Annotated in this window: 42 protein-coding genes, 1 tRNA gene and 1 pseudogene (1 of these 44 running past the window's edge); 29 read left to right on the forward strand and 15 right to left on the reverse strand. The window is 75.3% G+C overall.

Features of this window, described 5'->3' with window-relative positions; genetic code table 11:
• Both ACWEQL_RS09120 and ACWEQL_RS09125 read left to right on the forward strand, forming a co-directional pair.
• The coding region (locus ACWEQL_RS09120; RefSeq protein ID WP_452149549.1) for an AMP-binding enzyme at positions 1-268 on the forward strand (268 nt) is incomplete at its 5' end.
• A 149-nt stretch (positions 269-417) separates the two neighbouring features.
• Positions 418-3,390, forward strand: a complete 2,973-nt coding sequence (locus tag ACWEQL_RS09125; RefSeq protein WP_452149550.1) for an AAA family ATPase — start codon at positions 418-420, stop codon at positions 3,388-3,390.
• A gap of 75 nt (positions 3,391-3,465) precedes the next feature.
• Here the strand turns inward: ACWEQL_RS09125 and ACWEQL_RS09130 are convergent, their stop codons facing one another.
• Positions 3,466-6,231 (reverse strand): BTAD domain-containing putative transcriptional regulator, encoded by a 2,766-nt coding sequence (locus ACWEQL_RS09130; protein WP_452149551.1) that lies wholly within the window; start codon positions 6,229-6,231, stop codon positions 3,466-3,468.
• A 352-nt stretch (positions 6,232-6,583) separates the two neighbouring features.
• On the opposite strand from ACWEQL_RS09130, the pseudogene ACWEQL_RS09135 reads away from it, so the two are divergent.
• Positions 6,584-6,685 (forward strand): annotated as a pseudogene (locus tag ACWEQL_RS09135) (hypothetical protein); the annotation flags it as partial.
• A 50-nt stretch (positions 6,686-6,735) separates the two neighbouring features.
• Here ACWEQL_RS09135 and ACWEQL_RS09140 read toward each other — a convergent pair.
• Positions 6,736-7,443 (reverse strand): DUF461 domain-containing protein, encoded by a 708-nt coding sequence (locus tag ACWEQL_RS09140; RefSeq protein WP_452149552.1) that lies wholly within the window; start codon positions 7,441-7,443, stop codon positions 6,736-6,738.
• 497 nt (positions 7,444-7,940) lie between these two features.
• On the opposite strand from ACWEQL_RS09140, the gene ACWEQL_RS09145 reads away from it, so the two are divergent.
• The 6 genes from ACWEQL_RS09145 (at position 7,941) to ACWEQL_RS09170 (ending at position 14,597) form a co-directional block, all read left to right on the forward strand.
• Positions 7,941-8,423 (forward strand): CarD family transcriptional regulator, encoded by a 483-nt coding sequence (locus ACWEQL_RS09145; protein WP_030244332.1) that lies wholly within the window; start codon positions 7,941-7,943, stop codon positions 8,421-8,423.
• Positions 8,424-8,739: 316 nt separating this feature from the next.
• Positions 8,740-9,492 carry a 2-C-methyl-D-erythritol 4-phosphate cytidylyltransferase gene (gene ispD, locus ACWEQL_RS09150; RefSeq protein ID WP_452149588.1) on the forward strand — a complete coding sequence of 251 codons (753 nt, stop codon included), beginning with the start codon at positions 8,740-8,742 and terminating at the stop codon, positions 9,490-9,492.
• Complete coding sequence (ispF, locus tag ACWEQL_RS09155; protein ID WP_452149553.1) at positions 9,482-9,973, forward strand: 2-C-methyl-D-erythritol 2,4-cyclodiphosphate synthase; 492 nt, start codon at positions 9,482-9,484, stop codon at positions 9,971-9,973. Before ispD ends, ispF begins: the two co-directional genes overlap by 11 nt.
• Before the next feature lie 217 nt (positions 9,974-10,190).
• Entirely contained in the window at positions 10,191-11,585 is a 1,395-nt protein-coding gene (gene cysS, locus ACWEQL_RS09160) for a cysteine--tRNA ligase (protein WP_452149554.1), read from the forward strand.
• An 84-nt stretch (positions 11,586-11,669) separates the two neighbouring features.
• Positions 11,670-12,662, forward strand: coding sequence for a 23S rRNA (guanosine(2251)-2'-O)-methyltransferase RlmB (gene rlmB / locus ACWEQL_RS09165; protein ID WP_452149555.1), 993 nt, complete (start codon positions 11,670-11,672; stop codon positions 12,660-12,662).
• A gap of 210 nt (positions 12,663-12,872) precedes the next feature.
• Complete coding sequence (locus ACWEQL_RS09170) at positions 12,873-14,597, forward strand: DoxX family membrane protein (RefSeq protein ID WP_452149556.1); 1,725 nt, start codon at positions 12,873-12,875, stop codon at positions 14,595-14,597.
• 139 nt (positions 14,598-14,736) lie between these two features.
• Here the strand turns inward: ACWEQL_RS09170 and ACWEQL_RS09175 are convergent, their stop codons facing one another.
• The 3 genes from ACWEQL_RS09175 to ACWEQL_RS09185 all read right to left on the reverse strand — a co-directional run bounded on the left by ACWEQL_RS09175 (position 14,737) and on the right by ACWEQL_RS09185 (position 17,391).
• On the reverse strand, positions 14,737-15,510 hold the full coding sequence (locus ACWEQL_RS09175) for a nucleotidyltransferase family protein (RefSeq protein WP_452149557.1): 774 nt from the start codon (positions 15,508-15,510) through the stop codon (positions 14,737-14,739).
• 149 nt (positions 15,511-15,659) lie between these two features.
• A complete protein-coding gene (locus tag ACWEQL_RS09180; RefSeq protein ID WP_452149558.1) occupies positions 15,660-16,106 on the reverse strand; it encodes a hypothetical protein in 447 nt (148 codons plus the stop codon).
• A 193-nt stretch (positions 16,107-16,299) separates the two neighbouring features.
• Positions 16,300-17,391, reverse strand: coding sequence for an ABC transporter ATP-binding protein (locus ACWEQL_RS09185; protein ID WP_452149559.1), 1,092 nt, complete (start codon positions 17,389-17,391; stop codon positions 16,300-16,302).
• Positions 17,392-17,688: 297 nt separating this feature from the next.
• Between ACWEQL_RS09185 and ACWEQL_RS09190 the strand changes: the two genes are divergently transcribed.
• From ACWEQL_RS09190 to ACWEQL_RS09200, 3 genes are all read left to right on the forward strand, one after another.
• A tRNA-Thr gene (locus tag ACWEQL_RS09190) sits at positions 17,689-17,762 on the forward strand.
• Positions 17,763-18,101: 339 nt separating this feature from the next.
• Positions 18,102-18,335, forward strand: a complete 234-nt coding sequence (locus ACWEQL_RS09195; protein ID WP_452149560.1) for a hypothetical protein — start codon at positions 18,102-18,104, stop codon at positions 18,333-18,335.
• A gap of 161 nt (positions 18,336-18,496) precedes the next feature.
• On the forward strand, positions 18,497-19,024 hold the full coding sequence (locus tag ACWEQL_RS09200) for a methylated-DNA--[protein]-cysteine S-methyltransferase (RefSeq protein ID WP_452149561.1): 528 nt from the start codon (positions 18,497-18,499) through the stop codon (positions 19,022-19,024).
• Positions 19,025-19,067: 43 nt separating this feature from the next.
• Here ACWEQL_RS09200 and ACWEQL_RS09205 read toward each other — a convergent pair whose 3' ends face one another.
• Positions 19,068-20,255, reverse strand: coding sequence for an ATP-grasp domain-containing protein (locus tag ACWEQL_RS09205; RefSeq protein WP_452149562.1), 1,188 nt, complete (start codon positions 20,253-20,255; stop codon positions 19,068-19,070).
• Positions 20,256-20,603: 348 nt separating this feature from the next.
• Here ACWEQL_RS09205 and ACWEQL_RS09210 point away from each other — a divergent pair, with 348 nt between their 5' ends.
• The 4 genes from ACWEQL_RS09210 to ACWEQL_RS09225 all read left to right on the forward strand — a co-directional run bounded on the left by ACWEQL_RS09210 (position 20,604) and on the right by ACWEQL_RS09225 (position 26,200).
• Positions 20,604-22,022: a family 2B encapsulin nanocompartment shell protein gene (locus tag ACWEQL_RS09210; protein WP_452149563.1), complete on the forward strand. Its 1,419-nt coding sequence runs from the start codon at positions 20,604-20,606 to the stop codon at positions 22,020-22,022.
• 124 nt (positions 22,023-22,146) lie between these two features.
• Entirely contained in the window at positions 22,147-23,196 is a 1,050-nt protein-coding gene (locus ACWEQL_RS09215) for a family 2 encapsulin nanocompartment cargo protein polyprenyl transferase (protein ID WP_452149564.1), read from the forward strand.
• 146 nt (positions 23,197-23,342) lie between these two features.
• Positions 23,343-24,722: a DUF1254 domain-containing protein gene (locus ACWEQL_RS09220; RefSeq protein WP_452149565.1), complete on the forward strand. Its 1,380-nt coding sequence runs from the start codon at positions 23,343-23,345 to the stop codon at positions 24,720-24,722.
• Positions 24,723-24,865: 143 nt separating this feature from the next.
• A complete protein-coding gene (locus ACWEQL_RS09225) occupies positions 24,866-26,200 on the forward strand; it encodes a DUF1254 domain-containing protein (protein WP_452149566.1) in 1,335 nt (444 codons plus the stop codon).
• 68 nt (positions 26,201-26,268) lie between these two features.
• Here the strand turns inward: ACWEQL_RS09225 and ACWEQL_RS09230 are convergent, their stop codons facing one another.
• Positions 26,269-28,266, reverse strand: a complete 1,998-nt coding sequence (locus tag ACWEQL_RS09230; RefSeq protein ID WP_452149567.1) for a BACON domain-containing protein — start codon at positions 28,264-28,266, stop codon at positions 26,269-26,271.
• A 296-nt stretch (positions 28,267-28,562) separates the two neighbouring features.
• On the opposite strand from ACWEQL_RS09230, the gene radA reads away from it, so the two are divergent.
• Together radA and disA are read left to right on the forward strand one after the other, a co-directional pair.
• On the forward strand, positions 28,563-30,086 hold the full coding sequence (gene radA / locus ACWEQL_RS09235; RefSeq protein ID WP_452149568.1) for a DNA repair protein RadA: 1,524 nt from the start codon (positions 28,563-28,565) through the stop codon (positions 30,084-30,086).
• A gap of 201 nt (positions 30,087-30,287) precedes the next feature.
• A complete protein-coding gene (gene disA / locus ACWEQL_RS09240) occupies positions 30,288-31,346 on the forward strand; it encodes a DNA integrity scanning diadenylate cyclase DisA (protein ID WP_350574584.1) in 1,059 nt (352 codons plus the stop codon).
• Between the two features lie 142 nt (positions 31,347-31,488).
• Here disA and ACWEQL_RS09245 read toward each other — a convergent pair whose 3' ends face one another.
• On the reverse strand, positions 31,489-32,388 hold the full coding sequence (locus ACWEQL_RS09245) for a hypothetical protein (protein WP_452149569.1): 900 nt from the start codon (positions 32,386-32,388) through the stop codon (positions 31,489-31,491).
• Positions 32,389-32,579: 191 nt separating this feature from the next.
• Between ACWEQL_RS09245 and ACWEQL_RS09250 the strand changes: the two genes are divergently transcribed.
• Complete coding sequence (locus tag ACWEQL_RS09250) at positions 32,580-33,482, forward strand: A/G-specific adenine glycosylase (RefSeq protein WP_452149570.1); 903 nt, start codon at positions 32,580-32,582, stop codon at positions 33,480-33,482.
• Between the two features lie 158 nt (positions 33,483-33,640).
• On the opposite strand, the gene ACWEQL_RS09255 is transcribed toward ACWEQL_RS09250, so the two are convergent.
• From ACWEQL_RS09255 to ACWEQL_RS09270, 4 genes are all read right to left on the reverse strand, one after another.
• Positions 33,641-34,486: a thioesterase II family protein gene (locus ACWEQL_RS09255; protein WP_452149571.1), complete on the reverse strand. Its 846-nt coding sequence runs from the start codon at positions 34,484-34,486 to the stop codon at positions 33,641-33,643.
• Positions 34,483-35,424 carry an AfsR/SARP family transcriptional regulator gene (locus tag ACWEQL_RS09260; protein ID WP_452149572.1) on the reverse strand — a complete coding sequence of 314 codons (942 nt, stop codon included), beginning with the start codon at positions 35,422-35,424 and terminating at the stop codon, positions 34,483-34,485. The genes ACWEQL_RS09255 and ACWEQL_RS09260 overlap by 4 nt, the downstream gene beginning before the upstream one ends.
• 70 nt (positions 35,425-35,494) lie before the next feature.
• Complete coding sequence (locus tag ACWEQL_RS09265; protein ID WP_452149573.1) at positions 35,495-36,634, reverse strand: alpha/beta hydrolase; 1,140 nt, start codon at positions 36,632-36,634, stop codon at positions 35,495-35,497.
• Positions 36,631-37,506 (reverse strand): 2-oxo acid dehydrogenase subunit E2, encoded by an 876-nt coding sequence (locus ACWEQL_RS09270; RefSeq protein WP_452149574.1) that lies wholly within the window; start codon positions 37,504-37,506, stop codon positions 36,631-36,633. The genes ACWEQL_RS09265 and ACWEQL_RS09270 overlap by 4 nt, the downstream gene beginning before the upstream one ends.
• A 232-nt stretch (positions 37,507-37,738) precedes the next feature.
• Between ACWEQL_RS09270 and ACWEQL_RS09275 the strand changes: the two genes are divergently transcribed.
• The 7 genes from ACWEQL_RS09275 (at position 37,739) to ACWEQL_RS09305 (ending at position 46,825) form a co-directional block, all read left to right on the forward strand.
• Complete coding sequence (locus tag ACWEQL_RS09275) at positions 37,739-39,415, forward strand: AAA family ATPase (protein WP_452149575.1); 1,677 nt, start codon at positions 37,739-37,741, stop codon at positions 39,413-39,415.
• A 179-nt stretch (positions 39,416-39,594) separates the two neighbouring features.
• Complete coding sequence (locus ACWEQL_RS09280; RefSeq protein WP_452149576.1) at positions 39,595-40,731, forward strand: LLM class flavin-dependent oxidoreductase; 1,137 nt, start codon at positions 39,595-39,597, stop codon at positions 40,729-40,731.
• Positions 40,732-40,780: 49 nt separating this feature from the next.
• Entirely contained in the window at positions 40,781-42,049 is a 1,269-nt protein-coding gene (locus ACWEQL_RS09285; RefSeq protein WP_452149577.1) for an LLM class flavin-dependent oxidoreductase, read from the forward strand.
• The gene (locus ACWEQL_RS09290) at positions 42,046-43,398 is read left to right on the forward strand and encodes an MFS transporter (protein WP_452149578.1); all 1,353 of its coding nucleotides are present in this window, start codon (positions 42,046-42,048) and stop codon (positions 43,396-43,398) included. The genes ACWEQL_RS09285 and ACWEQL_RS09290 overlap by 4 nt, the downstream gene beginning before the upstream one ends.
• Positions 43,399-43,517: 119 nt before the next feature.
• Positions 43,518-44,261: an AfsR/SARP family transcriptional regulator gene (locus tag ACWEQL_RS09295; protein WP_452149579.1), complete on the forward strand. Its 744-nt coding sequence runs from the start codon at positions 43,518-43,520 to the stop codon at positions 44,259-44,261.
• A 133-nt stretch (positions 44,262-44,394) separates the two neighbouring features.
• On the forward strand, positions 44,395-45,387 hold the full coding sequence (locus ACWEQL_RS09300) for an aldo/keto reductase (protein ID WP_452149580.1): 993 nt from the start codon (positions 44,395-44,397) through the stop codon (positions 45,385-45,387).
• 259 nt (positions 45,388-45,646) lie between these two features.
• Positions 45,647-46,825, forward strand: a complete 1,179-nt coding sequence (locus ACWEQL_RS09305) for an acyltransferase family protein (RefSeq protein ID WP_452149581.1) — start codon at positions 45,647-45,649, stop codon at positions 46,823-46,825.
• A gap of 96 nt (positions 46,826-46,921) precedes the next feature.
• Here ACWEQL_RS09305 and ACWEQL_RS09310 read toward each other — a convergent pair whose 3' ends face one another.
• The 3 genes from ACWEQL_RS09310 to ACWEQL_RS09320 all read right to left on the reverse strand — a co-directional run bounded on the left by ACWEQL_RS09310 (position 46,922) and on the right by ACWEQL_RS09320 (position 50,099).
• A complete protein-coding gene (locus tag ACWEQL_RS09310) occupies positions 46,922-48,388 on the reverse strand; it encodes a DHA2 family efflux MFS transporter permease subunit (RefSeq protein ID WP_452149582.1) in 1,467 nt (488 codons plus the stop codon).
• A gap of 342 nt (positions 48,389-48,730) precedes the next feature.
• Entirely contained in the window at positions 48,731-48,925 is a 195-nt protein-coding gene (locus tag ACWEQL_RS09315) for a ferredoxin (RefSeq protein ID WP_452149583.1), read from the reverse strand.
• Positions 48,926-48,935: 10 nt separating this feature from the next.
• Positions 48,936-50,099 (reverse strand): cytochrome P450, encoded by a 1,164-nt coding sequence (locus ACWEQL_RS09320; protein WP_452149584.1) that lies wholly within the window; start codon positions 50,097-50,099, stop codon positions 48,936-48,938.
• Between the two features lie 285 nt (positions 50,100-50,384).
• Here ACWEQL_RS09320 and ACWEQL_RS09325 point away from each other — a divergent pair, with 285 nt between their 5' ends.
• The 3 genes from ACWEQL_RS09325 to ACWEQL_RS09335 form a co-directional block, all read left to right on the forward strand.
• Complete coding sequence (locus tag ACWEQL_RS09325; protein ID WP_452149585.1) at positions 50,385-50,924, forward strand: allene oxide cyclase barrel-like domain-containing protein; 540 nt, start codon at positions 50,385-50,387, stop codon at positions 50,922-50,924.
• A gap of 105 nt (positions 50,925-51,029) precedes the next feature.
• Entirely contained in the window at positions 51,030-52,061 is a 1,032-nt protein-coding gene (locus ACWEQL_RS09330; protein WP_452149586.1) for a 3-oxoacyl-ACP synthase III family protein, read from the forward strand.
• 91 nt (positions 52,062-52,152) lie between these two features.
• Positions 52,153-57,671, forward strand: the 5' portion of a protein-coding gene (locus ACWEQL_RS09335; RefSeq protein ID WP_452149589.1) for an SDR family NAD(P)-dependent oxidoreductase. It continues 5,035 nt past the right edge of the window; the window shows 5,519 of its 10,554 coding nt (coding positions 1-5,519); its start codon is at positions 52,153-52,155; the stop codon falls past the right edge of the window.

The following is a 57,671-nucleotide window of genomic DNA, read 5'->3' on the forward strand; positions in this document are numbered from 1 at the left end:
CGCCTTCGTCATCCTCCGTGGCACCGCCACCGAGAGCCCCGAACTGACCGAGGACCTGCGCGCCCACGTCGCCCGCACCCTCGGCCCGATCGCCAGGCCCAAGCAGATCAAGGTCGTCGCCGAACTCCCCAAGACCCGCTCCGGCAAGATCATGCGCCGCCTGCTGCGCGACATCGCCGAAGGCCGCGAGGTCGGCGACACCACCACCCTCGCCGACAGCACCGTCATGAACCTGATCATGTCGAAGCTGCCCGCCGACGAGAACTGAGGCGGGGACGGACGACTTATCGGGCGATTACACGCGCCCGACAGGATGCAGGTCCGGCCGGATCGGGCGGGTCGCCGTCGACCCGTACGACCCGGCCGGTCCGCCGGCCACCGGCCGGCCCGGACCACCGACCAGCACCCTGAGCACCGATGCCTGATCTCCCCGCCCCGAAGCCCGCCCCCACGACGACCCGTCCGTCCCCGCCGGCCCGCCCCCATCCCCACTCCCACCCCCGCCTCCGCGGCGCCGGGCCGGTCACCGCCGCGCCGCGCCGCCGCTCCGACGACCCCCTGCTGATCGGTCGGGACGGCGAACTCGACGCACTGGAGGGGCTGTTGCGACAGGACGCGGCGGACGGGACGTTCGTCCTGATCCAGGGCGGCTTCGGCACCGGCCGGACCGCGCTGCTCCGCGAGGCGCTCGGACGGGCCCGGCGCGAGGGCGCCACCGTCCTGTCCGCCTGGGCGGACCCCTCCGAGCGGGACCTGGAACTCGGCGTCGCCCGCCAGCTGTTCGAACCGGTGCTGCTCGGCGCCGGCGACGACCCCGACGCCCCGCCCGCCGCCGGACTCCGGTGGCCCGACGACCCCGCGACCCCGGCCACCCCCGTCGGCGACCCGGCCGCGGTGACACCGGCCGCGGCGACGCCGGATGTGGTGACACCGGCCCTGCTGCACCGGCTGACCGCCCGGCTCGCCGCCCGCGGCCGCCTGGTCATCGGCGTCGACGACCTCCAGTGGGCCGACCGGGCCTCCCTGCTCTGGCTCCAGCGGCTGCTCCGCCGGGCCGACGGGCTGCCGGTGACCGTCGTCGCCACCGTCGGCCCCGCACCGGCGACCGCCGACCCCGACCTCCTCGGACGGCTGGCACCGCTGTTCCGCCACCGGATCGCGCTGACCGCCCTCGACGAGGAGTCCGTCGCCGCCGTGACCGAGGAACTCCTCGGCGAGCCGGGGGACGACGGGTTCCGCGAGACCGTACGGGCCGCGACGGCGGGCAACCCGTACCTGCTGCACACCCTGCTGCGCGCGATCAAGGCCGCCGGGAACGGACCCGACGAGCGGACCGCGGCCCGGCTCACCCGCTTCGTCCCGGCCGACGCGGGCCGGGCCCTGCACCCGCTCGTCAGCACGGCGGGGCCGCACGCGGCGGCCGTCGCCCAGGCGGTCGCCGTGCTCGGCGGCACCCCGGCCCTCGACGTGGTCGCCGCCGCCACCGGCCTGCCGGACGCGGCGGCCCAGGACGCCGTGCACGCCCTGGAGCGGACCGGCCTGATGCGCCGCACCGGGCACGCCGCAGGCTTCGTCTGCCCGGTGATCGGGGTCGCCCTCGCCGCCGACGTCCTGCCCAGCGCCCGGCAGGACGTGCACGTCCGCGCCGCCGAACTGATGCTCGCCCAGGGTGTCCCGTGCGAACGGACCGCGGTCCACGCCCTCCACGCGCCGCTGGGCCTGCCCTGGGTGCCCGAGGTGCTGGAGCGCGCCGCCGCGCAGGCGATGCGGGCGGGCGCCGCCGACCGGGCGGCCGAGCTGCTGCGCCGCGCGCTGCGCGAGCCGCTGGAGGACGAGGTGCGGGCCACCCTGGTGATCCGGCTGGGCGAGGCGGGCCTCACCTACGACGTCCCGGAGGCCGTCCGCAACCTGTGGCTGGGCCTGGAGCTCTCCCACGACCCCGCCGAGCGGGCCGCCGCGGCCCGCCGCCTGGCCGGCGCGCTGTTCGCCCTGGACCGCTACCCGGACGGGCTGAGCGTGCTCGAACGCACCGCCGCCGCCCTGCGCGCCGACGACCCCGGCCTCGCCCTGCGGCTGGAGGTCGACCACATCTACGCCGGCCTCCACCAGGCCGAGTCGGCACCCGGCGTGCTGCCCCGGCTGACCGGGCTGCGGACCCAGGACGCGGCCGGCACCTCGGCCGAACGTCCGCTGGCGGCGCTGCTCGGCCTGCGCGCGATCCTGCGCGGCGGCTCACCGGCCGAGGCCGTCACCCTCGTCCGGCAGGCGCTCACCCACGGGATGAACCCGGCGGACGACGAGTCCTTCGTCTACTCCGGCGCCGTCCTCCTCCTCGGCGCCACCGGGGAGACCGAACTGGCCCTCGACCACGCCGACGCGGCGGTCGAGCAGGCCCGTACCCGCGGCTGCGCCTTCACGCTCGCGCACAGCCGCGTCATCCGGGCGAACGTCTACGGCCAGCTCGGCCGCCTGACGGACTGCCAGGACGAGGCGCGGGCCGCGCTGGCCGAGCTCGGCGAGATCGGCGTCGACCCCCGGCACATCCACAGCGCCCTGGCGGCGGCCACCCTGACCGACGCGCTGGTGCTGCAGGGCCGGCTCGACGAGGCGCAGGCGGTCCTGGAACGCGCCGGCCTGACCGCCGAACTCAACGGGCACTGGATCAACGACTACGCCCAGCTGATCCGCGGCCGGCTGCGGGCGGCCCAGGGACGGCCGCGGGAGGCGCTCGCCGACTTCCGCGAGTGCGGCCGGCGCACCGAGGCCCGGGGCATGCGCTGCCCGTGGATCTACCCCTGGCGCTCCGAGGCCGCCCTGGCCGAGGTGGCGCTCGGCGAGCACGGCCGGGCCCACGCGCTGGCCACGGAGGAACTCGAACTCGCCCGGCGCTGGGGCGCGCCCGAGGCCGTCGGCGCGGCCCTGCGCGCCCTCGCCCTCGCCACCACCGGCCCCGACGGGCTGGGCCTGCTGCGCGAGGCCGTACGGACCCTGGCCGGCACCCCGGCACGCGCCCGGCACGCCCAGGCCCTGGGCGACCTCGGCGCCCAGCTGCGCCGCGCCGGACGGGTGGCCGAGGCCCGGGAACGCCTGAAGGAGGCCGTCACCGCGGCCCACCGCTGCGGGGCCGCCCTGGTCGCCGACCGGGCCCTGGAGGAGCTCCGCGCGGCCGGCGACCGCCCCCGCACCCGGACGTTCCACGGGGTGGGGGCGCTCACCCCGACCGAGCACCGGGTGGCGGGCCTGGCGGCCGGCGGCATGACCAACCGCGAGATCGCCCAGCACCTCTTCGTGGGCCTGCGCACCGTGGAGGTGCACCTCACCCACGTCTACGGGAAGCTCGGCATCGACGGACGCCCCGGGCTGGCCGGGGCGCTCGCGCCGTCGGACTGACCGCGCCCGGAGCCCGGCCCGGCCGTGGATGACGCAGGGCCAGGGCGCGCAGTATCGGCCGCGGGTCACCCACGGTCAGGGCGCGGAGGCCCGGCTGCGGGCGAGCAGGTCGAGCGCCGCCGCCTCGATGTCCTGGCGGTACAGCTGCCGGCTGGCCGTCACGGACTGCCCGGCCCGCTCCGCCGCCTCGGCCGGGCGGCCGGCGTCCAGGTGGCAGCCGGCGACGTTCAGCAGTGCCCACGGCCCGAACACCGGGAAGCCGTGGACACCGGCCAGCGCCAGTCCCCGTTCGTGCAGCGCGATTGCCCGGTCGGGCTCGCCGAGGCCGCGGGCCACCCGCCCGCCCGAGTGCAGCGCGTAGACCTCGCCGAAGGGGTCGTCGAGCTCCCGGAACAGGGCGAGGCTCCGTTCGGCGGCGCGCTCGGCCGATCCGGGGTCGCCGAGCGCCAGGTGCCAGACGACGCTGGTGGCCAGGGCGTTCGCCTCGGTCCAGACGCTGCCGCACTCGCCGGCCAGCCCGACCGTCTCCGCGTGCAGGACCAGCGACTCCTCGGTGCGCCGCCGCAGATGGGCGATCATCGCGCGGACGTTGAGCGCCTCGGCCAGCACGGGCAGGTCACGGCAGGCCCGGGCCCGTTCGACGGCCCGTGCGGCGACCGGCTCGGCCTCGTCCAGCAGGCCCAGCTGCATCAGGCCGCCGCCGAGCATGTAGCCGGCCCGGCCCTCGGCGCGGGCGTCGCCCCGGTCGGCGGCCTGCCGTACGGTGCGGCGGCAGACGCCGATGAGCGCGCGCCACCGGAACCCGTTCTCCAGGTGCGGGTCGACGGCGAGCAGCAGGTCGGCGACGGCCCGGTGGGCCCCGTCGACGCCGAGGGCCTGCTCGGCCAGGGCCAGGAGGTTGCCGTCCTCCTCGTCCAGCCAGCGGCGGCCGCCCGCGCGGTCGGGCAGCGCCGTCGCGAGCCCCGCCACGGTCCCGATCACCTCGGGGACGGCGTGGCCGGGCCGTACGGCGCGGTACGCCTCGGCGGCGGTGGCCACGGCCTGGTCGACCATCCGCAGGAGCAGCGCGTCCCGCTCCCGAGGGGCGTCCAGGGCCTCGGCCCGGGCCTGGGCGAACAGCCGCAGCAGGTCGTGATAGCGGTACCGGTCGGGCGCGGGGGACTCCAGCAGCCCGGCGTGGACCAGGTCCTCCAGGACGTCGAGCGCGTCCTGCTGGTCGAGGTCCAGGGCCGCGGCGGCGGCCGGCAGGGACAGGTCGGCGGTCTGCGGGACGGCCAGCAGCCGGAAGGCGCGCGCCGCACCGGGCGGCAACTGGTCGTAACTGAGCCGGAAGCAGGCCTCCACGGCGAGGTCGTGCAGGCTCAGCTCCGCCAGCCGCTGCCGCCGGTCGGCCAGCCGGGCGCCGATGGCCTCCAGCGACCAGTCCCGGCGCAGGGCGCTGCGGGCGGCGACGATCCGGATGGCCAGCGGGAGGTGGCAGCAGGCGGCGAGCAGCTCACGGGCGGCCTCGGGTTCGGCCCGGACCCGGTGGCGGCCGGCGATCCGGGAGAACAGTTCCAGCGACTCCTCCGGCTCCAGGACGTCCAGGTCGACCTGCCGGGTGGGGGCCAGGCCGAGCAGCCCCGAACGGCTGGTGACGAGGACGGCGCCGTGCTCGGAGCCGGGCAGCAGCGGGCGCAGCTGGGCGAGGTCACGGGCGTCGTCCAGGACGACCAGGACGCGGCGCTCGGCCAGCAGCGAGCGGTACAGCGCCGAGCGCTCCTCGGTCCGTTCGGGGACGGCGCCCTCGGGCACGCCCAGGGACCGCAGGAAGTGGGCCAGCACCGCGCCGGGCTCCATCGGGTCGGGGCGGCCGCCGCGCAGGTTGACGTAGAGCCGCCCGTCGGGGAAGCGGTGGCGCACCCTGCGGGCGACGTGGACGGCCAGCGCGGTCTTGCCGACGCCTCCCATGCCGGCCACCGCGACGATGGTGGGGGCGAACGCCGAGGGCGTCTCCACCAGTCGCACCAGGGCCCCTGCCAGCTCCTCCCGGCCGGTGAACTCCGTCGCCTCGGCCGGGAGTTGATCGGGGGCCCGGGTGTCGGCCGGTACGGGGCCGTCCTGCCGGATCCGCTCGTACAGCTCGCGCAGCGCGCGGGTCGGCTCGACCCCCGGCCCGCCGTCCAGGGCGCGGCGGACCCCGGCGAACGCCGCCAGCGCCTCGGAGCGCCGGCCGCTGCGGTGCAGCGCCGTCATCAGCAGCGCGGCGAACCCCTCGTGCAGCGGGAACTCGGCGACCAGGGCGGTGAGTTCGTCCAGGTGCTCGGTGTGGTGGCCGAGCTCCAGATCGAGTTCGAGGCGCTCGTGCAGGACGGTGAGGCGGTGCTGGGCCAGCCGCTCCCGCTGCCGCTCGGCATGGCCGCCGGGGACGCCCGCCAGCGGCGTGCCCGTCCCCAGCTCCAGCGCCCGGCGCAGCAGGGCCGCGGCCCCGGCGGGATCGCCCTCGGCGCGGAGCCGCGCGGCCTCGCGCGTCAGCCGCTGGAGGACCGCGAGGTCGGTCGCGTCGGGCGCGAGCCGCAGGGCGTAGCCGCCGCCCGCCGAGACCAGCGTCCGCGGCGCGCCGCGGTCCTCCTCCAGCGTGGCGCGCAGCCGGGAGACGTGGTTGCGGATCGCCGCGACGGCGTGGTTGGGCGGCTCCTCGCCCCAGAGGCCGTCGATCAGCTCCCCGGTGGTGACCGTGCGGCCGTCGGCCTCCGCGAGCATGGCCAGTACCGCCTGCCGCTGGGCAGGGCCGAGCGGCAACTCGGCGTCGCCGCGCCACGCCCGTACCGGGCCGAGCAGGGTTATCCGAAGGTTGGTCACGCGTCTTCCGTCCGTCCGTCCGTCCGTCGCCGTCGTCCCGGCCGCCGCGGTCGGGCGGCGGTGAACGAGTCGGGTCAAACTACCCGTTCCGCGCGTCGCCGGGCGCCCGGTGCCGGATGACGGGACCGGGCGGACCGGGCGGACATGGGACAATTCCGCCGAAGCCGTCGCACCGGCGGGTGCCCGGCGAGGGCAGGTGTCCGGCGACGGGGGAGGGGGCGGGGGCGTGGAGGGACTGCGGGTCTCCGTACTGGGGCCCGTGCGGGTCCGGTAGGGCGGCCGGGACGTGCCCGCCGGTTCCGGGCAGCGGCAGGCCGTGCTGGCGGTCCTCGCGCTGCGCGCCGGGCAGGTCGTGACGGCCGGCGAACTGGCCCGCCTGGTCTGGGGGGAGAGCCCGCCGGCCTCCGTCGGCGCCGTGGTGCGCAACCACGTCTCCAAACTGCGGGCCGCGATCGGCGCCGTCGGCGGCGACGCCACCGCGATCCTGGTGTCCCGGGGCGGCGGCTACGCCCTGGAGCTCGCCGAGGGCGCCCTGGACGCCGCGGAGTTCGACCGGCTGGCGGCCGCGGGGCGGCGCCACCGGGCGGACGGGGAGCCGGCGGGCTTGGTCGGCACGGCCGCCGGGGACTGGCCGGCCGCCGGGGTCTGGACCGCGGCCGGGCTCGGCGTGGTGGCCGGGACGGCGGGGGCGACCGGGGCGACCGTCGGGCCGTAGCCCTTGTAGAGGCCCTTGTCGGTGGTGACCGCGGCCTCGGCCTCGACCTTGCCGGTCTTGAAGGTGAAGACGGTCGGGACGTAGCCGCCCACGTGCACGCTGGCCGAGGCGAGCTGCGCGGTGGGGTTGCCCTTGCCGCCGATCGCGACCGAGCCGCCGGCCGGGACGAGGATCGCGGGCACCGCGGCACCCTTCTCGTCGGTGAAGGTCGCGGCGGAGCCGGTGCCCACGGTGACGGACTGCAGCTCGACCGGCACCGGGCCGCTGTTCGCGATGTTGACGACCACGGTGGCGGGGCCGGCGTGCTCGCCCGCGGCCTGCTCCGGGGTGACGACGACGATGTTGTTGAGGAGGACGTTGGGGCTCAGCGTCGCCGAGACGTTGTCCGGCTTGATCTGGAGCGTCTCCGGGGTGTTGCCGGCCGCGCAGGACGACAGCGGGGCGATGGCCAGGGCGGCGAGGGCGGCGATGCTGCCGCGTCGAAGGCTGCGGCTCACGGCGGCGGCTTCTCCTAGTTCACGTGTCGGATGGTCAGGTCTCAGATTATCGACCACCCTTATGCGCTCCTCACGGGGGAGGTCCCGTGTCGCGCCGAGCTTCGCCCGGCGCGCCGCGGTGGCGCCGTCCCGGGACACCCGGTCGGCGGATCGGGCGGTGCCGCCGGCGCCCCGGACGGGGGAAGGGCGCGTCCGAACCGTTCGGGGACGCCCCGGGTCCGGCGCGCCCGGACCCGACCAAGATCGGATAACGATCCGGAAACGGCCCGATAAACGGTGAAAGCCCAAGATCCAATCGCGGTTTCGGGAGTGTTGCCGTGGGTTTCGGCAGGCGCCGGAACGGCCTCCGACCTGCGGGAAGCCGCCCTCGAACATCGGTCGCAGCACGTCATGGGGGTCCTTGTCAAGCCCCGAGACCTGCCCTGACCTGCGAAAACGCTCTTCGGGTGGGCCGAAAGGCGTGTTATTCTGGAAAGCCACGGAAGGGGTCCTGTCACATGACGTTCAAGGTTGGCGACACGGTGGTCTACCCCCATCACGGGGCCGCGCTGATCGAGGCCATCGAAATTCGCCAGATCAAAGGTGTGGACAAGACCTACCTGGTGCTCAAGGTGCAGCAGGGAGACCTGACGCTCCGCGTGCCCGCCGAGAACGCGGAGTTCGTCGGCGTGCGCGATGTGGTCGGCCAGGAGGGTCTGGATCGGGTCTTCGAGGTGCTGCGCGCACCGTACACCGAAGAGCCGACCAACTGGTCCCGTCGCTACAAGGCGAACCTCGAGAAGCTCGCCTCGGGTGACGTTATCAAGGTCGCCGAGGTTGTGCGCGACCTTTGGCGTCGCGAGCGCGAGCGCGGTCTGTCGGCCGGTGAGAAGCGGATGCTCGCCAAGGCTCGTCAGATCCTGGTCAGTGAGCTCGCGCTGGCCGAGAACACCAACGAGGACAAGGCGGAGACGCTGCTCGACGAGGTGCTCGCCTCGTAGTGCGGGGCTCTCGCCCACCATGCTCGCAGCGCCCGGATGCCGGCGCGCCGCTCACCGGTCCACGTGGCCGGGAGTGGTGCAGTGGCACCTCGGGCGCTGAGGCGTGTCCGGACGGCCGTACCGGCCTACACCCCGCGCCCGGTCGTACGGCGGCCGCCCAGGTGGCCGCGGTGTCCGCGGCACGGGTCGCGCCGCCGGGATCGGACGGGTCGGAGGAGCGTTTCTGCGGGCGCCGGTGGACCGGTGGTCTTCGGAAGGGGTCCGTGCGCCCGTCGTGCACGCCATGGCCATACCCACTTCGCCGAAGGAGTGAAACCTGAACACCGCAGCAGCAGTCGCAGCAGCAGTGGTGCCCGCCGCCGGACGCGGTGAGCGACTGGGGCCCGGCGCCCCGAAGGCCCTGCGGGAACTGGGCGGGGTGCCGCTCCTGGTGCACGCCGTCCGGGCGCTGGCCCGCAGCCGGGCGGTCGGCCTGGTGGTGGTCGCCGCCCCGCCGCAGGGCGTGGCCGAGGTGGTCGCCCTGCTGGACGGCCACGGGCTGGACGACAAGGACGTCCGGGTGGTCGCCGGCGGCTCGACCCGGCAGGAGTCGGTCCGGCTGGGCCTGGCCGCGATCCCCGCCGAGGTGGAGGTCGTGCTGGTGCACGACGCCGCCCGCCCGCTGGTCCCGGTCGAGGTGGTGGACGCGGTCGCGGCCGCCGTCCGCGCCGGGGCCGAGGCCGTGGTGCCCGCCGTACCGCTGGCCGACACCGTCAAGCGGGTCGAGCCGTGCCCCGGCGGTCCCGAGCCGGTGCTGGACACGCCCGACCGGGCGACCCTGCGCGCCGTGCAGACCCCGCAGGGGTTCCGCCGCGCCGTGCTGGCCGAGGTGCACGCCAAGGCGCTCGCCGAGGAGACCGCCGGCACCGACCTGCCCCCGGTCACCGACGACGCCGGCCTGGTCGAGCGGTTCGGCGGCCGGGTGGTCGTGGTGCCCGGCCACGAGGAGGCGTTCAAGGTGACCCGTCCGCTGGACCTCGTGCTCGCCGAGGCCGTACTCGCCCGCCGGAGGGCCTCCGATGGCTTCTGACCCCGTGATCCCCCGCGTGGGCGTCGGCACCGACGTGCACGCCTTCGAGGCCGGCCGGCCGCTGCACGTGGCCGGGCTGGAGTGGCCGGGCGCCGAGTACGGCCTGGCCGGGCACTCGGACGCCGACGTGGCCGCCCACGCGGCCTGCGACGCGCTGTTCTCGGCCGCCGGGATCGGCGACCTCGGCGCGCACTTCGGCACCGACCGGCCCGAGTGGTCCGGCGCCTCCGGGGCGAAGCTGCTCGGCGAGGCGGCCCGGCTGGTCCGGGAGGCCGGCTTCGAGATCGGCAACATCGCGGTCCAGGTGATCGGCGTCCGCCCGAAGATCGGCAAGCGCCGGGACGAGGCGCAGGCGGCCCTGTCGGCCGCGGCCGGCGCCCCGGTGTCGGTCTCCGGCACCACCACCGACGGCCTGGGCCTGACCGGCCGGGCCGAGGGGCTGGCGGCGATCGCCACCGCCCTGGTGTACGAGCGGCGCTGAGCCGTACGCCGGCCCGGACGCGCCCCGTGCGCGACCGGGCCGGGAGCGCCGCCCGGTGACGGTCGTTCAGCGGCCGCCGCGGGCGGGCGGCCACGGCACCGGCGGGGTGGCCGGGACGGGCGGCTCCGGCGGGACGCGCCCCGATATCGGCCCGGTGATCCCCTTGACATTCCGGAATGTCGCGGGGCACCCCTTGCCGCCCACTACGCTTGACGCTGTGAGCATTCGCCTGTACGACACCAGCACCCGCCAGGTACGCGACTTCGTCCCGCTTGTACCGGGTTGTGTCTCGATCTACCTGTGCGGCGCGACCGTCCAGGCGCCCCCCCACATCGGGCACATCCGCTCGGGCCTGAACTTCGACATCATGCAGCGGTGGTTCGCCCACCGCGGCTACCGGGTGACCTTCGCCCGGAACGTGACCGACATCGACGACAAGGTCATCGCCAAGGGCCGGCAGGCCGGCATCCCGTGGTGGCAGATCGCCTACGCCAACGAGCGGGCGTTCAACGACGGCTACACGGCGCTCGGCTGCCTGCCGCCCACCGTGGAGCCGCGGGCCACCGGGCACGTCCCCGAGATGATCGAGATGATGCGCGGGCTCATCGAGCGGGGCCACGCCTACGCCGCCGACGGCAACGTCTACTTCGACGTGCGGTCGTACCCCGGCTACCTGGCGCTCTCCAACCAGAAGCTGGAGAACCTGCTCCAGCCCGAGGGCGAGGGCGAGACCGGCAAGCGGGACAAGCGCGACTTCGCGATGTGGAAGGCCGCGCGGCCCGACGAGCCGAGCTGGGAGACCCCGTGGGGCCGCGGCCGTCCCGGCTGGCACCTGGAGTGCTCCGCGATGGCGCACAAGTACCTGGGCGGGGCCTTCGACATCCACGGCGGCGGGCTCGACCTGATCTTCCCGCACCACGAGAACGAGATCGCCCAGTCCAAGGCGTTCGGCGACGACTTCGCCAACTTCTGGGTGCACAACGCCTGGGTGACCATGAGCGGCGAGAAGATGAGCAAGTCGCTCGGCAACTCGGTGCTGGTCTCCGAGATGGTGCAGCGCTGGCGGCCGATCGTGCTCCGCTACTACCTGGCCGCCCCGCACTACCGCTCGATGATCGAGTACAGCGAGGAGTCGCTGCGCGAGGCCGAGGCCGGTTTCGGCCGGATCGAGGGCTTCATCCAGCGGACCGTCGAGCGCTGCGGGCCGGTCGAGCCCGCGTCCGACGTGCCGCCGGCCTTCGCCGAGGCGATGGACGACGACCTGGGCGTGCCCCAGGCGCTCGCCGTCCTGCACACCGCCGTCCGCCAGGGCAACAGCGCCCTCACCGCGGACGACAAGGAGAACGCGGTGGCGCGGCTCGCGGAGGTCCGTGCGATGCTCGGAGTGCTGGGCCTCGACCCGCTCGACCCCCACTGGGCCGGCGCCGAGCGCGGTGAGGACCTGCACGGCGTGGTCGATTCGCTGGTCCGCCTGGTCCTGGACCAGCGGCAGGCGGCCCGGGCCCGCAAGGACTTCGCCACCGCGGACGCCATCCGCGACCAGCTCGGCGTGGCCGGGCTGGCGATCGAGGACACCCCGTCCGGCCCGCGCTGGACGATCAACAACCAGTAGCCCGCACTCGACGGGTGAGGGTGGGCCGTACCGTGGCGACGGTGCGGCCCGTCCGTATGACGAGAAGAGACAGGAAGTACAGCCATGGCCGGCAACAGCCAGCGCAGGAACCGCCGCAACCCCGGGTCGAAGAAGGGCGCGAGTGTCGGTACCGGCGGCCACAGCCGGAAGGGTCTCCAGGGCAAGGGCCCGACCCCGCCCGGCGAGGCCCGCAAGGGTCACCCGAAGCAGCGCGCCGCCAACGCCGCGATCAAGCGTGAGCGGGACGCCAAGGCCCGGGCCGGCATGCGCCGCGCCGGCGGTGGCGGCCGGGGCGGGCGGGGCGGCGCGGGTGCCGCCGAACTGGTCTTCGGCCGCAACTCGGTGGTCGAGGCGCTCCAGGGCGACGTGCCGGCCAACGCCCTGTACGTCCAGCAGTTCATCGACACCGACGACCGGGTGCGCGACGCCTTCCAGGCCGCCAACGACCGCGGCATCCCGTTGATGGAGGCCCCGCGCGCGCAGCTGGACCAGATGACCGGCGGGATGAACCACCAGGGCCTGGTGCTCCAGGTCCCGCCGTACGAGTACGCGCACCCCGAGGACCTGCTGGAGGAGGCCGCCGACTCCGGCCAGGACGCGCTGATCGTGGCCCTCGACGGGGTCACCGACTCGCGCAACCTGGGCGCCGTGGTCCGCTCCGCCGCCGCCTTCGGCGCACACGGCGTGGTCATCCCCGAGCGCCGCGCGGCCGGTATGACCGCGGGTGCCTGGAAGACCTCCTCCGGCGCCGCCGCCCGACTGCCCGTGGCCCGTGCCACCAACCTCACCCGGGCCCTGGAGGCGTACCAGAAGGCCGGACTGATGGTGGTCGGCCTGGCCGCCGACGGCGAGGCCGAGATCGGTGACCTGGAGGCGCTGACCGGCCCGGTCGTGGTCGTCGCGGGCAGCGAGGGCAAGGGCCTGTCCCGGCTGGTCTCGGAGACCTGCGACCTGCTGGTGCGGATCCCGATGTCCGGCCTGACCGAGTCGCTGAACGCCGGTGTCGCGGCGGGTGTCGTGCTGTACGAGGCGGCCCGGCTGCGTGCCAAGCGCTGAGGTGCCCGGCCGGCTGAGCACCGTCGAGGCGTCGGCGGTCTAGCACGGCGGAGCGCGTCCGGGAGGCGGACGCGCGGAGTGTGCCGGGACTTCGCGGCAAAGCGATCGGGCCTGACCGGGCCCGATCGCTTTTCTCATGATCATTTCAAGGGCGCGCCGGGAATCCACCCGGGAGAGTGTCCTAACCGGGTGTCACCCGGTTAGACGGGTGTGGACACCAGAACACCTCGGCGCCCCCTGCTGGGCGGTGGCAGCACCGGGATAGACGCGGGCCCCGGCCTCTACACGGTCAAGGTGCCGTCCGACCCCTCGCGCCTCAGCAGTACCCAGGCGAGCTTCCGGCTCCGGCTGGCCACCCCGGTGGCGCCGCTGCTGGACGCCCCCGCCGCGCTGCTGTCGTCCGGCGCCGCGTTCGGCGACCCGTACGCGGGACAGGGCCTGATCCGCCGTCCGCTGGTCACCCCCCAGGTGATCGTCCCCGCCTCGGCCGTCCCGGCGCTCGCGGGCGCCGGCGCGGGGACGGGCGCGCCCCGCCGCAAGGGCCGGGTCACCGCGGTCACCTGGACCGGTCAGACCGCCCCCGGCGACCTGGCGGCCACCCGGCTGCTGGAGGCCGTCCGGCTGACCGGCGCGCCGACCCCGATCGGCGCCGGGGTCGGCACCGGCGGGCGCTCCGGCGTCCTGGCGGGCGGTCACCCCGGCGGCGCGGTCGACGCGGAGACCCAGGTGCTCCCGCCGTACGGCGGCGCCCGGACCGTCCCGCGCCAGCCCCGCGAGGGCGCCGGCACCGCCACCGAGGCCGGCGTCGGCCCGGTCGGCGCGCCCCAGGGCTGGACCCCCAGCGGCGAGCTGCCCGAGGTCTCCGCGACCGGGGGCGACTCCCGGCACGCCTGGTACCCCGGCCGCCGGGTGGACCTCGGCCTGGTGCTGCTGCCGCTGCGCGTCGTGCTCGGCTCGCTCTCCGTCTACGCCGGGTTCAGCAAGCTCTGCGATCCGGTGTACTTCGACGGCGGCGACCGCGGCTCGATGATGCGCTGGCTCTCCTCGCTGCACCCGTGGAAGGTCGCCGAACCGCTGCTCGACTTCGCGATGGCCCACCCGGTCGGCGCGGGCCTCGCGGTGTCGTTCACCGAGATCGTGGTCGGCGTGCTCACCATCCTCGGCCTCTGGCAGCGGTTCGCCGCCGGGGCGGCGATGCTGCTCTCCGCCGCGCTGCTGTTCACCGTCGGCTGGCGGGCCGGGCCGGCGTACGACACACCCGACCTGATCTTCCTGGCCGCCTGGAGCCCGCTGCTGATCGCCGGCGCGCCCTTCGGCTCGCTGGACGGGCGGCTCAACCTGGAGGCCTGGCGGCGGCACGGCTCCGGTTCGCCCGCCGCCGTACGCCGCCGGGTGCTGCGCCGGGGCTCGGTGGTCACCGCGGTGGTGGTCGGCATGACCCTGCTGCTCGGCTCCCTGCTGGGCGCCGCGGTCCGCACCGGCGGCCGTCCGCAGCCGGCCCCGACCCGTCCGGCCACCGACTACGGCACCCCGGTCTGGCCGGGCTCCGGTCCCTCGGGCGGCCCGGACCGCAATGCGCCGCCGGTCTCGCACTCGCCGACGCCGTCCCGCCCGGCCACCCCGTCGTCCGGCGGAGCGGCCGGTGGCCAGTCCACCGCGCCGGCCGCGCCCAAGGCCTCGACGACGCCGAGCGGCAAGGCTCGCTCCGCCAAGCCGGAGAGCGGCGCCGGTGCGTCCCCCGCGGCCGGCGGGTCGACCCCGGCCGGGTCCTCGCCCGCGCCGCGCACCACCACCGGGCCCAGCGGCACGGCGCCCAGGCCGAGCCCCAGCGGCGGCTCCGGGGTGCTGGGCGGCCTGCTCGGCAGCGGCCCGATCGGCGGGCTGGCCGGCACCCCCGACCGGGACGCCCGGCCGGGAGCCGGCACGGCGACCTGACGCGCGGCGGGACGGGAACGGAACCGGCCGGGTGCCCCTGGGGGCACCCGGCCGGTTCCTCGTGGTGCGGCTCAGGGGGCCTGTACGGGCGGCTGACCGGGCCTGCTCCACGGCTCGTGGACCCGGTCGGGCTTCCGGCCTACTGGGGCGTGCGGCCGGCGTTGGAGGCGAGCTCCTTGGCGGCCTCGGTGAGGTCCTTCGCGGTGTCGATCGCCCGCCAGTACACGCCCTGCGGCAGCTGGTAGCCCGCGAGCCGCTTGCCGCGCGCCAGCTGGGGGAAGGTGGTGCGCTCGTGGTCGCCGACGTCCGGCAGCAGCTCGGTGAAGCCGGGGCTGAAGACGTACAGGCCCGCGTTGATCAGGAAGGGCGAGGGCGGCGCCTCGATGAAGTCCAGCACGTTGCCGAACTGGTCGGTCTCCACCGCCCCCCACGGGATCCGCGGCCGGGCCAGCGCGAGCGTCGCGACGGCGTCCCGCTCGTGGTGGAAGGCGGCCATGTCGCGCAGGCTGAAACGGGTCCAGATGTCGCCGTTGGTGGCGTACCAGGGCTCGTCCGGGCGGGGCAGCGCGCGCGCCGCGTACTTGAGCCCGCCGCCGCGGCCGAGCGGCTCCGCCTCCACGACGGTCCGCACGTTCAGCGGCAGGTCGGCCTTGTCGAGCCACTCCTGCAGCACCTCGGCCAGGTGCCCGCAGGAGATGACCGCGTCGGTCACCCCCTCGGAGGCCAGCCAGGCCAGCTGGTGACCCAGGATCGGCGTGCCGGTGCCCGGGATCTCGACCAGCGGCTTCGGCCGGTCGTCCGTGTAGGGCCGCAGCCGGGAGCCCTGTCCGCCGGCCAGGATGACGGCCTGGGTGACGAGGACCGGGGGCTGGGGCAGCGGCACGGGCTGCGGAGGCGTGCTGTCAGCGGTCATGCCTGAACAATAGGGGCGCCGGGGCCCCCGCCGGGCGGGTTCGCCCGGCTCCGCGGACGGGGCGGCGGAGGGCGCAGCTCAGCGGGGGTACGGGCGCCGGGGGCGCCGGGCGTGGGGTGGCCCGGAGCGTCGGGGCGGCTCGGGGCGGGTCAGCCGGCCGCGCCGGTGGCGAAGGAGCCGTCGCAGACCGGGCGGGCGTAGGACCGGGCGCGCTGGACGTCGCCCTGGTACTTGCGCACCGCGGCCCTGCCCAGCTCGACCGCGAGCGAGGAGCAGTACGGCGTGAGCGAAGGCTGCTCGCGCATCGACCGCTCCAGCAGGTCCAGCGCGGTGGCCGGGGTGTGCGCGCGCAGCTCGTCCAGCAGGACGACCCGCAGCGCGTCCTTCGGCGCCAGCCCGTCGGTGGCCGGCCGGTTCGCGGTGCCGGCGCGGCCGATCGCGGCGCCGTCCTCGCTGGAGGCGGCCACCACCTGCTGGTCGAGCGCGGTCGGCGGAGCCCACGGCACCCTGGTCACGGCGAGGGTGCCGGTGGTCACCAGGACGACGGGCAGGGTCAGGGCGACGGTCTGGCCGATGCGGCGCACAAGCTGCTTCACACCGGCGAGAGTAGCGCTGGGTGCGGCCGGTATCGCCCTCCGTTACACCATCGAGTGACCGATGTCCGGGTTCGTCCCGTCACGGAGTTGACGCGCGCTCCGTGCACGTCCCTCCCCCGGGGGGGCACGAAGCGGCCGAGCCCCGTACGGACCGGGCGGGTCCGTACGGGGCTCGGTGGTGCGCGCGGGTCGGTCAGTTGCTCAGGCGGGCGCCCGTGGTGGTCGAGAAGACGTGGGTCTCGTTGGCGACCGGCACGACGTGGATGGTCTCGCCGCGCTGCGGGATCTGCCGGCCGTGCACGCGGACGACCAGGTCCTTGTCCACGCCGCCGACCGAGGTGGTGCCGTACACGAAGCCGTCCGCGCCGAGCTCCTCGACCACGTTGACGGTCACCGCGACGCCCTCGAGGCCGCCGCCCGGGACGACCTGGAAGTGCTCGGGGCGGATGCCCACGGTCACGGTCTTGTCGGTGCCGGCGCCGGCCAGGTCCTCGCGGGAGATGTTGATGACCGAGCCGCCGAACTTCACGCCGCCGTCCACCAGCGGCACCTCGACCAGGTTCATCGCGGGCGAGCCGATGAAGCCGGCCACGAAGAGGTTGGCGGGCTTGTCGTACATGGTGCGCGGGCTGTCGACCTGCTGCAGCAGGCCGTCCTTGAGCACCGCGACGCGGTCGCCCATGGTCAGCGCCTCGACCTGGTCGTGGGTGACGTACACGGTGGTGATGCCCAGGCGGCGCTGCAGGCCCGCGATCTGGGTGCGGGTCGAGACGCGGAGCTTGGCGTCCAGGTTGGACAGCGGCTCGTCCATCAGGAAGACCTGCGGCTCGCGGACGATCGCGCGGCCCATCGCGACACGCTGGCGCTGACCGCCGGAGAGCGCCTTCGGCTTGCGGTCCAGGTAGTCGGTGAGGTCGAGGATCTTCGCCGCCTCCTCGACCTTGGTGCGGATCTCCGACTTGTTGACGCCGGCGATCTTGAGCGCGAAGCCCATGTTCTCCGCGACGGTCATGTGCGGGTACAGCGCGTAGTTCTGGAACACCATGGCGATGTCCCGGTCCTTCGGCGGCAGGTGGGTGACGTCGCGGTCACCGATGCGGATCGCACCCGCGTTGACGTCCTCCAGGCCGGCCAGCATGCGCAGGCTGGTGGACTTGCCACAGCCCGAGGGGCCGACCAGGACGAGGAACTCGCCGTCCGCGATCTCCAGGTCCAGCCCGTCGACCGAGGGCTTGGAGGCACCCGGGTACACACGGGTGGCCTTGTCGTACGTCACAGAAGCCATGACTGTGCTCTCCTTCACCGGCAGGAACGTGCCGGACGATCCGAGTAAAGGTTGGATTGTCGTGCCGCCGGCCCGCTCCGTACTGGTCTGAACCACCGGGCGAACCAACTCCCCGCGACGCTACCCGCGCTTTCCCCGCTTGTCAGCCCCCATCCCCGCCGAATTCGGCATCGGTTCCATCACGTCCCACCCACCCCACCCCTCCCGACCTTCGCCCCGGATATCCCGCCCCCTCCCCACCCCGGCCCGGTAGACTTCCCCCGGTGCCGCCGTGATCCGTCGCGGACGGTCACCATTGCCTCCTTAGCTCAGCTGGCCAGAGCACCGCTCTTGTAAAGCGGGGGTCGTCGGTTCGAACCCGACAGGGGGCTCGGGTGCAGTACGTGACGAGGGCCGGTTCCTGGGATCCAGGGGCCGGCCCTTCGTCGTGTTCCGGGGCGGGCGAGGGGCCGGGGGTGGTCAGGTGGTGCGGAGTTGACGGAGCGTTCAGGGCCGGTCGGCGGGGGCCGGCGGGCGGGTGTGGGCGGCCAGGAGCTCGGCGGCGCGGCGGTAGGAGAGGCGGGCGCGGCCGGCCAGGTGGAGGGGGGAGCCGGGCGGTCGCGCTCCGCCGGCGCAGGGGCGGCCCGGAGGGGCGTTCGCCCCGGTGGGCGGGGCCGCCGGGCCGGCCGTACCGTGGAGGTGGCGGGGGTGTGCACGGAGGAGGTGCAGTCATGCCCGGTTCGCTCACCATCGGCCACCACGAGGCCGCGGTCGTGATGGACCACACGGACGCCAAGCGGCTCGTCACGGTGCTGGACGAGATCGCGTACCTGCTGGAGATCCCCGGGCCGAACCGGCTCAACGACGCGCAGCTGAGCGCGCTGTGCGAGGGCCGGACGGCCGACCGGGCCGAGCTCGTGCGGTGGACGCGCGGGCTCGCCGCCGAGCTGAAGGGCCGGCTCTGACGACGACCGCACGTCCGGGCGAACCCCGGCGCCCCGGGACCGGCCCGCCGTACGATGGCGCGCGGGGCGGGCGGCCGGCGCGTGCCCTGCCCGCGTCGTCGTGGACGGCGGCCGGGGTGGACGACGGGGGGCCGAGCGTGCCGATGGCGGACAGGTCGTCGATGTCCTGGATCACCGTGCAGACCCCGCTGCCCAGCGGGCCGATGCACATCGCGGTGACCCCGCGGGGCGTCGCCGCCGCGGGCTACCTGGGGCACGAGGGCGAGCTGCCGCGCTGCACCGACGAGGCGAAGATCGGCGCGGTGACCGGCCGGATCGGTGAGTTCCTGGCCGGCCGCCGCCGTGAGTTGGGGCTGCCGATCGACTGGAGTCTGAGCACCGGGCCGCACCGGGCCGTGCTGCAGGCGCTGTTGCAGGGCGTGCCGTACGGAAGCACCGTCACCTACGGCAAACTGGCCGTCCGCAGCGGGGCGTTCGGAGAGGTGGACGAGCCGGGACTGGCGGCCCGCACGGTCGGGCAGATGATGGCCGCCAACCCCGTCGCGCTGCTGGTGCCGTGCCACCGGGTGGTGGCGGCGGACGGGATCGGCGGCTTCGGCGGCGGCCGGGTGGGGATCGAGGTCAAGCGCTGGCTGCTCACCCTGGAGGGTGTGCTGGAGCCGACGCTGGACTGGAACGGGCCCCTCTAGAGCGGGAGTCGTCCCGGCCGGGCCCCAGGGGGCCGACCGGGCTTCAGAGCGCCAGCCGGGGCTCGCCGAGGCCCGCGCCCACCGGCTCGCCCAGCGCTGCCCGTACCGGCACGGCCGGGACGTCCGCGAGGGCGACCGCGGCGGTGGCGGCGCCGAGGCCCGCCGGGAGCAGCTCGCGGGCGGACGGCAGGTGCCGGGGCGGCACCGGATGGATCGCCGCGACCAGTGTGTACTCGGCCGTGTACTCGGCGCCCGCGAGGCTGCCGGCGGTCCGGCCGGGGTGGGTGTCCGGCCGTTCGCCGAGCGCCAACTGGACGGCGTTCCAAGGCAGGTTGAGGCCGCACAGGCTGAGCTGGTGCAGCCCGCCGGAGGGCCGGGTGTTGACGTCGATGACCACCGGCTCGCCGTCCAGGTGGCGGAACTGGACGTTGGAGAGGAAGGCCATGCCGGTGGACTCGACCAGGCGGCGGGCGGGCTCCAGGTAGCGCTCCGCCGTGGTGAAGGTGCGGCGGCGGCGGTGCTTGCTGCGGCCGACGGCGGCGAGCACGGTGCCGTCCCGGTCGGCGAGGCAGTCCACCGAAACCTCGGGGCCGTCCAGGTAGGGCATCACCAGCAGGTCGACCTCCCGGTCGCCGGCCCGCAGCGCGGACACCACCTGGTCGACCTGGACCCGGGAGTCCCAGCCGGCCAGCCGGTGCAGGCCGAAGGGCTCGCGGGTGAGCACCCGGAAGCCCTCGCCGCCCGCGCCGGAGACCGGCTTGAGGCAGGCGGTGCCGCCGGCGTCCTCGATCCGCGCGACGGCGGCGAGCAACTCGTCGGCGGTGCGCACCTGCCACCAGGGCGGGGTGGGCAGGCCGACGGCGGCCATCGCCGCGTAGCCGTCCACCTTGCTGTCGAAGGCCGCGATCGCGGTGGCCGGCGGGCAGGCCAGGGCGGTGCCGACCGCCTCGAACTCCTCCCGATGCAGGGATATCGCGAGCTGGTTGAGGCGGGGGAAGAAGACGTCGACGGAGTTGCGGGCGCAGAAGTCGAGGGCGAAGGCGACGTAGGCGTCGGGGGTGAGGCCGTCGGGTTCCAGGGCGCCGAGGTCGGCGGCGGCCAGGACCGGCGAGTCGGGGTCGGCATGGGTGGCGATGACCTCGACCGGGCGGGGGGCGGCGCGCAGCAGTTCGATGAAGAAGACGTTCTCGGCGTAGGTGCGGTTCAGCCAGACGCGTACGGGGGCGCTCACGGGGATCTCCCTGGGCAGGGGTGAACGAGGGGAGAGGGCGCGCCGGGGTGCGGTATCAGTGCCCTACGGCGACTCGCCCCGTGGCCCTTTGAGGCGGCACCTTAGCGGCCCGTGGCGTGGGCGTGAACGGCGGGTGGGGGTCGAGGGCGGACCGCCGGAGCATGTCACTCGATGGCGTTTTCGAATATATGCCGAACCCATGAGCGAATAAATATCGATCATGTGATCCAGTCGTACTATTTGTTCGGATATCTATACCACTCGAAAGAGTGATTGCGAGTCACCTTCGAATGGGCCCACCATGATTGTCGCAAGGCGACACTTCATCAGGTATGCGAAGGGTTCCTCATGTCCACCGAAACCAACGTCGGCATTCCTGTGCCGGGCGGCCCGCAGCCGGCCCAGCAGAGCCTTGGCACGGCCGGCGCGCGGAATCTCGCGACGACCACCAAGTCCGCGCCCCAGATGCAGGAGATCAGCCCCCGGTGGCTGCTGAGGATGCTGCCGTGGGTCCAGGTCTCCGGCGGTACGTACCGGGTCAACCGTCGTCTGCGCCACGCGGTCGGCCGCGGCCGGGTGAGCCTCGTGCGGGAGGGGTCCGGGATCCGGATCGTGCCGCCCACCCTGCGCGAGGTGCCGGTGCTGCGCGGTTTCGGGGACGACGCGGTGCTGGAGGAGCTGGCGAGCCGCTTCACCCAACGCGAGTTCTCCACCGGTGAGGTGCTGGTCGAGGCGGGGGCCCCGATCGACGAGGTCTTCATCATCGCGTACGGGAAGCTCAACCGTCTGGGTACCGGCAAATACGGCGAGCAGACCGTGGTCGGCTCCCTCGCCGACGGCGACCACCTCGGCGACGAGGCCCTCCGCCAGGAGGACGGCACCTGGCCGTACACCGTGAAGGCCGCCACCTCCGGCACGGTGATGGCGCTCTCCTGGCCCGCCTTCCAGGAGCTCGCCGACCGCTCCGAGGCCCTGCAGCTGCAGATCATGGAGTACCTGGCCGGCTTCCAGCAGGCGCAGAACAAGCACGGCGAGGCGGCGATCAGCCTCTCGGCCGGCCACCAGGGCGAGGTCGAGCTGCCCGGCGCCTTCGTGGACTACGAGCTCAGGCCGCGCGAGTACGAGCTGAGCGTCGCGCAGACGATCCTCAAGGTGCACAGCCGGGTCGCCGACCTCTACAACCAGCCGATGAACCAGACCGAGCACCAGCTCCGGCTGACCGTCGAGGCGCTGCGCGAGCGCCAGGAGAACGAGCTGATCAACAACCCGGAGTTCGGGCTGCTGGCGAACGCCGAGTACGACCAGCGGATCCAGACCCACTCCGGCCCGCCCACCCCGGACGACATGGACGAGCTGCTGAGCCGCCGGCGCAGCACCAAGATGTTCCTGGCCCACCCGCAGGCCATCGCCGCCTTCGGCCGCGAGTGCAACCGGCGCGGTCTGTACCCGGACACCGTCGAGGTCCACGGCCAGCAGGTCACGGCCTGGCGCGGGGTGCCGGTCTTCCCGTGCAACAAGATCCCGGTCGTCGGCGGGAACAGTTCGATCCTCGCCCTGCGGACCGGTGAGGACAACCAGGGCGTCATCGGACTGCACCAGACCGGAATCCCGGACGAATTCGAGCCGAGCCTCTCGGTCCGATTCATGGGGATCGACGAGAAGGCGATCATCTCCTATCTCGTGAGCGCCTACTATTCCGCGGCCGTTCTGGTGCCCGACGCGATCGGCGTTCTGGAGAACGTCGACATCGCCCGCTCCAGGGACTGACCGGAGCGGGCCCGCCGAGGCCCGCCGACACGAGTGCCGACGGTGGTCCGGGCGGCGCTCGACCGGGCAGCGCCGCCGCCCCACCCGGCGGCGCCGCCCGGCCATCACACGAGGGGGAGGAACCATGGGAATCTTCACGCTGGAACGGGACCACCGGGAGGGCCACGAGGCCGAGGACGTCCTGGCCCGGGCCCGCCGACTGGTCGACCCGGTGCTGCGCGCCGCCGTCGACACCCTGCCCGGGTCGATGCGCAGGGTCGCCGGCTACCACTTCGGCTGGTGGGAGGCCGACGGTTCGCCGTCCGAGGCCCCGGCGGGCAAGGCCATCCGACCGGCCATGGTGCTCGCCGCCGCCCAGGCCCTCGGCGGTGACCCGGCCTCCGTCACCGCCGCGGCGGCCGCCGTGGAGCTCGTCCACAACTTCACGCTGCTGCACGACGACGTCATCGACCGTGACGAGACGCGTCGTCACCGTCCCACCGCATGGCGGGTGTTCGGCACCACCGAGGCCATCCTGGCCGGCGACGCCATGCACTCGCTGGCCCTGCGCCTGCTCGCGGAGGACGCCCACCCCGCCGCCCGGGAGGCCACCCGCCGGCTCACCGACTGCGTGGTCGAGCTCTGCGAGGGCCAGCAGATCGACTGCGCCTTCGAGCAGCGCAGCGACGTCTCGCTCGACGAGTGCCTGGCGATGGCGGAGGCCAAGACGGGTGCCCTGCTCGGCGCGGCCTGCGCGATGGGCGCGCTGTACGCGGGCGGGGACGGTGAGGCCGCGCAGGCGATGGACGGCTTCGGCCGGGAGATCGGCCTGGCCTTCCAGCTGATCGACGACCTCATCGGCATCTGGGGCGATCCGGCGGTCACCGGCAAGCCGGTCGGGGCGGACCTCGTCGCCCGCAAGAAGTCCCTCCCGGTGGTGGCTGCGCTCGGTTCCGGCACGGCGGAGGGTGGGGAGCTGGCCCGGCTGTACGCGCTGGACCGTCCGCTCAGCCCGGAGGAGCTGACGCGCTGCGCGGCCGCGGTCGAGGCGGCCGGCGGGCGCGGCTGGGCGCAGGGCGAGTCCTGCGAGCGGATGGCCGCGGCCATCGCCCAGCTCGCGACGGCGGTCCCGGAGCCCTCGGCGGCCGACGAACTGCTCGCCCTCGCGGAGCTGGTCACGCGCCGCAGCCGCTGAGCGCGGCCGCTGAGCGCGGCGGGGGTGGGCGGGTCATGGGCGGCGGGCGGGGAGGGTGCACCCGGGCCCGCCCCACCCGCCGTCCGCTCCCGCCGAGGTGCTGACCCCCGCGCCCCCGCATAGCATCCCGTTCCAGAAGGTCCGAAATGTCGGGCTACGGAGCCGACGGGCACGCGACGGGCGCAGGGGAGAACGACAGCATGGGCAACCCGGCACTCGTGGACCCGTCCACCATCCGCGCCACCGCCGCCGAGGCGTGGATCTGGGGCTACCCGATCCTGGAGAACTACCGGACGCTCTACCCGCAGGCGGTCGACGACGCGGACCCCCGGTACGTCGGCGGCTTCGGCGTGTTCCGGCACTATCCGCGGCCCTCCACCCCGGCCGACACCGATGTCGTCACGCCCAACAACGACACCCCGTACTCCTGGGCCTGGCTCGACCTGCGTGCCGAGCCCTGGGTGGTCTCGGTGCCCGCCATGGACCGCTACCACGTCCTCCCGGTGCACGAACTGGACACCGCCTACGCCGGGTTCATCGGCTCCCGCGCCACCGGGCCGCAGGCCGGCGACCACCTGGTGGCCGGGCCCGGCTGGCGGGGCGAGGTGCCGGACGGCATCGCCGGCGTGATCCGCACCGCCGGTCAGCTGGTCGGCATCGTCGGCCGCACCCACCTGCCCGACACCTCACCGGCCGCCGTCGAGGAGCTGGCGGCGATCCAGCGGCGGTACCGGCTGCGCCCGCTGCACGCGTACGCGGGCACCCCGGCGCCCGAGCCCGCCCCGCACCCGGTCTGGCCGGTCTGGCGGGAGGAGGTGCTGGAGACCATCGAGTTCTTCGGGTTCCTCGACTTCCTGCTCGGCTTCTTCCCGGTGCTGCCCGCCGAGGAGGACCTGCGCGGGCGCCTCGCCGACCTCGGCGTCGACGGGCGGGGCGAGTTCGAGCCGGCGGCGCTGCCCATCGAGTTCCGCGCCGAGATCGAACGCGGCATCGCCGATGCCCGGGCCCGGCTGGAGGAGGCGGCCGCCGGGTTCGGCGACTCGGCCGGCGCGTTCGGCACCCGCGAACAGCTCGGCGCCGACCACCTCACCCGGGCCGCCGCCGCGATGACGGGCCTGTACGGGCTGCCCACCGAGGAGGCCTGGTACGGCGGGTGGGTGACGGACAGCGCCGGCCACCGCCCGCCCGACGCGAGCGACCACGACCACCTGCTCCGCTTCGGCCCGGACGAGCTGCCGCCCGCCCGCTTCTTCTGGTCGGTGACCATGTACGAGCTGCCGGGCCGCCGGCTGGTCGACAACACCCTCGACCGCTACTCGATCGGCGACCGCACCCCGGGCCTGGTCCGCGACCCGGACGGCGGCCTCACCCTCTACGTCCAGCACAAGCGGCCGGCCGACGCCGAGCACTCCGCCAACTGGCTGCCCGCGCCGGACGGCCCGTTCACCCTCGTCCTGCGCCTGTACGGGCCGGACGCCCGGGTGCTCGACGGCCGTTGGACGCTCCCCCCGCTGACGCTCCGCTGATCCTCGCCGACGCCACCGCCCCGACGCCACCGCCCCGACGCCACCGCCCCGACACCCCCGCCCCGAGCTCGCCCCCACCCCCACCCGCACGCCCACCCCCCGATCCCGCGCCAGGACCCGGCCGCCCGTGGAAGGAGCCCCGGATGAACCAGCCCGAGCTGGAGGCCCTGGCCGCCGACGCCTACATCTACGGCTACCCCCTGCTGTTCGACCTCACGATGGTCGAGAGCCTGCGCACCGAGGGCATCGGCGGGGTCCCGGCCGCGCCGTTCAACCACTTCGCCCACGCCGACCGGCTGGCCGACGCCGCCGACGCCTTCGTCTCGATCAACAACGACACCGTCTACTCCCTCGCCCAGCTGGACCTCTCCGAGGGTCCGCAGGTGCTGCACGTCCCGGACAGCGGCGGCGCGTACTACGTGCTCCAGTTCGTGGACGCGTGGACCAACAACTTCGCCTACCTCGGCCGCCGCGCGACCGGCACCGGCGAGCAGGACTGGCTGATCGTGCCGCCCGGCTGGCACGGCGTCCCGCCGCAGGACCACCGGGTGATCGAATCGCCCACCACGGTGGCGACCATCGTCGGCCGCACCGCCTGCGACGGCCCCGAGGACCTGCCGCGGGTGCGCGAGTTCCAGCAGGGGCTGTCGCTCGGCCCGCTGGAGGAGGGCGGGATCGCCGCCGGACTGCCGAGACCCGACCCGGACGTGCCGTCCGAGCTCGCCTTCTTCGAACGGCTCCGGCTCTGGGCGGCCGCCTTCCCGCCCGCCGCCCCGGACCGCGACTACCAGCGCCGCTTCGCCCCGCTCGGCGTGCTGGACGAGGGCGTCTCGCCGTACCGGGCGGCCGCGCCGGAGTGGTCCGCCGCGCTGGCCCGCGGGATGGCGGCCGGCCGGGAACGGGTCGAGGCCGCCACCCTGCCGTCCGAGGACCACCCGCCGGGCGAGTGGAGCGCCAACCTGCACCTGTTCGACTACAACCTCGACCACTTCGGTCCGGGTACCCGGAACGAGCCCGAGTGGCGGATCCCCGACCGCCGTGCCGCCTACCTCACCCGGGCGGTGGCCGCCCGCGCCGCGCTCTGGGGCAACCACGCGTACGAGGCGGTGTACGCGAGCACCTTCGACGACGCCGACGGCCACCCGCTCACCGGCTCCGGCTCGTACACGCTGCGCTTCGACGAACCGCCACCGGTGGACGCCTTCTGGTCGGTCACCATGTACGGCGTGCCGGACCAGCACCTGGTGGGCAATCCGGCCGGCCGCTTCTCCCTCGGCGACCGCACCCCCGGCCTGGTGCGGGCCGCGGACGGTTCCGTCACCCTCTACCTGCAGCACGAACGGCCGGAGGACCCGGACGAGGCGGCCAACTGGCTGCCGACGCCGGTGGGCGGGTTCCGGCCGATCGCCCGGCTCTACCAGCCGCGCCCGGCCGTCCTGGACGGCAGCTACCGGCTGCCGCCGATCCGCCCGCGCTGAGCGCCTGCCCGCCTCGGCGCCTGCCCCCGTCGACGGCAGCTCACGACCGGCCCCTCACCGCCGGCCCCTCACCGATGTGCCCCGCGTCCGTCGCCGTCCCCGCCCGCCCGCTGGGCACCGGTACCGGCCGGGGTCGCGCCACCGGGGGTGGCCGACGTGGGCCCGCCGGAGGGCGCCGGCCCGGCCGTGGCCGGCGCCGAGGCCGGTGGCGGGGACGACGGCGAGGCCGAGGACGTGGGGGCCGGTGACCCCGGGGTCCCGGTGCCCCCGCCTCCCGTCCCGCCTTCCGCGCCCCCGCCCGTGGTGCCACCGGGCGGGGGCCCGCCGGTCGGCGTCGTGCCGGGCCCCGGTCCGGGGGGCGTGGAACCCGGCGTCGGGTCGGGCGTCGGGTCGGAGGGGGAAGCGGGCGGCGAGGCGGGCGGCGTGCCGCCGCCGCGGTGCTGCGGTCCGCCCTCCAGGGTGACCACGGCGTGCGAGGGCGGCAGCGCGATCCGGGCCGTCCAGTGGGCGTCGGGGGCGAGCTCCTCGTCGACCGTCACGGTCACGGTGATCCGCTGGCCGGGCAGCAGCGTGCCGGAGTCCCGGCTGAGCCGCAGCCAGGCCGCGTCCACCTCGGCGTGCCAGTGGATGTCGGTGGTGCCGGAGTTGGTGAGGGTGAGCACGGTGCGGTTGCCGTACTCACCGGCCTCCACCGTGAGCAGTCCGCCCGGGACGGGAGCGGGCCGCCCGCCGGAGCCGGGGCCGGGGCCGACGACCGGGACCGGTGCGGCGACCAGGGTGGGGCTGGAGAGCGGGGTGGCGCCCCGGCCCGGGACCGGGACGGCGGGGCCCTGGATCCCCGGGCCGTGGAAACCGGGTCCGTGGATCCCAGGCGCGTGGATCCCCGGTGCGTGGAGCCCCGGGAACAACGTTTCTGCAGCCAGAGCCCCGGCCCCGGCCAGCATCAGCCCGGCCGTGGTCGGCGCGGACCCGCCCGGCTGGCCCACGGTCCCCGCCCCGGGAGCAGTCGGACCACCGACGCTCGGCCGGCCCTGCGGCGGCCGGCCGTCCTCCACCCGCACCGAGGACACCGCCGCGGCCGCCCCCGCGTCGCCGCCGTCGCGGTGGCCGGCCCAGAGCGCCACCACGGGGGCCGCCAGCACCGCCGCCAGCACCCCGGTGGTCACCACGCGCTGGCGCACCGCCGTCCCCCGGCCGGAGTCCGGCGCGCGGTGGCGGGGGAAGCCGCGCTGGTCGAAGCGCAGACCCGGCTCGGTCACCGGGACCGGCCCCCCGCCGCGCCGCGCCACCGGCGGGCCCGGCAGGTATCGCACCCGCTCGGCGGCCCCGGCCGCCGTCCCCGGCACCTCCGGCACCGCTGCCGGGGCCGACAGCATGGGCAGCCCCGGCAGCGTGGCCAGCCCCTCGCCGACCTGGCCGGCGACCCGCTCGGAGGTGCCCCGGCAGGTGGGGCAGTCCACCACGTGCCGCACCAGCTCCCGGCGCAGCGCCGGGCCGAGCACCCAGTCCCGCCAGCTCTCCGCACCCGCCCCGCCGAGCCGGTCCAGCTCCGGGCAGGTGCCCACGCCGAGCACCAGCAGGGCGGCCCTGGTGCGGCCGACCTCGGTCTCGGCGGCGGCCAGCAACGTGCGGGCGGCCTCGAACGGGACCCCGAGCACCGCGGCCACCTCGATCGGGCTCAGCCGGTGGCGCACCGCGAGCTCCAGCGCCTCGCGCTGCTCGGGCCCGGTGCCCGCGGCCTCCGGCCAGGCCAGCGAGGCGAGCTCGCGGCGGCGCCGGGCGGCCTCGGCGGGCGACGGCTCCGGGGGTGCGGCCGGGGGCCCGGCGGCCAGCCGGCGCAGGCAGCAGTAGCGCGCCAGCGAGTACAGCCAGGCCCGCAGCAGGCCGGGCTCGGCCAGTCGCGGGCCGTGCCGCCCGGCGAGTTCGCGCGCCTCGCGGAGGGCGGCGGTGGCGGCGTCGTGCTCGCACAGCACCGAGAGGCAGTAGGTGAACAGTCCGTCCACCTGCCGGTCGTACGCCGCCAGCACGGCGTCGTGGTCGCGGGACCCGTCAGCACTCGTCGTCACCCGACCGACGGTAGAGACGGAGCGGTCGGCCGCCGCGGCATTCCCTGCTGTTGTACTTCTTTCGGGTAACAACATCGCCCCACCCGGTACGCGGAGTGGACGCGCCCGCGCCCCGTGCGCACCCCCGTGCCCCGGCCCCCGACGCCCCACCCCGCGCCCACCCCGGCCCCGCGCCCGTCCCCGACGCCCGCCCGGCTTTCGGAGTCCCCGGCACCCCGACCGGCACCCCGACCGGATCCGCGACCGAACCCCCGACCCGCCCCCCGTTGTCACACCCACCCGCTACGGTGGCTCGCATGGCACCCCGTACCAAGACCACCGCCAAGCCGCGCCCGGCGTACCGCTGCACCGAGTGCGGCAACCAGCTGCCCAAGTGGGTCGGCCGCTGCCCGGAGTGCAACGCGTGGGGCACGGTCGAGGAGTACGGCGCGGTGCCGATCCGCACCACCGCGGCCGGGCCGGTCTCCGCGCCCGCCCGTCCGATCGCCCAGGTGGACGGCCAGGTGGCCACCGCCCGCTCCACCGGTGTGCCGGAGCTGGACCGGGTGCTCGGCGGCGGCCTGGTCCCCGGTGCCGTGGTGCTGCTGGCGGGCGAGCCGGGCGTCGGCAAGTCCACCCTGCTGCTGGACGTCGCCGCCAAGGCGGCCACCGGGCAGCACCGCACCCTCTACGTCACCGGTGAGGAGTCGGCCGGTCAGGTCCGGCTGCGGGCGGACCGCATCAACGCGCTCTCCGAGCACCTCTACCTGGCCGCCGAGTCCGACCTGGGCGCGGTGCTCGGCCACATCGAGGCGGTCGGTCCCGGCCTGCTGATCCTGGACTCGGTGCAGACCATCGCCTCCGCCGAGCTGGACGGCGCCCCGGGCGGCCCGGCCCAGGTGCGCGAGGTGGCGGGCGCGCTGATCCGGGCGTCCAAGGACCGCGGCATGGCCACCCTGCTGGTCGGCCACGTCACCAAGGACGGCCAGATCGCCGGCCCGCGCCTGCTGGAGCACCTGGTGGACGTCGTGCTGAGCTTCGAGGGCGACCGGCACGCCCGGCTGCGGATCATCCGCGGGGTCAAGAACCGCTACGGCGCCACCGACGAGGTCGGCTGCTTCGAGCTGCACGACGAGGGCATCGAGGGCCTGGCGGACCCGTCCGGCCTCTTCCTGACCAGGCGTGACAAGCCCGTGCCGGGCACCTGCCTGACCGTCACGCTGGAGGGCAAGCGGCCCCTGGTGGCGGAGGTGCAGGCGCTGATGGTGGATTCGCAGATCCCCTCGCCGCGCCGGACGACCTCCGGCCTGGAGTCGCCCCGGATCGCGATGATCCTGGCCGTGGTCGAGCGTCACGGCGGGGTCAAGCTGGGCAAACAGGACATCTACACCGCGACGGTCGGCGGGGTGAAGCTCACCGAGCCCTCGGCGGACCTCGCGATCGCGCTGGCCGTGGCCAGCTCCTCCTCGGACACCCCGCTGCCCAGCAACCTGGTGGCGATCGGCGAGGTGGGCCTCGCGGGCGAGGTGCGCCGGGTGACGGGTGTGCAGCGCCGGCTGGCCGAGGCGCACCGGCTGGGCTTCACCCACGCGCTCGTCCCGCCGGACCCGGGCAAGGTGCCGCCGGGCATGAAGGTGGTCGAGGTCGCCGACATCGGCGAGGCGCTGCGGGCCATCCCCGGCCGCCGCCGGGCCGCCGCCAAGCCGCGCGGGGAGGGGCGGGGTGAGGCGCCGTCGGCCCCCCGGGAGACGCCCCCGGCACCCCGCGGGGCGTCCGTCGCGGCCTACCCCGAGGAGCTCATGGCGGGCTGGGAGCCCCTCGACTCCGACGAACTGCGCTGACCCAAGCCCTGTTATTGCCGCACGCAGTTAGACTTTCCCCTGTCTAATTGGCGATAAGGCAGTAATAGCGACAGAGCGACAGACCGCAGGCCGGCGCACGGGGACGACAGTGCACGGCGCGAGCCGCGGTACGGGGTCGACCGGAGGAGTCACGTGGCAGCCAGCGACCGGGCGGACAAGTCCTCCCGTGAGGAGGCCCTGCTGCGGGCCTCCCTGAGTGCCATCGCGCCCGGAACGGGGCTGCGTGACGGCCTGGAGCGGGTGCTGCGGGCCAACACCGGCGGTTTGATCGTGCTCGGTTTCGACAAGACCGTCGAGTCGATCTGTACCGGCGGGTTCGTCCTGGACGTCGAGTTCACCGCCACCCGGCTGCGCGAGCTGTGCAAGCTCGACGGCGCCGTGGTGCTGGACAAGGACATCACCAAGATCGTCCGGGCCGGGGTCCACCTGATGCCGGACTCCACCATCCCCACCGACGAGACCGGCACCCGCCACCGCACCGCCGAGCGGGTCAACCGGCAGACCGGCTTCCCGGTGGTCGCGGTCTCGCACTCGATGCGACTGATCGCGATGTACGTCAACGGCACCCGCCGGGTGCTGGAGGACTCCACCACCGTGCTCTCCCGGGCCAACCAGGCGCTGGCCACCCTGGAGCGCTACAAGCTGCGCCTGGACGAGGTGGCCGGCACGCTCTCCGCGCTGGAGATCGAGGACCTGGTCACCGTCCGGGACGTCACCGCGGTGGCCCAGCGGCTGGAGATGGTCCGGCTGATCGCCACCGAGATCGCCGGCTACGTGCTGGAGCTCGGCATCGACGGCCGGCTGCTCTCGCTCCAGCTGGACGAGCTGATCGCCGGCGTGGAGCCGGAGCGCGAGCTGGTCGCCCGGGACTACTTCCCGGAGCGGGCCGCCAAGAAGGGCCGCACGGTCAACGAGGTGCTGGCCGACCTGGAGGCGCTGACCCACGCCGAGCTGCTGGACCTCCAGACGGTCGCCAAGGCGCTCGGCTACTCGGGCACCCCGGAGTCGCTGGACTCGGCGGTCTCGCCGCGCGGCTACCGCCTGCTGGCCAAGATCCCGCGCCTGCCCAACACGGTGATAGAGCGGCTGGTCGAGCACTTCGGCGGGCTGCAGAAGCTGCTCGCCGCGAGCATCGACGACCTCCAGACCGTCGAGGGCGTCGGCGAGACCCGCGCCCGATCGGTGCGCGAGGGCCTGTCCCGCCTCGCCGAATCGTCCATCCTGGAGCGCTACGTCTGACCGGGCCGGCCCCACGGCCGGACGGACGACGGCTCGGACGGGCGACGGCTCGGACGGAACGGCCGCGGCCCCGGGGATCCGATCCCCGGGGCCGCGGCCGTCGGTCGTTCTGCGCTGAGGCCGGCTCAGCTCTCCGGACCGTTCAGCTCTCCAGCCGGATCGGGGAGCGGGCCGAGAGCGGGTTGCCGGAGACCCCGGACAGCTCGGCCACCACCAGGTAGCCGCCGGCCGGGGCGGGCGTGGCGTCGGGGGTGGCGCACTGCGGCTTGCTGCGACCGCGGTCCCAGGTGAAGGTCTCGGTCAGGCCGCCGTTGGCCGGGATCTGCACCCAGGCGTTGGCCTTGTCGGCCGGGCAGTCGCCGGAGGACCAGACCCGCTCGCCGTTGCTGGCCATCATGGTGATGGTCGAGGTGGTGCGGCCGAGGTCGGCCCGGCAGTTCGGGCCGGAGTTGCGCACGGTCAGCACCACGCGCGGCTTCTCCTTGGGCTGGTACGCGTTCTGCGCGCTGGACAGCTCCAGGGCGATCTGGCCGGAGGCGCACACCGGCAGGGCCATCACCTCGGCGGTGTTCACCGGCGGGGCGCCGTTGCCGCCACCGCCCGTACCGCCGGAGCCCGTACCGCCGCCGCCCGTGCTGCCGGCGCCCGAGGCCCCCGAGCCCGAACCGCCGGAGCCGGCGCCGCCGCCCGTCGAGGTCCCGCCGGCCGCGGCCGATCCGCCGCCGGAACCGCCCGTGCCGAGGCTCACGTCACCGCCGCCCGAACCGCCCACGGCACCACCACCGCCGCCGGAGCCGCCGCCGACCGCGCCGGGGCGGGCGGGGCCGCTCGGGGTGGCGCCGGGGGTCAGGGCCTGGGCCGGTGAGCCGGTCGGGACGGGCTGCGCGGCCTTGCCGGACGGGCCGTCGCCACCGCCGTCCTGATCGGACATCAGCCAGGCGATCAGGGCGATGACCGCGGCGACGGCGGCGAGCACGATGACGCGCCGACGCCAGTAGATCGAGGCCGGCAGCGGTCCCACGGGTTGACGCAGAGAAGGCACGCCCAAACTCTACGAGACAGTGTGAGCCCTGTGACTCACCAACACCGCACAGTCGCCCCTTCCTTCACATGATCCGCCATTTGAGCCGTCCGAGGGAGCCCCTCCGGGCAAAGTGGAAGGAATGGGTTCCGTTTGTGCGGTGTTTCGTTCGGCTCCGGCCGTCCCGGCGGACGTGGGAGGATCGAAGGGCCATGACTGTCATCACCGCCCCCACCACCGTCCCGCTGCCGCTGCTGCACTCCACCGTCCTCGACTGGTACGAGGCCAATGCGCGCGACCTGCCCTGGCGGACCGCCGAGGCCTCGCCCTGGGCGGTGATGGTGAGCGAGTTCATGCTCCAGCAGACTCCGGTCAAGCGGGTGCTGCCCGCGTACCAGGCCTGGCTGGAGCGCTGGCCCACGCCCGCCGACCTGGCGGCCGACGCCCCCGGCGAGGCGGTCCGGATGTGGGGCCGGCTGGGCTACCCGCGGCGGGCGCTGCGCCTGCACGCCGCCGCGGTGGCGATCACCGAGGAGCACGGCGGCGAGGTGCCGGACGACCACGCGACCCTGCTGTCGCTGCCGGGCGTCGGCGAGTACACGGCGGCGGCGGTGGCCTCCTTCGCCTTCCGCCAGCGGCACGTGGTGCTGGACACCAACGTCCGCCGGGTCTTCGCCCGCGCGGTGACGGGTGTCGAGTACCCGGCGACGGCGACCACCGCGGCCGAGCGGCGCACCGCGACCGCGCTGCTGCCCGAGGCCGCGGAGACCGCGGCGACCTGGGCGGTCGGCGTGATGGAGCTCGGCGCGCTGGTCTGCACCGCGCGCGGCCCGGAGTGCGGGAGCTGCCCGCTGTTCACCCACTGCGCCTGGCAGCGGGCCGGCCGCCCGCCGTACGAGGGCCCGGCGCGGCGCGGCCAGTCGTACGAGGGGACGGACCGCCAGGTGCGGGGCAAGCTGCTCGCGGTGCTCCGGGACTCGCACGGCGAGGTGCCGCAGGCGCGGCTGGACGAGGTCTGGCCGGACGCGGTGCAGCGGGCCCGGGCACTGGACGGCCTGGTCGCCGACGGCCTGGTCGAGCCGGTCGCCCAGGGCGTCTACCGGCTGCCGCAGTGATCCGGTAGCGGCGACGCGAACGGCCGGGCCCCCCCCCCCGGGGGGGGGGGCCTTGGGGAGGGACCACCCCCCCCGCCACCGCGTTCCTCCGCCCCGCGGTGCCCGGAGCCGCTCCGCTCCGCCGCGCGGCCGGGCACCCTGACGGTGCGGCCGGGCCCTCAGCGCGCGACGGGCGTCAGCCGGCCGTCGAGCAGGGCGAGCAGCTCGTCCTGGCGGCCGTCCAGGTAGAAGTGGCCGCCGGAGTACACCCGCAGGTCGAACAGGTTGAGCGTGTGCCGGTGCCAGGCCGCGGCCTCCGCCGGGGTGACCCACGGATCGGCGTCACCGGTGAGCGCGAGGACGGGCGTGGCGACCACCGCGCGGGGGCCCGCGTCGTAGCGGTCCACGGCGGTCAGGTCGGCGCGGACGGCGGGCAGGATCATCCGCAGCGCCTCCTCGTCCGCCAGCAGCCGCGGGTCCGTCCCGCTGAGCTCGCGCAGACGGGCGGTGAGCGCCCGGTCGTCGACCAGGTGCGCGTACTCGGCCTCGCGGACCGTGGACGGCGCCCGGCGGCCGGAGACCGCGAGCAGCTCGGGGGCCCGGCCGGTGTGCTCCAGCCGGCGGGTCAGCTCGAAGGCGAGCAGGGCGCCCATACTGTGGCCGAACAGGGCGTAGCGTCCGTCACCGACCGCGGCCCGGACGGCGGGTGCGGCCCGGTCGGCCAGCTCGGCGATGGACTGCGCGGGCGCCTCCTGGTAGCGGTCCTGGCGGCCCGGGTACTGCAGTGCCAGCACCTCCACGTCCGGGCCGGCCGCGGCCGACCAGGGACGGTAGACCGAGGCGGAGGCGCCGGCGTGCGGCAGGCAGACCAGCTTGACGGGGGCCTCGGGGCGGCGGTGGAACCGCCGCACCCAGAGCGGGACGTCCACCGCGGCGGCCGTCGGGGAGATGGCCACCGGAGGGGAGGCGGGCGGAGGGGAGACGTGGCCCGGACGGGTGGCCGGGACGGTCCGCGTGGTGCTCACGCCGCCTCCCTGCGCACGGTCCGGCTGTCGGCCACGGGCCGCCGGACGGCGGCGGTCCGCTCCACCCCGATCCGGTCGCCGATGCGCTCGGGCCGCTCCACCCGTTCGGGCCGTTCCACCCGTTCGGGCCGCTCCACCCGTTCGGGCCGCTCCGGCTGGTCGGCGCGCGGCGGCCCGGCCAGGTCGAGGCGGTGGTCGGCGATCAGGATCGCGCGCTGCACCTCGCGCAGCGCCCGGCCCGGCTCGATGCCCAGCTCGGCGGTGAGGATGCGGTGCGCCGAGCGGTACACCCGCAGCGCGTCCGCCTGCCGCTCCGAGCGGTACAGCGCGATCATCAGCTGGCGGTGGAACGCCTCGTGCAGCGGGTGCTCGGCGACCAACGAGTAGAGCCGGCCGATCAGTTCGCGGTGCCGTCCGGAGGCGAGGCCGGCGTCGATGTGCATGCCGACGCACTCCAGCCGGGCCTCCTCGGCCCAGGTGGTGAAGCCCTCCAGGATCGGACCGGCCCGCAGGTCGCCGAGCGCGGGGCCGCGCCACAGCTCCAGCGCCGCCTCGAACGCGGCGGCGGCCTCCTCGGGCCGGCCGGCCCGGGCGGCCGTGCGGCCGGTCTGCATCAACTGCTGGAACTCCTCGGAGTCCAGCCGGTCGCCCGGGCCGAGCCGCAGGACGTACCCGGGGGAGCGGGTGGCGATCACGCTCTCCGGGCGGTCGTCGACGGCCAGCGTCTTGCGCAGCTGCGAGATGTAGACGTGGATCGCCGCCAGGTAGCGCCGTGGCGGCGCGTCCCCCCATATCTCGTAGCCGAGTTGCGGTATCGGTACCACTTCGTCGGCTCTCACCAGCAGGGTGGCGAGGGCGACCTCCATATTGCGGGCGTTGACGGCCGAGGTGCCGCGCCCCGTGTCGACGCGCAGGGTGCCGAGCAGTTCGAATCTCATCGCGGGTCTCCCGTGGTGCGTGGTGTCCCGCCCAGGTTGACCTGCCCGGCCCCGCGGCGCATCAGCGGAACTACGTACCCGCGGCGGCCGGGTACGTACGCGTCCGTCGGCCGCCGCCGGCCGGGGCCGCGTCCAGTCCGCGCAGTTCGGCGGCCAGGGCGAGGCGCTGGGGGAGGTGGCCGCCGCCGATCCGCAGCACCGACAGCAGGGTCCAGAGCCGGGTCTGGGGGAAGAACCGCGGCGAGCCGTGCACGTCGTCGTGGACCCGCAGGCGCAGGCTGCGCAGGGAGCGCCGCAGCCGTTCGGCGTCGGAGGGCGGGATGATCTCGTCGCGCGCGCTGGCGACCAGGGCCACCGGCACGTCCAGCGAACCGAGTTGACGATCCGTCAGGGCCAGCGGGGCCAGCTCGTCGAAGACCCGTCCGGCGTCGGTCCGGGCCAGGTGGGCGAGGGTGTCCACGGTGACCCGCGGCACGGTGGCGTGCCAGGCGCGGTCGGTGAAGAAGTCGTGCACCGGCAGGCCCGCGCCCACGATGCCGCGGATCCGCGGGTCGGTGAGCGCGGCGTGCAGCGCCAGGTTGCCGCTGAAGCTGAGCGCCAGCGCGTACGTCCGCGCGGTGTCGGCCCGGCCGGCCACCGCGTCCAGGACGGCGGGCAGCAGGGCGGGCGCCGACAGGTCGTACGGCAGCGGGTTCTCGCCGACGCCCGGCATCTCGGTGACCACCCCGGCCAGGCCGAACTCGGCCAGCTGGAGCAGCACCGGCGCCCACTGCTCCTTGAGGCTGATGATCCCGCCGGACATCAGCAGCAGCGGCTTGGGGCCATCGGCGGACAGCCCGCCCGCCCAGGCGGCGACCGGGCCGGCCGGCGTCGGCACCTCCAGCCGCTCGATGCCGGGGAACCCGGCCGCCCAGCGGGCGAAGACCGCGCGGGCCCGGTCCTCGGCCTCCCGGCGGGCCGCGCCCGACGGGTACGGGAACCGGGCCATGGTGTAGAAGCGGCCGGCCTCCAGCAGCCGGCCGTCCCGCTCCAGCCGCTCCCCGGCCTCGGTCCAGCGCCGGACCCAGGAGCCGGGGCTGCCGTCGCCGTCGTCCACGACGCCGTCCAGCACCGCCCCGTACTGCTCGGGGGTGATGCCCTGCGAGGTGGCCTGGGCCACCACGAACCGCTTGAGCTCGGCGAGGTCGTTCGCCGGGGGCCTGCCGGTCATGCCGTTCCTCCGATCGTGGTCGTGCGGGCGGGTTCTCCGGGTACGGCGTCCGCGGGTGCGCTCGCAGCCCCGTCCGCCGCCTCGCCATCCTCCGGGCCGGGCCACTCCTCCAGCGCCGTACGGATCTCCGCCAGCACGTCGGCGGCCTCCGCGCCGTCGATCACCCGGTGGTCGAAGGCCAGGCTGAGCCGGAACACCGGCGCGGCGACGATCGCGCCGTCGCGCACCACGGGGCGTTCGGCGATCCGCCCCACGCCCAGGGTGATCGTGGTGCCGCCCACCGAGTGGAAGCCGTCCACCGGCCGGTGGCCGAGCGAGGTCACCGCGAAGGTGCCGGTGATCAGCGGGCGCAGCCGCAGGTCGCGTGCCGCCCGGGCGAACCGGCGCCGCCCGCGTGCCCAGGACAGGCCGTGCAGGGCCCGGACGCCCGCGAACTCGGGCAGTTCGGCCGGATCGCCGTCCAGCACCCGGTCCAGCCGGCGCTGCACCTCGGCCAGGCCCGCCGTGTGCGGCTCGGGCACCACCGTGGACAGCACCACCCGGGTGCCGCCCAGTGTGCGGTCCAGGGTGACCTTCCCGGCCACCGTGGGGAACCGTGCCAGCCGGGGCCGCCGGCCGCCCCGATACGCCGCGTTGGCCTCCGGGTGGCGGGCCAGTACCCCGCCCGCCGCGACCAGCAGGTACCCGACCACCGAGCGCCGCAGCCCCTCGGCGCGGGCCCGCGCGCGGTCGGCCAGCAGCCGGGTCGCGTCGACCTCGGTGTCCAGGAAGACCGGGGAGAAGTCCCGGATCTCCTCCAGGAAGAACAGGGTGTGCCGCCGCTCCCGCGGCGGTGGCGCGAGCCGCGGCTCACGCCCGGTCGGACTGCTCAAGGGAGGCTCCCCTCCGTCGTGCCGGCAGAGGCCATGAGCCTGCCGCGAGGGGCTGAACGGGGGCTGAAGGCCGGTGGCCGGTTCGCGCCGGGTCACTGTGAAATCCTTGTTTCATCCGGACGGGCGAGCGAGGACCGTGGCTACGATCGAAGCCGGCTCGGGCGGACGCGCCGGTTCCGCCGTGCGACGGGGGAGGGGTGGTTCGGCCGTGATCGCAGTCCGGGAGACCCGCGTGCGCACCGCGACGGTGCGAGGCGTCGAGAGTGCTCAACTGCTCACCGTGCTCGACGAGGTGGCGGGCGGCCGGGCCTGCGCCGTCGAACTCGCCGGCGACCCCGGCAGCGGCAAGACCCGGCTGCTCGCCGGACTCGCCGAGGCCGCCGCCGACCGCGGCTTCACCGTGCTGCGCGGCCTCGCCGACCCGGCCGAACGCGACCTGCCGGGAGCCCTGTTCGTCCAGGTGCTGCGCGGCTGGCTCGGTCTCGCCGAACGCGCGGGCCAGCGCGAGGAGTTGCTCGCGGTGATCCGCCGGATCGCCACCTCCGTGGACGCCCCGGCGGGCTGCCCCACCCCCGAGCGGCTGCGCGCCCTGCTCGAACAGCACACCTGCCGCGGCCTGCTCATCGTGCTGGACGACGTGCACGCCGCCGACCCGGCCTCGCTCGCCCTGCTCGACCGGCTCGTCCGCTGGCCGGTCGCCGCGCCCGTCGCCCTGGTGATGTCCCACCGCCCCCGGCAGGCCCCGCAGGCCCTGCGCGCCACCTTCGCCCGCGGCAGCCAGCTCGGCACCACCCGCCGCGTCGAACTCGGCCCGCTCGACCTCGCCCAGTCCGCCGAACTCCTCGACCTCGCGCCCACCGCCCCCCGGCTGCGCACCCTGCACCGGGACGCCCACGGCAACCCGCTCTACCTGCTCGCCCTCGCCCGGATCTGCCCCGGACGGCCGACCGGCCGCCCCGACGGCCTCCTCGCCGACCTGCGCGAACCCTCACCCGACGCGGGCCTGCCCGATGTGCTCTCCCGCCACCTCGTCACCGAACTCGCCGTCCTCGCACCGCAGCAGCGCCTGGTGCTGGCCGCCGCCTCGGTGCTCGGCGACGACATCGACACCGCCGGCGTCGCCGCCGTCTCCGGCCTCACCGAACGCGAGGCCTGCCGCCTGTTCGACGGGCTGCGCCGGCTCGACCTGCTGCGACCGCTCTCCGGTACCCCGCGCAGCGCCTTCCGGCACCCGCTGGTCCGCTGGCTCGTCCACGACGGCACCGACTCCTGCTGGCGGATCGCCGCCCACCGCCGGGCCGCCGGCCTGCTCGCCGCCCGCGGCGCCCCCGCCGAACGGCTCGCCCTCCACCTGGAACGGGCCGACCCCGGCCGCGACCCCCAGGACGCCGCCGTCCTCACCGCCGCCGCCCGGGCCGCCCTGCGCGGCGGGGACCCCTCGCTGGCCGGCCACTGGATCACCACCGCCCTCACCGCCCTCACCCGCGGCGGAGCGGCCGCCCCCCGGCACCGGGTGGCCCGCGAACTCCTGGACGCGGCAGCCGAGGTGGCCGCCCGTACCGGCTCGCGCGGCCTGCTCGCCGAGGCCACCGCGCGGCTCGGGCGCGCCGGCCTCACCGAACCGGCCCACCACGCCGGAGTCGTACCGCCGCAGGCCCCCCGGGCCCCGCTCGGCCTGCCCGCCGCCGCCCCTGCCGCCCGCCCCGGCGACCAGACCCTCGCCCTCCTCACCGGCCGCGAACGCGAGATCGCCGAACTCGCCAGCACCGGCATGCGCAGCCGCGAGATCGCCGACCGCCTCGGCCTCAGCGCCCGCACGGTCGAGGTCCACCTGACCCGCACCTACCGGAAGTTGGGCATCGGCTCCCGCGCGGCACTGACCCGGCTGGTGATGGAGGCGGGGGTGTAGGCCCTCTCCTCCCCGGCCGCTCAACCGGCGCTCAACCGGCGCTGAAGCGGGCCTGAACCGCGCTTTGCCGCCGTCGGCGGGCGGGCTAGCGTCCACTGCTGCGTGCCCCCGCCCGCCGGGGACGGGGTGATCGAGAGACGTCCCGTCCCTGCGCGGCAGGGGGAGAGTGCGGTGGGCCGGTGGACCCGAGTACGGCGTTGCGGTTGGCGGTCGCCCTGGACGGCGCACCCGGGGCGGGGCGGCCCGGGGAGGGGCCGGTGCCGCCGGAGGTCTGGGCGGAGCGGGCGGCCGAGGCCGAGCGCGGGCGGCTCGACCTGCTGACCCTGGACGACGCCCACGCGCCCGCCCCGGACGGCCGGGCCCGCCCCGAGGCCGTCCAACTCGCGGCGTTGCTGGGGGCATTGACCGGGTCGATCGGGATCGTGCCGACCGTCACCCCGACCCATGGCGAGCCGTTCCACCTGTCGACGGCGATCGCCACGCTGGACTTCGTCACCGGCGGCCGCGCGGGCTGCCTGGTCCGGGCGGGCCTGGACCCGGCCGAGGACCGCAACACCGGCCGCACCGCCACCGGTACCGACAGGCAGGAGGATCGGCAGGCCGAGACCGCCGAGGCCGTCGAGGTGATCCGCGCGCTCTGGGACACCTGGGAGGACGGCGCCGAGATCCGCGACGCCGCCCGCGGACTGTTCCTGGACCGCGAGCGGGTGCGGCCCGCCGGCCACCGGGGCCGGTACTTCGCCGTCCGCGGGCCGTCGATCACCCCGCGTCCGCCGCAGGGGCAGCCGCCCGTGCTGGTCGCCGTCCGGGACGCGGCCACCCGCGGGCTGGCCGTCCGGGCCGCCGATCTCGCGCTGCTGACGGCCGCCGATCCGGACGACGCCCGCGAGCAGGCCGCCCTGCTACGCGCCGCCGAGGCCGCCGCAGGCAGGCCGGGACCACCGCTGCTGCTGTTCGCGGATCTCACGGTGGCCCTGGACGACGATCCGCGCCGGGCCCGCGCCCGCCGCCCGTCCGCGTTGGAAGCGCCGGACGCGCCGGACGCGCCGGGCACCTTCGCCGGGACGCCCGCCGCTCTCGTCACCGCCCTGACCGCGTGGCGGGCCGCCGGGCTGGACGGCGTCCGGCTGCTGCCCGCCTCCCCCGAGCGCGACCTGCCCGCGATCACCCGCGGCCTGGTGCCCGAACTCCGGGCCCGCGGCGCCCGCCACGACCGGCCCGACAGCGGCACCCTGCGCGAACGCCTCGGCCTGCCCCGGCCCGCCAACCGCCTCGCCGCCCCCACCCCCGCCGACCACGCGTCCGGGCCCCGCTGAGGCCGCTGACCCCGCTGACCCCGCCGACCGGCACCCCTGGAGACCCGTCATGCCCGCACCACCGACACCGGCCGGCCCGCGCCGGCAGGTCCTGCTCGCGGCGACCTTCCCGCACAGCGTCTGGGTCGTCTGGGACGACCCGCGCTCCGGCAGCCAGATCGACTTCGCCTCGTTCTCGCACGCCGTGCGGACCGCCGAGCGCGGCCGCTTCGACTTCTTCCTGATCGCCGAGACCCTGCGGCTGCGCGAGCACGCCGGACGGGTCGACGACCTGGAGGTGGCCGGCCGCCCGCACAGCCCCACCGTGATGTCCGCGCTGGGCGCCGTCACCCGGCACATCGGCCTCGTCCCCACGATGAGCAGCACCTACAACGAGCCGTACGAACTCGCCCGGCAGATCGCCACGCTGGACCATCTGACCGGCGGCCGGGCCGGCTGGAACATGGTCACCACCGCCGACCCCGAGGCCGGCGTCAACTTCCGCCGGGGCGCCTTCCTCGCCCACGCCGACCGCTACGCGCGCGCCGAGGAGTTCGTCCGGTTGGCCACCGCGCTCTGGGAGGGCGGCACGGCCCCGTACCGCCACCGCGGGGCCCATTTCGACCTCGGCGGCTCCTTCACCCTGCCGCCGGGCCCGCAGGGCCGCCCGGTGCTGCTCCAGGCGGGCGACTCCGCCGACGGACGGGCGTTCGCGGCCCGGCACGCGGACGTCGTCTTCTCGCTGCACGACGAGCCCGCCGCCGGCCGCCGCTTCCGTACGGCGATCCGCGAGCAGGCCCGCGCCCTGGGCCGGGACCCGGACTCGCTCAAGGTGATGCCCGGCGCGGGCTTCATCCTCGGCGACACCGCCGAGGAGGCCGCCGAACGCTCCCGGGACGTGGCGCTGCGCCAGATCACCCCGGCCGTGGCGCTCACCCGGATCGGGCAGCTGTGGCGGGCCGACCTCTCCGGCCGCGACCCCGAGGACCCGCCCCCGCCTCCGGCCGGCCCGCCCGGGACGCCCGCCGCCGCGCTGTACGCGCGAGCGGTCGCCGAGGGCCTGTCGCTGCGGGAGCTGGCGATCCGCACGATGCTCCGGCACACCTTCGTCGGCACGCCCGACCGCGTCGCGGCACGGATCGACGAGAACGTGCAGAGCGGCGCCGCGGACGGCTACGTCCTGGCCGGGCACCTCAACCCGGTGGGCTTCGACGAGTTCACCGACCGGGTGGTGCCGCTGCTCCAGGAACGCGGGGTGCTGCGCGACGGGTACACCGAGGGCGCGACCCTGCGCGAGCACCTCGGCCTGCCCTCCCGGCCGCCCGCCGCCGCCCGGTGACGGAGCGGCCGCGGCCCTTCCGTCCCGGCCCCGCGCTCGCCGCGCTGGTCGGCTGCCAGCTGATGGTGGTGCTGGAGGCCAGCGCCGTCAACGTGGCCCTGCCCCGGCTCCGCGCCGAACTGGGCTTCACCGAGACCGGGCTGTCCTGGGTGGTGAACGCCTACGTGCTCACCTACGGGGGCCTGCTGCTGCTCGGCGGGCGCTCCGGCGACCTGCTCGGCCGGCGCCGGATGTTCCTGGCCGGGCTGTGGACGTTCACCGCCGCCTCGCTGCTCGCCGGGGCCGCCCCCGACGGCGCGGTGCTGATCGCCGCCCGCGCGTTGCAGGGCGTCGGCGGGGCGATCGCCTCGCCGACCGCGCTGGCCCTGATCGGCACCCTGTTCGAGGGCGCCGAGCGGGCCCGGGCGATCGGGGTGTACGGCGCGGTGTCCGGTGTCGGCGGGGCGATCGGCCTGGTGCTGGGCGGGGTGCTCACCGAGACGCTGTCCTGGCGCGCGGTGATGTTCCTGACCGTCCCGCTGGGGGCGGGCGCCGCACTGCTGGCGGCCCGCCACATCCCGGAGTCCGCCCGGCAGCCGGGCCGCTTCGACGCGCCGGGAGCGGCCCTGGCGACGCTCGGCTGCACGGCGCTCGCCTACGCGGTGGTGCACGGCTCCGAGCACGGCTGGACGGGCGCCGGCACGCTGCTGCCCGCCGTGGCCGCGCCGCTGCTGCTGGCCGCGTTCGTGCTGGCCGAACGGCGGGCCCCGCAGCCGCTGGTGCCGCGCGCCCTGGTGGCCGACCGGCGGCGGCTGGCCGCCAACGCCCTGCTCGCGCTGCTCTCGGCGACCAGCTTCGGCTCCGGCTACCTGCTCACCCAGTACCTCCAGGTCCGCCTGGGCCTGGGCCCGCTGGCCACCGGGGCGGCCTTCCTGCCGTGGAGCGTGCTGATCTTCGCGGGCGCCCGGCTGGCCGGCCCGCTGGAGACCCGTGCCGGGCCGCGGGCCGCCCTGCTGGCCGGCACCGTCGCCACGGTCGGGGCCGCCGCGCTGCTGGCCGGGCGCACCCCGTCCGGGTACGCCGCCGGGGTGCTGCCGGCGCTGGCGCTGTTCGGTCTCGGCATCGGCCTGGCGTTCGCGGCCGTCACCCGGGCCGGGCTGGTCGCGCCGCCCGAGCTCACCGGAGCGGCGGCCGGGCTGCTGAACGTCTCCCAGCGGCTCGGCGGCACCGTCGGCCTGGCCGTCCTGGTGGCGGTCGGCGGCTTCGGCCCCGCCTTCACGGTGGTGCTCCTCTACACCCTGGCCACCGTCGCCCTGGTCCCGCTCGCCGCGGGCGATCCGGCGCGGACGGAGCGTCAGCGCCGGGAATAGCCGGCGGGTGCGGCACCGTTGACCTGACACCGTTCGACCCGTCACCGTCCGACCCGTCGCCGTGGCCGCTGCTGGCCGGGTCACTGGCGGCCGGGTCACTGCTGGGAAGGGGAAGGCCGGTGAGGTACGAGGTCCTCGGACCGCTCAGGGTCAGCGACGAGCACGGCCCGGTCCCGATCACCGCACGCAAGACCGAGACGGTGCTGGCCGTGCTGCTGGCCCGGATGGGCCAGGTGGTCCCGGTGGACGACCTGGTGCGTGAGCTGTGGCCGCAGGGCCCGCCGCAGCGCGCCCGGGACGCCGTCTACGTGTACGTCTCGCAGCTGCGCAAGCTGCTCACCCGGCCCGGCGAGCCCGAGCCGATCATCACCCGGGCGCCCGGCTACGTCCTGTGGACGGCGGCGAACGCGGTCGACTTCCAGACCCTCCAGGAGCACCTGCCCGCGGCCCGCGGCCTGATGCGCGAGCGCCGCTACGAGGAGGCCTGCGACCTGCTGGAGAAGGTGGTGGCGCTGTGGCGAGGCCCGGTGCTCAACGGGCTGCAGAGCGGCCCGGTGGTCAACGCCTTCGCCGCCTGGCTCCAGGAGCTCCAACTGGAGTGCACCGAACTGCTGGTGGAATCCAAGCTGATGCTCTCCCGGGATCGCGAGGTGGTCTCCCAGCTGCGCTGCCTGGTCCGCGAGCACCCGCTCCAGGAGACCTTCTACGCCCAGCTGATGCTGGCCCTGTGGCGCTCCGGCCGGCAGGCGGACGCCCTCCAGGTCTACCGCTCCGCCCGGGACACCCTCAACCGCGAGCTGGGCCTGGAGCCGGGCTGCTGGCTGCGCAACCTCCAGCGGACCATCCTGGAGGTCCGCGGCTGAGACGTCTCGTGGCTGAGACGTCCCGCGGCTGACGTTCCGTCATCGAGCGCTCACGGCAGCGTTTTGGGTGCGGTTTAGCCCATCTCGGCACGCTGGGGGTGACACCGGACCGACCCGAGACGGAGCGATACGCGTGAACGACTTCCCCACCCGCCGCCTGGGCGCCCTGGAGGTGGGCGCCCAGGGCCTCGGCGCCCTCGGCCTCAGCGAGTTCTACGGGCCCACCGACCCCGAGCAGGCGGTGGCCACCATCCGCCGGGCCCTGGACCTCGGCGTCACCCTGATCGACACCGCCGACGTGTACGGCCACGGGCTGAGCGAGGAACTGGTCGGCCGGGCCGTCGCCGGCCGGCGCGAACAGGCCGTGGTGGCCACCAAGTTCGGGGTGCTGCGGAAGGACGACGGGATCGGCCAGGCGGTCCGCGGCGACGCGGAGTACGTCCGGCAGGCCGCCGACGCCTCGCTCAAGCGCCTCGGGCTGGACCACATCGACCTCTACTTCCAGGCCCGGGTGGACCCCTCGGTGCCGATCGAGGAGACGGTCGGCGCCCTGGCCGAGCTGGTGCAGGCCGGCAAGGTGCTCCACATCGGGCTCTCCGAGGCCGCCCCGGAGACGATCCGGCGCGCCCACGCCGTCCACCCGCTGGCCGCCGTGCAGACCGAGTGGTCACTGTTCTCCCGCCAGCTGGAGGCCGAAGTGGTGCCCACGGCACGCGAGTTGGGCATCGGCATCGTGCCGAACGCGCCGCTCGGCCGCGGCCTGCTCACCGGACGCTACCGCTCGACCGAGGTGTTCGGACCGGAGGACTTCCGGACCGTCGCCCAGCCGCGCTTCACCGCCGAGAACTTCCCCGCCAACCTCGCCCTGGTCGACCGCCTGGAGCCGCTGGCGATCGAACTCGGCGTCTCCGTCGGGCAGCTGGCCCTGGCCTGGGTGCACCATCGCGGTGAGGACGTCGTCCCGATCCCCGGCACCCGCCGGGCCGACCACCTGGAGGAGAACCTGGCCGCGGCGACCCTGGCGCTGGGCGCGGAGGAGCTCGCCGCGATCGAGGCCGCCGTCCCCGCCGAGCAGGTCGCGGGCGCCCGACTCACCGACTTCAGCCTGCAGTTCGTCGACCTCTGAGACCTGTCCGGGATCCCCCGGCACGGCAGCACCGGGCACCGGTCGGGCCACACGGCCCCACCGGTGCCCGGTGTTTCGTGGTTGCTCCGGGCGCGCAGGCGGAAGCCCGCGGGCGGAGGCCGGGGAGCGCGGAAGAGGGCGTGACACGGAGGTTTAGCGGCCCCGGCAGTGGTGCTTTAGCCGGGCGGCGGAGGCTGGCCGACGACCGTTCACCGGTTCACCGACCGTCCCTCCCGTCCCACGCGCAAAGGAATCCGAGATGTCCGAGTCCCCCGCGGGGCCGGCCGCGTTCTCCCGGCTGCCCTCGCTCACCGGGCTGCGGTTCGCCGCGGCGCTGCTGGTCTACTTCACCCACCTGTCCGTCGAGGGCTACCTGCCGCCCGGCCCGGCCGCCACGGTGTTCCGCTACGCCTTCGGCCTGGGCTGGGTCGGGGTGGAGTTCTTCTTCATCCTCAGCGGCTTCGTGCTGACCTGGTCGGCCCGCCGGGACGACAGCAGACCGGCGTTCTGGCGCCGACGGCTGGTGAAGATCTTCCCGACCCACCTGCTGACCTGGCTGGCCGCGCTGCTGCTCGCGCTCTGGGCCGGGGAGACGCTGACCACCGGCCGGCTGCTGCCCAGCTTCTTCCTGGTGCACGCCTGGGTGCCCGAACTGGACGTCATGCGGGCGGTCAACCTGCCCAGCTGGTCGCTCAGCGTCGAGCTGGCCTTCTACCTGGCCTTCCCGTGGCTGCGGTCGCTGACCGCCCGGATCGCCGAGAGCCGGCTCTGGGCCTGGGCGCTCGGGGTGGCCGCGGTGATCGTGCTGCTGCCGTTCGCCGACGACGCCTTCGTGCCGGACAGCCCGCAACTGCCGGGCCTGGAGATGTCGCTGCTGCAGAACTGGTTCCTGGTCGCGCTGCCCGCCGTACGCGCGCTGGACTTCGTGCTGGGCATCCTGCTGGCCCGGATCGTGCTCGCCGGCCGCTGGATCCCGCTCGGCATGCCCGGGGCCGCCGTGCTGGTCGCGGTCGGTGCGGCCGTCCAGCTCTCCCTGGTGCCGACGGTGTACGGGTTCACCGCGACCCTGGCGCTGCCGCTCGGCCTGCTGGTGGCGGCCGCCGCGCAGGCCGACGTGGCCGGCACCGCCTCACCGTTCCGCGGCCGTACGGCGGTGTGGCTGGGCGAGATCTCCTTCGCCTTCTACATGACGCACCACCTGGTGCTGCACTACGTCCGGGTGGTGTTCGGCGAGACCCGGGTGTGGAGTGTGCCCGAGGTGATCGGGCTGGGCGCGGTCCTGCTGGCGGTGACGATCGGGGTGTCCTGGCTGTCGTACCGCTTCGTGGAGCTGCCGGCGGTGCGCCGGTGGAGCCGTTCGGCGAAGGGCCGGCCGGGGGAGACGGACGCGCGGGGGCGTACCGAACCGGTGCTGACCGGGGCCGGCCGCACGGACTGAGCCGGTCGCACCGGGCGAGCCCCGCGCGGGCCGGGCGGCCGCACCCCCGGCGGGGTCCGTCCGGCCGGCCCGCGCGGGGCACCGTCCGCTCAGGACCTAGGAGACCACCGGCGAGGTCTTCTCCGCGGCCGGCGCCTCCTGGACGGGGACCTCCTCCAGCACCGGGCCGGCGAAGGCCTTCGGCCGTCCGGGCAGGGCGAGGCCGACCACCACGATCCCCGCGGTCATCGCCAGCTCCCACCAGAAGGTGGTGGAGTACGCGTCGCGCACCGACTCCCCCTGTGCGATGCCGCGCTGGACCAGCAGGGCCACCAGGGCCACGCCGAAGGAGCCGCCGACCTGGTTGAGCGAGAGCATGGTGCTGGTCGCGCCGGAGGTCTTCTCCAGCGGCACCGTGCGGTACAGCGAGGCCAGCGTCGGCGCCCCGACGCAGCCCAGGCCCAGACCGGAGACGAGCGCGAACAGGCCGAGCGCGAGCTGGCCGGTCTCGGCGGTGGACAGCGCGTTGCCCAGGGTGCCGAGCACCACCAGTCCGGCGCCGAGCGGCACCAGCAGGCTGGCGCCGATCCGGTCGCTCAGCCGGCCCGCCAGCGGCATGCCGAGGAAGGTGCCGACGCCGAACGGCGCCAGCAGCAGACCACTGGCCATCAGGCTCTGCCCGTGCACCTGCTGCTGGTAGAGCGGCAGCAGCACGTACAGCGAGAAGACCGCCGCGCCGGTGAGCGCCATCGCGATGACGGCGGCCGTGTAGCCGCGGTTGGCGAACAGCCGGACGTCGATGAGCGGCTCGCGGCGGGTGGTGAGCGCGTGCACCACGAAGCCGGCGACCAGCGCGGCGCCGATCAGCAGCGAGACGACGACCGTGGCGGAGCCGAAGCCCTCGTGGGCGGTCTGCGACAGACCGTAGACCAGGATCGCGAAGCCGGGGGAGAGCAGCAGGGTGCCGCGCACGTCGAAGGTGGCCCGCTGCCCCTCGGCCGGGGTGTCGGCGGGCACCACCTTGAGCGAGAACACCAGGGCCGCCAGCACGATCGGCACGTTCACCAGGAACAGCCAGCTCCAGTGCAGGTTGTCCGCGATGACACCGCCGAGGATCGGGCCGATCACCGGGCCGAGGGTCATCGGCAGCGCCAGCAGACCCATCACCTTGCCGAGGCGGGCCGGGCCGGCGGCGCGGGCGGTGAGGGTCATCATGACCGGTTCGATGATGCCGGCGGCCACGCCCTGGAGGATGCGGAAGGCGATCAGCGAGCCGATGTTCCAGGACAGCGCGGAGGCGACCGCGGTGAGGGTGTAGAGCACCAGGCCGACCAGCCACACCTTCTTGCCGCCGAAGTGGTCCACGGCCCAGCCGGTCACCGGGATGGTGGCGGCCACGGCCAGCAGGTAGCCGGTGATCACCCACTCGGCGCTGGTCAGCGTGGTGTCGAAGGTCTGGGCCAGCGGGCTGAGGCCGACGCCGACGATGGTGGCGTTGAGGGTCGCGGTGACCGAGGCCAATGCCATGACGATGATCAGCTTGACCAGCGGACCGTCCAGCCGGTCTTCGGCTGATTGACTCATGTCAGTCCTTAGGGCAGGAGGGGACGGAGATGGTGGGGAAAAGGGGAAGAGGGCCGGGCGCGGTCGTCGCGGCGCCCCACGGCCGCGGAATGCGACGAGGGGCCGCAGCGGCGTACCGAAAGAGCGTATAAACAATTCCGGGCCGGCCGCCATTGGCCCTTAGAAAGGCTTAAGGCCGCCGACCCGGAATTCGGGTCGGCGGCCTCGGACAGTGCGAGAACCGGTCGGCCGGGCATCGTTGACCTGCGGCTTCGCCCTGTACGGCCCGGGTCGGGAAGGTTCCCGGGGGCTTTAGGTGGTGAGCGACGGACGGGCCTCTGGCGGGGTCCCGGTCGGTACGCCTCAGGGGCTCTCCAGGACCAGCGCGCGGGCCGGGCAGAGCTGCTGCGCCAGCCGGACGTCCGCCTCCTGGCCCGGTTCGGGCTCCGGGGTGAGCAGGGTCACCAGGCCGTCGTCGTCGTGCTCGAAGACGTCCGGCGCGGTCAGGACGCACAGGCCCGCGCCGATGCAGCGGTCCCGGTCGGTGGTGATCAGCACGTGCGCCCCCTCACCAGGCCACCGGCAGGCGCTCCAGGCCCTGCATCGTCCCGGTCTGGCGCATCCTCAGCTCCTCCGCCGGCACCGCCAGTCGCAGCCCCGGCAGCCGGGTGAAGAGCGTCCCGAAGGCGATCTCCAGCTGGAGCCGGGCCAGGTTCTGCCCCAGGCACTGGTGGATGCCGTACCCGAAGGTCACGTGCTGGCGGCTGCCCCGCGCGATGTCGAAGGCGTACGGGTCCTCGTGCACCCGCTCGTCCCGGTTGGCCATCGTCGAGGAGATCACCAGGCCGTCCCCGGCCTTCAGGACGTGGCCGTCGATCTCGATGTCGGCGGTGATCCAGCGGACCCCGGCGAAGTCGGTCACCGCGGTGATCCGCAGCAGCTCCTCGATCGCGGTGGCGGCCGGCACCGCGCCCGAGCGCAGCGCCTCCAGCTGTTCCGGGTGGTCCAGCAGGGCCAGCACGCCGAGCGGGATCATCGAGGAGGTGGTCTCCAGCCCGGCGATCAGCAGCACCATGGCCAGCTGCACCACCTCGTCGTGGGAGAGCTCGCCGGTGTCCACGTGCTCCACCAGCCGGCCCACCAGGTTCTCGCCGCGCTCCTTCTCCTGGGCCGTCACCAGCCTGTCGAGGTAGCGGACCAGTTCGGCGGCGGCCGCCTCGGTGCCCGCCGGGTCCTTGCCCTGCATGACGCCGGCGGTGGCGGCCTGGAAGAAGTCGTGGTCCTCGTACGGAATCCCGAGCAGCGCCGACATCACCAGGGAGGGGATCGGGGCCGCGAAATGCTCCACCAGGTCGGCGGGGGCCCCGAGTTCCTCGATGCGGTCGATCAGTCCGTTCACGACGCGCTCGATGTCGGGCCGCAGGGCCCGGGCGTGCTTGAGGCTGAACTCCGGGTTCAGCAGCCGCCGGTGGTGGTTGTGGATCGGCGGGTCCTCGCCCACCAGGACCAGCTTGCGGGCCGCCGGCGCGCCCAGGTGCGGGGCCATCGTGGGGTACTCGTCGTGCAGGCGGTCGGAGGACAGCCGCTCGTCGGCGAGCAGCCGGCGGCCCTCCTCGTACCCGGTGATCAGCCACACCTGGCGGCCGTCCCACAGGGTGACCTTGTTGATCGGGCCCCGACCGCTGATCTCCCGGTACTCCTCCGGGGGCTGGTACGGGCAGGTTCGGCGCACCGGGAACGACGGTGCTTCGACGGAACTGGGGGACAACGCGGCCTCCGAGTCGGCGTTCCCGGAATCACCACCGGGACGTGGTCGGGTTTCTGCGGCGCATGCTAGTTCTGGCCCCCGGAAACGGGCCACGGGTCTCTTGGCGGGGATTAACCGGCGTTTTGCCGTGGATTTAGGCGTGGATTTGGAACGGGCGGCGGGCCGGTTTAGCGGGTCCTCCTACGGTGATCACCGCGCCGTTTCCCGGCGCACCAGGAATTCCCGTGAACCGTGAAACGGAGTTGTGGCATGGCATCGATCCCGCTCCCCGGCCCGCTGGGCGTCGCCGCCGACACCCTGCGCGGCTGGGTGCTGTCCCGGCTGGCCGTGCCCCCGCTCGGACCCACCGGCCCCAACCCCCCGGTCGGCGAACCGGAGAACCTGCTGTACCTCACCGGCCTGGTCGAGACCCTGGTCAGCTACGACTCCAACAACGCCGACTTCGAGGGCACCAACCCGACCCTGGACGACCTCGCCCACGTCCGCTACGAACTGCGCGACCAGAAGGGCGTGTTGGTCGGCACCACCAAGGGTGTCGGCCGGATGCTGCGCAAGGGGCCGGAGGGCAACTTCCTCGCCTACTTCTCCGAGGAGATCCGGCTGCTGGACGGCAACGTGATCCGCACCGGCGGCGTGGTCGACGACGCCCGGCTGACCGCCGGCGAGCAGCAGACCATCAAGGCGGTCGCGGTCGCCGGACCGCTGCGCGGGGCCCTCGGCTTCCGCCAGTTCCGGCCGGTGGAGACCCACAAGTCCTACGCCTCGGCGATCGTCCTCTACCGCCGCTGAGCCGCCGCTCGCACCCGCTGTCCCCGTGCCGGCCGCCGAGCCGTCCCCTTACCCGCAGCCGCCCCCGTACCCGCCGTCGCGCCACGACACCCGGAGCAGACCCCTATGGACCCCGCAGAGATCCGCATCCTGGCGGCCGGCACCGCGCTGCCCGGCCCGCCCATCGACAACGCCGCCCTGGGCCGCCGCTTCGGGATGGACCGGCTCTGGGAGCAGTGGGTGGACGCCTTCATCGGCACCCGCACCCGCCACCTCGCCGTCGACCTGGAGACCGGCGAGCAGCGGGACACCCTCGCCGGCCTCGGCGGGACGGCGGGCCGCCGGGCGCTGGAGGCGGCCGGCACCGACCCCGCCGAGATCGACCTCGTCGTCCTCGGCACCGCCACCCCCGACGCGCTGATGCCCGCCACGGTCAACCAGATCGCCGACGGGCTGGGCATCGACGGGGTGGCCACCTTCCAGCTCCAGTCCGGCTGCTCGGGCGCCGTGCAGGCGCTCGACGTGGCCCGGCAGCTGCTCTCCACCGGCCGTCACCGCACGGCGCTGGTGATCGGCGGCGACGTCATCGCCAAGCACTACGACCTGAGTGTCGACCTGCACGGCGTCCCGCCGGCCCAGCTGGTCAACTACGTGCTGTTCGGCGACGCGGCCGGCGCCGCCGTGCTCAGTGCCGACCCGGCGGCCGGGCGGACCGCCGTCCGGACCTCCTTCGTGCAGCTGGTCGGCAAGGGCCGCCCGCCCGGCCAGGTCCTGGAGTGGTTCGGCCCGGTCGACCGGCACAGCGACCGGGTGGCCTCCCAGGAGGACTACAAGGCGATCGAGGAGTCCGTACCGGTGCTGGCCGAGGAGAGTCTGCACCGGCTGCTGGACGAGCTCGGCTGGAAGGGCGACGACCTCACCCACCTGCTGCCGCCGCAGCTGTCCACCCGGATGACCCGGCGGATCGTGGAGCGGCTCGCGCTGACCGGCGCCGAGGAGATCAGCGTGGTCGGCGAGACCGCCAACACCGGCAACGCGCTGGTCTTCTTCCAGCTCGAACAGCTGCTGCCCCGGCTGTCCCCGGGCGACCGGGCGGCCGCGATCGCGATCGAGTCCAGCAAGTGGATCAAGTCCGGGTTCGCCCTGGAGCACGTCTGATCCACGGCCGGCCGCCGCCGGCCTCGCGCCCGCGGCCGTCCGCGCCGGCCCGACCGCGGCCCGTCGGTGCCGTCCGTCCCTCCCCGGTGAGATCCCGTCACCGCGTCAACCCCGTTCCCGCGACACCCCGAAGGGCAGAGCACGCATGTCGAACGACGAGAAGCTCCGCGACTACCTCAAGCGGGTCACGGCCAACCTGCAGGACACCCGTCTGCGCCTGCAGGAGGCCGAGGCCAGGTACACGGAGCCGATCGCCATCGTCGGGATGGCGTGCCGCTACCCGGGCGGGGTCACCTCCCCCGACGACCTGTGGCGGCTGGTCGCCGAAGGCCGGGACGCCGTCTCGGAGTTCCCCGCCGACCGCGGCTGGGACCTCGACGGGCTGTACGACCCCGACCCCGACCACCCGGGCACCACGTACACCCGGCACGGCGGCTTCCTGGCGGGCGCGGCCGGCTTCGACGCCGAGTTCTTCGGCATCAGCCCCCGCGAGAGCAGCACCATCGACCCGCAGCAGCGGCTGCTGCTGGAGACCGCCTGGGAGGCGCTGGAGAGCGCCGGCCTGGACCCGGCCGACCTGCGCTCCACCCCCACCGGGGTCTTCACCGGGATCATGTACAACGACTACGGCTCCCGCCTCAACCCGCTGCCGGCCGCCGTCGAGGGCCAGGTCGGCATCGGCAGCGCCCCCAGCGTCGCCTCCGGCCGGATCGCCTACACGTACGGGTTCGAGGGTCCGGCGGTGACCGTGGACACCGCCTGCTCCTCCTCACTGGTCGCCCTGCACCTGGCCGCACAGGCGCTGCGCTCCGGGGAGTGCACCCTCGCGCTCGCGGGCGGCGCCACCGTGATGTCCACCCCCAACACCTTCGTCGAGTTCAGCCGCCAGCGGGGCCTGTCCCCGGACGGCCGCTGCAAGGCGTTCTCGGCGGAGGCGGACGGCACCGGCTGGGGCGAGGGCGCGGCGCTGCTCCTGCTGGAGCGGCTCTCCGACGCGCAGGCCAACGGGCACCCGGTGCTCGCCGTGGTCCGCGGTTCGGCCGTCAACCAGGACGGCACCAGCAGCCAGCTGTCCGCCCCGCACGGCCCCTCGCAGGAGCGGGTGATCCGGGCCGCGCTGGCCGCGGCCGGACTGACCGCGGCCGACGTGGACGCGGTGGAGGCGCACGGCACGGGCACCCGGCTCGGCGACCCGATCGAGGCGCGGGCGTTGCTGGCCACGTACGGGCGGGGGCGTCCGGCCGGGCGGCCGCTCCGGCTCGGCTCGATCAAGTCGAACATCGGGCACGCCCAGGCCGCCGCCGGGGTGGCCGGTGTGATCAAGGTGGTGCAGGCGCTGCGGCACGGCGTCCTGCCGGCGACCCTGCACGTCGCCGAGCCGACCGGCGAGGTCGACTGGGAGACCGGGGCGGTCGAGCTGCTGCGCGAGCCGGTCGACTGGCCGGCCACCGGCCGCCCGCGCCGGGCCGGGGTCTCGGCCTTCGGCATCAGCGGCACCAACGCGCACGTGATTCTGGAGCAGGCCCCCGAACCCGCTGTCCCGGCCGCCGAGTCGGAGTCGTCGGGCCCCGGGCTGCCGCTGCTGCTGTCCGGCCGTTCCGAGGCGGCGCGCGCCGCGGCGGCCGGGCGGCTCGCGGACTGGCTGGAGGACGGCGGCTCCGAGGTCGCCCTGGCAGACGTGGCGGCCTGGACGCTGGGCCGCGGTGCGCGGCACCCGTTCGGCGGGGCGGTCGTCGCGGGGGAGCGGGCCGAGGCCGTCACCGCGCTCCGGGCGCTCGCCGCGGGCACGGCCCACACGGCCGCGGTGGCGAGGCGTACGGCCGTCTCGCCCGGCAAGGTCGCGCTGGTGTTCCCGGGGCAGGGGTCGCAGTGGGTGGGGATGGGGGTGGAGTTGGCGCGGGTGTCGCCGGTGTTCGCCGAGCGGTTGGCGCAGGCGGGTCGGGCGTTGGCGCCGCATACGGATTGGTCGCTCCAGGAGGCTTTGAACGACCCGGAGTTGTTGGAGCGGGTGGATGTGGTGCAGCCGGTGCTCTGGGCGGTGATGGTTTCCCTTGCCGAGCTGTGGCGTTCCTACGGTCTGCCGGTCGATGGTGTGGTGGGTCATTCGCAGGGGGAGATCGCGGCGGCGGCGGTGTCGGGTGCGTTGAGTCTGGAGGACGCGGCGGCCGTGGTGGCGCTGCGCTCGCGGGCGATCCGGGCGATCGCGGGGGACGGTGGGATGGCCTCCGTTCCGCTGCCGGTGGCCGAGGTTGAAGCACTTCTCGGGCGTTGGAACGGTGAGTTGGAGGTGGCGGCGGTCAACGGCCCGTCGTCGACGGTGGTTTCGGGGACGGCAGCGGCGATCACCGGGCTGGTGGCGTGGGGTGAGCGGAGTGAGGTGCGGGTGCGGCAGGTCCCGGTGGACTACGCCTCGCACTCGGCGAAGGTGGAGCCGCTGCACGCCGAACTCCTGGACCTGCTGAAGGACATCGAGCCGCGTAGCTCGCAGGTCCCGTTCTACTCGACGGTCACCGGCGGCCTGATCGACACGGCCACGTTGGACGCGGAGTACTGGTTCCGCAATCTGCGCAGCCGGGTCCGCTTCGAGGAGACCGTGAACGTCCTCGCGGCCGAGGGCTTCACGACCTTCGTCGAGTCCAGCGCCCACCCGGTGCTGACCGTCGGTGTCCAGGAGACCCTGGCCGAGCGGGACGACGTCCTGGTCACCGGGACCCTGCGCCGCAAGCGCGAGGACCACGGCCCGCTGCTCGCCGCCCTGGCGGCCGTCGAACTCCACGGCCACCGCCTGACCTGGCCGGGCGCGACCGTCCCCGCCGCCCCGCCCGGCCTGCCCACCTACCCCTTCCAGCACCGCCACTACTGGCTGGACGCCCCCACCCTCACCGCCGGGGCCGACGGCTCCGCCCACCCGCTGCTCGGCGCCACCGTCGAGCGGGCCGACGACGGCGGTCTGGTCCTCACCGGCCGTCTCTCCACCCGCAGTCACCCGTGGCTCGCCGAGCACACCGTCGCCGGGACGACCCTGTTCCCCGGTACGGCCTTCGCCGAACTCGCCGCCGCCGCCGCGGACGCGGCCGGCGCGGGCGGGGTGGACGAACTCGTGCTCGCCGCACCGCTGGTGCCGGCCGACGGCGTACGGGATCTCCAGCTCACCGTGCAGCCGGCCGACGAGGAGGGCCGACGGGCCTTCGACGTCTATTCCCGCCCGGACGGGGCCGGCCCGCGCGACTGGACCCACCACGCGACCGGTACCCTCTCCGGCGAACCGGCCGACACCGCACCGGAGTTCACCGAGTTCACCGAGTTCGCCGACCGGTGGCCGCCGGCCGGGGCCGAGGTGCTCGACCCGGCCGACGCCACCGTCCGCTTCGATGCCGTCCAGGTCGGGTACGGTCCGACCTACCGGGGGCTGCGCGCCGCCTGGCGGCACGGCGGCACCGTCTACGCGGAGGTCGAACTCCCCGAGTCCGCCCACGCCGACGCAGCCCGCTACGGCCTCCACCCCGCGCTGCTCGACGCGGCGCTCCAGGCCGACGTCCTGACCGTCCCCGAGGGCCGACCCTCCACCCTGCGGCTGCCGTTCGCCTGGAACGGCGTCACCCTGCACGCCGTCGGCGCCACCACCCTGCGGGTGCGCCTCGACCACCTGGACGCGGACACCCTCACCGTCCGGGCCGTCGACGCCGAGGGCGCGCCCGTCCTCACCGTCGAGACGCTCACCCTGCGCCCGGTCGAGGCCGACCGGCTCACCGCCCCGGTCGCCGACTCCCCGCGCGGCCCGGCCCGGCCGACCCGCGCCCCCGCCCGCCGCGCCGCCGGCCGGACGGGCGGCGACGGCACCGACGCCGAGCGCCTGCTGCGCCTGCCCGCCGCCGAACTGGAGCGCCGGCTGCGCGACCTGGTGCTCGCCGAGGTGGCCGGCGTGCTCGGCTACGCGACGCCCGCCGAGCTCGACCCGGACCGCGCGTTCCGCGACCTCGGCTTCGAATCGCTCACCGCCGTCCAGCTCCGCGACCGGATCGCCGCCGCCACCGGGCTGAAGCTGCCGCCCACCCTCGTCTTCAACCACCCCAGCCCGCGCGCCCTCGCCGAGCACCTGCGCGGCCTGCTCCACCGGGCCGACGGGCCCTCCGCCGACCGCCGGCGCGCGCCCGCCCGCACCGCGGCGGCCGCCGACGAACCGCTCGCCATCGTCGGGATGGCCTGCCGCTACCCGGGCGGCATCGCCTCCCCCGAGGACCTGTGGCGGCTGGTCACCGAGGGCCGCGAGGCGCTCTCCGCGTTCCCCACCGACCGCGGCTGGGACCTCGACGCGCTGTACGACCCCGACCCGGACCGCCCGGGCACCTCGTACACCCGGCACGGCGGATTCCTGGACGGCGCGGCCGACTTCGACCCGGCGTTCTTCGGCATCAACCCGCGCGAGGCCGTCGCCATGGACCCGCAGCAGCGGCTGCTGCTGGAGGCCTCCTGGGAGGCGCTGGAGAGCGCCGGACTGGACCCGGCCGACCTGCGGGGCTCGGCCACCGGCGTGTTCACCGGCCTCATCTACACCGAGTACGGCGGCCGGGTGCGCGGCTCCGCCCCCGAGGCGGAGGGCTACCTCGGCACCGGCAGCGCGGGCAGCGTCGCCTCCGGCCGGATCGCCTACACGTACGGCTTCGAGGGCCCGGCGGTGACCGTGGACACCGCCTGCTCCTCCTCGCTGGTCGCCCTGCACCTGGCCGGCCAGGCGCTGCGCTCCGGCGAGTGCACCCTCGCCCTGGTCGGCGGCGCCACCGTGATGTCCACCCCGGACACCCTGATCGAGTTCAGCCGCCAGCGCGGCCTCTCCCCGGACGGCCGCTGCCGCGCCTTCTCCGCCGAGGCCGACGGTACGGGCTTCGCCGAGGGCGTCGGCCTGCTGCTGGTCGAACGCCTCTCGGACGCCCGCGCCAACGGGCACCCGGTGCTCGCGGTCGTCCGCGGCTCGGCGGTCAACCAGGACGGCGCCAGCAACGGCCTCACCGCCCCCAACGGCCCCTCGCAGGAGCGGGTGATCCGGTCGGCGCTGGCCGCCGCCGGGCTGACCACGGCCGATGTGGACGCGGTGGAGGCGCACGGCACGGGCACCCGGCTCGGCGACCCGATCGAGGCCCAGGCGCTGCTGGCCACCTACGGCCAGGACCGCCCCGAGGGCCGACCGCTGTGGCTGGGCTCCATCAAGTCCAACATCGGCCACACCCAGGCGGCCGCGGGCGTCGCCGGCATCATCAAGGTGGTGCAGGCGCTGCGGCACGGCGTCCTGCCGGCGACCCTGCACGTGGGCGAGCCCACCGGCCAGGTCGACTGGGAGACCGGGGCGGTCGAGCTGCTGCGCGCGCCGGTCGAGTGGACGGACGGTGACCGGCCGCGCCGGGCGGGCGTCTCCGCCTTCGGCATGAGCGGCACCAACGCGCACGTGATCCTGGAGCAGGCCCCCGAACCGACCGTGGAGGCAGCCGAGCCGGAGCCGTCGGGCCCCGGCCTGCCGTTGCTGGTCTCCGGCCGTACGGAGGTGGCGCTCGCCGCCGCGGCCGGGCGACTGGCCGACTGGCTGGAGGGCCCGGGCACGGGCCGCCCGCTGCCCGA

It is taken from the genome of Kitasatospora sp. NPDC004240, from assembly GCF_053603215.1.

Excerpts from the sequence above, each read along its gene's own strand:
- ACWEQL_RS09265 (WP_452149573.1), bottom strand. The coding sequence starts at position 36,634 with ATGACCGGCAGGCCCCCGGCGAACGACCTCGCCGAGCTCAAGCGGTTC.
- ispF (WP_452149553.1), top strand. The coding sequence starts at position 9,482 with ATGGCTTCTGACCCCGTGATCCCCCGCGTGGGCGTCGGCACCGACGTG.
- ACWEQL_RS09220 (WP_452149565.1), top strand. The coding sequence starts at position 23,343 with ATGTCGGGCTACGGAGCCGACGGGCACGCGACGGGCGCAGGGGAGAAC.
- ACWEQL_RS09175 (WP_452149557.1), bottom strand. The coding sequence starts at position 15,510 with ATGACCGCTGACAGCACGCCTCCGCAGCCCGTGCCGCTGCCCCAGCCC.
- ACWEQL_RS09250 (WP_452149570.1), top strand. The coding sequence starts at position 32,580 with ATGACTGTCATCACCGCCCCCACCACCGTCCCGCTGCCGCTGCTGCAC.
- ACWEQL_RS09310 (WP_452149582.1), bottom strand. The coding sequence starts at position 48,388 with ATGAGTCAATCAGCCGAAGACCGGCTGGACGGTCCGCTGGTCAAGCTG.
- ACWEQL_RS09145 (WP_030244332.1), top strand. The coding sequence starts at position 7,941 with ATGACGTTCAAGGTTGGCGACACGGTGGTCTACCCCCATCACGGGGCC.
- ACWEQL_RS09330 (WP_452149586.1), top strand. The coding sequence starts at position 51,030 with ATGGACCCCGCAGAGATCCGCATCCTGGCGGCCGGCACCGCGCTGCCC.
- rlmB (WP_452149555.1), top strand. The coding sequence starts at position 11,670 with ATGGCCGGCAACAGCCAGCGCAGGAACCGCCGCAACCCCGGGTCGAAG.
- ACWEQL_RS09215 (WP_452149564.1), top strand. The coding sequence starts at position 22,147 with ATGGGAATCTTCACGCTGGAACGGGACCACCGGGAGGGCCACGAGGCC.
- ACWEQL_RS09305 (WP_452149581.1), top strand. The coding sequence starts at position 45,647 with ATGTCCGAGTCCCCCGCGGGGCCGGCCGCGTTCTCCCGGCTGCCCTCG.
- ACWEQL_RS09285 (WP_452149577.1), top strand. The coding sequence starts at position 40,781 with ATGCCCGCACCACCGACACCGGCCGGCCCGCGCCGGCAGGTCCTGCTC.
- ACWEQL_RS09125 (WP_452149550.1), top strand. The coding sequence starts at position 418 with ATGCCTGATCTCCCCGCCCCGAAGCCCGCCCCCACGACGACCCGTCCG.
- ACWEQL_RS09210 (WP_452149563.1), top strand. The coding sequence starts at position 20,604 with ATGTCCACCGAAACCAACGTCGGCATTCCTGTGCCGGGCGGCCCGCAG.
- radA (WP_452149568.1), top strand. The coding sequence starts at position 28,563 with ATGGCACCCCGTACCAAGACCACCGCCAAGCCGCGCCCGGCGTACCGC.
- ACWEQL_RS09200 (WP_452149561.1), top strand. The coding sequence starts at position 18,497 with ATGTCCTGGATCACCGTGCAGACCCCGCTGCCCAGCGGGCCGATGCAC.
- ACWEQL_RS09195 (WP_452149560.1), top strand. The coding sequence starts at position 18,102 with ATGCCCGGTTCGCTCACCATCGGCCACCACGAGGCCGCGGTCGTGATG.
- ACWEQL_RS09225 (WP_452149566.1), top strand. The coding sequence starts at position 24,866 with ATGAACCAGCCCGAGCTGGAGGCCCTGGCCGCCGACGCCTACATCTAC.
- ACWEQL_RS09325 (WP_452149585.1), top strand. The coding sequence starts at position 50,385 with ATGGCATCGATCCCGCTCCCCGGCCCGCTGGGCGTCGCCGCCGACACC.
- ACWEQL_RS09185 (WP_452149559.1), bottom strand. The coding sequence starts at position 17,391 with ATGGCTTCTGTGACGTACGACAAGGCCACCCGTGTGTACCCGGGTGCC.
- ACWEQL_RS09260 (WP_452149572.1), bottom strand. The coding sequence starts at position 35,424 with ATGAGATTCGAACTGCTCGGCACCCTGCGCGTCGACACGGGGCGCGGC.